31 protein-coding genes and 1 pseudogene (2 of these 32 running past the window's edge) are annotated in these 57,671 nt (G+C 72.9%); 10 read left to right on the forward strand and 22 right to left on the reverse strand.

Annotation, left to right across the window (positions count from 1 at the left end; genetic code table 11):
* Positions 1-973, reverse strand: the 5' portion of a protein-coding gene (locus tag A6A25_RS09310; protein WP_241828564.1) for a GGDEF domain-containing protein. Its footprint begins 248 nt before the window's first position; the window shows 973 of its 1,221 coding nt (coding positions 1-973); the start codon lies at positions 971-973; its stop codon lies beyond the left edge, outside the window.
* Positions 974-1,596: 623 nt separating this feature from the next.
* Positions 1,597-1,952 (reverse strand): annotated as a pseudogene (locus A6A25_RS45350) (sigma factor-like helix-turn-helix DNA-binding protein); the annotation flags it as partial.
* Between A6A25_RS45350 and A6A25_RS09320 the strand changes: the two are divergent.
* On the forward strand, positions 1,897-2,094 hold the full coding sequence (locus A6A25_RS09320; RefSeq protein ID WP_198932625.1) for a hypothetical protein: 198 nt from the start codon (positions 1,897-1,899) through the stop codon (positions 2,092-2,094). The pseudogene A6A25_RS45350 and the gene A6A25_RS09320 overlap by 56 nt on opposite strands.
* A 7-nt stretch (positions 2,095-2,101) precedes the next feature.
* Here A6A25_RS09320 and A6A25_RS09325 read toward each other — a convergent pair whose 3' ends face one another.
* Positions 2,102-2,746, reverse strand: coding sequence for a GNAT family N-acetyltransferase (locus A6A25_RS09325; RefSeq protein ID WP_241828567.1), 645 nt, complete (start codon positions 2,744-2,746; stop codon positions 2,102-2,104).
* A 146-nt stretch (positions 2,747-2,892) separates the two neighbouring features.
* Between A6A25_RS09325 and A6A25_RS09330 the strand changes: the two genes are divergently transcribed.
* Positions 2,893-3,534, forward strand: a complete 642-nt coding sequence (locus tag A6A25_RS09330; protein WP_073887762.1) for a DNA alkylation repair protein — start codon at positions 2,893-2,895, stop codon at positions 3,532-3,534.
* 16 nt (positions 3,535-3,550) lie between these two features.
* Here the strand turns inward: A6A25_RS09330 and A6A25_RS09335 are convergent, their stop codons facing one another.
* The 12 genes from A6A25_RS09335 to A6A25_RS09390 all read right to left on the reverse strand — a co-directional run bounded on the left by A6A25_RS09335 (position 3,551) and on the right by A6A25_RS09390 (position 18,816).
* On the reverse strand, positions 3,551-5,104 hold the full coding sequence (locus A6A25_RS09335) for an aspartate aminotransferase family protein (protein WP_073887689.1): 1,554 nt from the start codon (positions 5,102-5,104) through the stop codon (positions 3,551-3,553).
* A gap of 136 nt (positions 5,105-5,240) precedes the next feature.
* On the reverse strand, positions 5,241-6,068 hold the full coding sequence (locus A6A25_RS09340) for a class I SAM-dependent methyltransferase (RefSeq protein ID WP_073887692.1): 828 nt from the start codon (positions 6,066-6,068) through the stop codon (positions 5,241-5,243).
* A complete protein-coding gene (locus tag A6A25_RS09345; protein WP_083668196.1) occupies positions 6,065-6,835 on the reverse strand; it encodes an alpha/beta fold hydrolase in 771 nt (256 codons plus the stop codon). Before A6A25_RS09345 ends, A6A25_RS09340 begins: the two co-directional genes overlap by 4 nt.
* A complete protein-coding gene (locus A6A25_RS09350) occupies positions 6,832-7,455 on the reverse strand; it encodes a LysR substrate-binding domain-containing protein (protein WP_073887695.1) in 624 nt (207 codons plus the stop codon). Before A6A25_RS09350 ends, A6A25_RS09345 begins: the two co-directional genes overlap by 4 nt.
* Positions 7,456-8,160 carry a DUF6182 family protein gene (locus A6A25_RS09355; protein WP_073887698.1) on the reverse strand — a complete coding sequence of 235 codons (705 nt, stop codon included), beginning with the start codon at positions 8,158-8,160 and terminating at the stop codon, positions 7,456-7,458.
* Entirely contained in the window at positions 8,157-9,290 is a 1,134-nt protein-coding gene (locus tag A6A25_RS09360) for a hypothetical protein (protein WP_073887764.1), read from the reverse strand. Before A6A25_RS09360 ends, A6A25_RS09355 begins: the two co-directional genes overlap by 4 nt.
* Entirely contained in the window at positions 9,287-10,699 is a 1,413-nt protein-coding gene (locus tag A6A25_RS09365) for an NAD(P)/FAD-dependent oxidoreductase (RefSeq protein ID WP_073887700.1), read from the reverse strand. The genes A6A25_RS09360 and A6A25_RS09365 overlap by 4 nt, the downstream gene beginning before the upstream one ends.
* Entirely contained in the window at positions 10,696-11,553 is an 858-nt protein-coding gene (locus A6A25_RS09370) for a class I SAM-dependent methyltransferase (RefSeq protein ID WP_073887703.1), read from the reverse strand. The genes A6A25_RS09365 and A6A25_RS09370 overlap by 4 nt, the downstream gene beginning before the upstream one ends.
* Positions 11,554-11,566: 13 nt before the next feature.
* On the reverse strand, positions 11,567-13,246 hold the full coding sequence (locus A6A25_RS09375) for a GH3 family domain-containing protein (RefSeq protein WP_073887706.1): 1,680 nt from the start codon (positions 13,244-13,246) through the stop codon (positions 11,567-11,569).
* Positions 13,243-13,857, reverse strand: a complete 615-nt coding sequence (locus A6A25_RS09380; protein ID WP_073887709.1) for a hypothetical protein — start codon at positions 13,855-13,857, stop codon at positions 13,243-13,245. The genes A6A25_RS09375 and A6A25_RS09380 overlap by 4 nt, the downstream gene beginning before the upstream one ends.
* 39 nt (positions 13,858-13,896) lie before the next feature.
* Positions 13,897-15,294, reverse strand: a complete 1,398-nt coding sequence (locus A6A25_RS09385; RefSeq protein WP_073887712.1) for a flavin monoamine oxidase family protein — start codon at positions 15,292-15,294, stop codon at positions 13,897-13,899.
* A gap of 213 nt (positions 15,295-15,507) precedes the next feature.
* A complete protein-coding gene (locus tag A6A25_RS09390) occupies positions 15,508-18,816 on the reverse strand; it encodes a BTAD domain-containing putative transcriptional regulator (protein ID WP_073887715.1) in 3,309 nt (1,102 codons plus the stop codon).
* Positions 18,817-19,065: 249 nt separating this feature from the next.
* Here A6A25_RS09390 and A6A25_RS09395 point away from each other — a divergent pair, with 249 nt between their 5' ends.
* Positions 19,066-20,685 carry an MFS transporter gene (locus A6A25_RS09395; protein ID WP_073887765.1) on the forward strand — a complete coding sequence of 540 codons (1,620 nt, stop codon included), beginning with the start codon at positions 19,066-19,068 and terminating at the stop codon, positions 20,683-20,685.
* Positions 20,686-20,756: 71 nt separating this feature from the next.
* Here A6A25_RS09395 and A6A25_RS09400 read toward each other — a convergent pair whose 3' ends face one another.
* On the reverse strand, positions 20,757-21,911 hold the full coding sequence (locus A6A25_RS09400; protein ID WP_073887718.1) for an acyltransferase family protein: 1,155 nt from the start codon (positions 21,909-21,911) through the stop codon (positions 20,757-20,759).
* 939 nt (positions 21,912-22,850) lie between these two features.
* Between A6A25_RS09400 and A6A25_RS09405 the strand changes: the two genes are divergently transcribed.
* The 5 genes from A6A25_RS09405 to A6A25_RS09425 all read left to right on the forward strand — a co-directional run bounded on the left by A6A25_RS09405 (position 22,851) and on the right by A6A25_RS09425 (position 30,105).
* Positions 22,851-25,103, forward strand: coding sequence for a BTAD domain-containing putative transcriptional regulator (locus A6A25_RS09405; protein ID WP_073887721.1), 2,253 nt, complete (start codon positions 22,851-22,853; stop codon positions 25,101-25,103).
* 238 nt (positions 25,104-25,341) lie between these two features.
* On the forward strand, positions 25,342-26,913 hold the full coding sequence (locus A6A25_RS09410; protein ID WP_073887724.1) for an aspartate aminotransferase family protein: 1,572 nt from the start codon (positions 25,342-25,344) through the stop codon (positions 26,911-26,913).
* A 323-nt stretch (positions 26,914-27,236) separates the two neighbouring features.
* Positions 27,237-28,472 (forward strand): cytochrome P450 family protein, encoded by a 1,236-nt coding sequence (locus A6A25_RS09415; RefSeq protein WP_073887727.1) that lies wholly within the window; start codon positions 27,237-27,239, stop codon positions 28,470-28,472.
* A gap of 48 nt (positions 28,473-28,520) precedes the next feature.
* Positions 28,521-29,285 carry an SDR family oxidoreductase gene (locus tag A6A25_RS09420; RefSeq protein ID WP_073887730.1) on the forward strand — a complete coding sequence of 255 codons (765 nt, stop codon included), beginning with the start codon at positions 28,521-28,523 and terminating at the stop codon, positions 29,283-29,285.
* Positions 29,286-29,367: 82 nt separating this feature from the next.
* Entirely contained in the window at positions 29,368-30,105 is a 738-nt protein-coding gene (locus tag A6A25_RS09425) for a PIG-L deacetylase family protein (RefSeq protein WP_073887733.1), read from the forward strand.
* A gap of 69 nt (positions 30,106-30,174) precedes the next feature.
* Here A6A25_RS09425 and A6A25_RS09430 read toward each other — a convergent pair whose 3' ends face one another.
* The 6 genes from A6A25_RS09430 to A6A25_RS09455 all read right to left on the reverse strand — a co-directional run bounded on the left by A6A25_RS09430 (position 30,175) and on the right by A6A25_RS09455 (position 37,031).
* On the reverse strand, positions 30,175-31,485 hold the full coding sequence (locus A6A25_RS09430) for a flavin monoamine oxidase family protein (protein WP_073887736.1): 1,311 nt from the start codon (positions 31,483-31,485) through the stop codon (positions 30,175-30,177).
* Positions 31,482-33,092 carry a GMC family oxidoreductase gene (locus A6A25_RS09435; protein ID WP_073887739.1) on the reverse strand — a complete coding sequence of 537 codons (1,611 nt, stop codon included), beginning with the start codon at positions 33,090-33,092 and terminating at the stop codon, positions 31,482-31,484. The genes A6A25_RS09430 and A6A25_RS09435 overlap by 4 nt, the downstream gene beginning before the upstream one ends.
* Before the next feature lie 90 nt (positions 33,093-33,182).
* A complete protein-coding gene (locus A6A25_RS09440; protein ID WP_073887740.1) occupies positions 33,183-34,409 on the reverse strand; it encodes a cytochrome P450 family protein in 1,227 nt (408 codons plus the stop codon).
* 592 nt (positions 34,410-35,001) lie between these two features.
* Positions 35,002-35,409, reverse strand: a complete 408-nt coding sequence (locus A6A25_RS09445; protein WP_073887741.1) for a YybH family protein — start codon at positions 35,407-35,409, stop codon at positions 35,002-35,004.
* Positions 35,410-35,437: 28 nt separating this feature from the next.
* Entirely contained in the window at positions 35,438-36,610 is a 1,173-nt protein-coding gene (locus tag A6A25_RS09450) for an acyl-CoA dehydrogenase family protein (protein WP_073887742.1), read from the reverse strand.
* Between the two features lie 25 nt (positions 36,611-36,635).
* Positions 36,636-37,031: a YybH family protein gene (locus A6A25_RS09455; RefSeq protein WP_073887743.1), complete on the reverse strand. Its 396-nt coding sequence runs from the start codon at positions 37,029-37,031 to the stop codon at positions 36,636-36,638.
* A 317-nt stretch (positions 37,032-37,348) separates the two neighbouring features.
* Here A6A25_RS09455 and A6A25_RS09460 point away from each other — a divergent pair, with 317 nt between their 5' ends.
* Both A6A25_RS09460 and A6A25_RS09465 read left to right on the forward strand, forming a co-directional pair.
* Positions 37,349-50,749, forward strand: a complete 13,401-nt coding sequence (locus A6A25_RS09460) for a type I polyketide synthase (RefSeq protein ID WP_073887744.1) — start codon at positions 37,349-37,351, stop codon at positions 50,747-50,749.
* A 37-nt stretch (positions 50,750-50,786) separates the two neighbouring features.
* Positions 50,787-57,671: the 5' portion of a type I polyketide synthase gene (locus tag A6A25_RS09465; RefSeq protein WP_073887745.1), read on the forward strand. The gene runs 3,420 nt beyond the window's last position; the window shows 6,885 of its 10,305 coding nt (coding positions 1-6,885); it begins with the start codon at positions 50,787-50,789; the stop codon falls past the right edge of the window.

Consider the following 57,671-nt stretch of genomic DNA (forward strand, 5'->3'; position numbering starts at 1 on the left):
CCACGCGGGGCAGCAGCACGACGAACTCCTCACCGCCCCACCGGCCCACGAGGTCGCCGTCGCGGACCTGGCGCCGCAGCTCGGCCGCCACCGCGCGCAGCGCGTGGTCGCCTGCCAGGTGGCCGCGGGTGTTGTTGATCTCGCTGAAGTGGTCCAGGTCCAGCAGCAGCACCGCCACCGGGACACCGGTCGCCGCCGCACGGGTCAGCTCGGCGCCCGCCTGCTCGGTCCAGGCCACCGCGGTCAGCGCGCCGGTCTTGCCGTCGACGCGGGCGGCGGTGCGGTAGACCGGCAGCAGCAACCCCAAGTGCATGCCCAGCATGGTCACCACCAGCACCGGCATCACCCACGGCGCCGTCACCAGCACCACCGCCAGACCCGTGCCCAGACCGATCGACGCGGCGATGACCAGCTGCTGGCTCGGCGGCCCCAGCACGTCGCGGCCAGGCCGTCCCGGCGTGGACAGCAGGATCGCGCCCACCACCAGCGCGAGGTTGACCAACCAGTACGCCACACCGGCCGCCACCAGCGCGCCCAGGTCCACCGGACCGGTCAGCTGCGCGGCGTGCGGCAGCGTCGCGTCCGGGTGCGCCGCCAGCAGGATCGCGCCCGCCGCCCAACAGGCCAGCAGCACGGTCGCGGCGGAGAAGACCTTGCGGTGCAACGGGCTGCGCCGGTAGATCCGCAGCCACCCGTAGCCGTAGCTCACCACCACCAGCGCCGCCAGCAGCGGCGGTGGCAGCACGAGCACCCCGGCGAACAGCCAGATCGACTGCGGGTGCGCGTACGGGCTGCCCTCGGCCGCGATCTCCCGCACCCGCTCCAGCCCGCGCGCCGCCTCGAAGTGCACCACCGCGGCGGCGGCCAGCACCCCGAACCACAGCCAGTGCTGCCCCGTGACCGGCGTCAACGTCACCACGGACGCCACCGCGACCACCGCCACGACCTCCACCGCGAGCACGTACCCCAGCACCGCGCGCGGTAGCCGCCACAGCGACCAGCCACGGCACCAACCCAGAGGGGACGCGCGTCCTGGTCGGCTCCCGGAGACCATTGGGTGTCACCACCTCACAACAGGGGTGAGGACACCGTAACCAAGCCATCACAGACAGTCGAGCACCCCCCTGGAGACCAGCATGAAGACTCTCACCATCCCCACCGGCCGTCCCAACGACTGGCGCACGGGCCGTCCCAACGACTGGCGTACCGGCCGCCCCAACGACTGGCGGCGCTGACCGACCCCGGGGCCCGGCCGCACCGTCCCCGCGCGTGCGGCCGGGCCCGCGTTTCACCCGACCTCTACGTCGATCACCGTGCCGATGTCACCACGATCACCGACTGGGCCACGGGGGAGTCGGAGGGTGGAAGTCAGCGAGCGTAACCTTGCCCACCTCTCTGACCTGCACTTTCGCCGACGGCCATGTTCACGATCGGGTGATCATGCTACCGGCTTCAAAGAACACGGTGTTATTATTCGTCTGAAACGTCGGGAGAAACAACAAGGCCCGCCTCGACCGGCCGCATGCCCCCAGCGGCCCCCGCCCTCTCGGCCGCCGTCGCCGGAGGGCGCCGCGGCAACAGCGGGCGAAGGCCTTGGGCGCCGAGCGCGGCGCGGGTCTCGGCTGGGGTGGCGATGTCGCGTGGTCGGCGGGTGGCGACGTGGCCCCGTGCCCGGTGGGCGATCTGGCGCACCCCGGCGGTGCTCTTGCCCACGGCCGCACGATCTCGTCGTGGTCCAAGTCGAAGACCTCGCGCAGCACGAAGACCGCCCGCTCGGTCGGCGCGAGGGTCTCCAGCAGCATCACCAGGGAGGCGCTGTCGGTCAGCTCGACGTCCTCCGCCACGTCCGGCGCGGTCAGCGCCGGCTCGGGCAGCTCAGGGCCAACGTAGGTCTCCGTGCGCCTGCCGAGCGCGCGCAACCGGTCCAGTGCCTGCCGGGTGGTGATCCGCACCCGCCGGAACGTCGAGGTGGTCGGCGTCGACCACCCCGACCTGCCCGATGTCGACTACGCCGCCGCCGGAGACATGCTGCCCGGCCCCCACGCCACGCTCGCCGGCCCCACGTTCGAGGAGTGGCTCGACACCCGGCCCTGAGCCGGGGTCACCGGTCGAGCGGGCCGCTCATCGCGCCCGTCAGCGGGGCCACTTCGCGCCAGCCCACCGTCTCGTACAACGCCCGACCGTCCGGTGTCGCGCCCAGCACGCCCGCCGTGGCGCCCGCGTCGGCGGCGGCGTTGGTCAGGGTTCGCATCACCACGCGGCCCAGGCCTCGGCGCTGGTGGTCCGGGTAGGTCTCGATCTGGTCGACGACGGCGGTGGGGCCGGTGACGGCGACCTGGCCGCGCGCGGCGAGCGCGCCGTCGGTGGTGCGCACCAGGACGCGGGTGACGCCGGCCCTGGTCCAAGTGCGCAGCAGGTAGCCGGAAGCGGGTTCGGCGGGGGCCTCGGCGCGCAGGGTGGCGGTCATCAGGAAGCCGAGACCGCCCGCGAGGGACCAGCCGGGCGCGAGCCGGGGTTCGAGCGCCTCCGGCGGCACGAAGGTCTTCAGCCACACGCCGGGCGCGGTGGTGTTCTCGGTGAGCTTGCGGACGACCGCTTCGCCGGCGTCGGTCAGCACGTGGCGCATGACGTGCCCGGGCAGGCCGACGTCGACGGTGTAGCCCCACGGTTCGGGAACGGGATCGGCCGCACCGCGCGAAACGGTCCAGCCGTACACCCATGCCCGAACGGCCTCGGCCGTGTTCACGAACGGCAAAACGCCCCTCCCGCCGCACATGTATCGACAGCCTATCTACCGCACCGGCGGGATCGTCACGTGACGAATCACACCGGCCGGTCTCCTCGTACGCTGACCCCATCCGAGAGGAGGCCGAGGTGACGGTGACCGACGTGATGGCCGAACTGGCCGCGCTCGAAGACCCGAAAGCACGCGCGGTGAACGAGAGGCACGGTGACGACCACGGGGTGAACCTCGGCAAGCTGCGCGCGATCGCGAAGCGGTTGAAGACGCAGCAGGAACTGGCGCTGGAGCTGTGGGGGACCGGCGACACGGCGGCGCGGCTGCTGGCGCTGCTGATCTGCCGTCCGAAGGCGTTCGGGCGCGACGAGCTGGACACCATGCTGCGCGAGGCGCGTGCACCCAAGGTGCACGACTGGCTGGTGAACTACGTCGTGAAGAAGAGCTCGCACGTCGAAGAGCTGCGCGTGGCCTGGTTCGCCGACCCCGATCCGGTGGTCGCGAGCGCCGGTTGGGCGCTGACGACCGACCGGGTGGCCAGGAAACCCGAGGGGCTCGATCTCGACGGCCTGCTCGACGTCATCGAGGCGGAGATGAAGACCGCACCGGACCGCCTGCAGTGGGCGATGAACCACTGCCTGGCCCAGATCGGGATCGAGCACCCCGGGCTCCGCGCGCGTGCCCTCTACATCGGTGAGCGCCTGGAGGTGCTCAAGGACTACCCGACGGCGCCGAACTGCACGTCACCGTACGCGCCCACCTGGATCAACGAGATGGTGCGCCGACAGCACGCCTAGCGCGCGACGCGCCCGGTCACGCCAGGTGGCCGGACGGGTCGCGCAGCACCGCGACCACCGCGCGCAGGCCGGCCTCCATCCGGTCGATCTCCGCGTCGGTGAGCTGGATGGACGGCTCGAAGCGCAGCGTGTTCGTGGCGCTCGCGGTGGGGAAGGCGCGGATGTCGTGCTCGCGCAGCAGGTAGGCGCCGATCGCGTAGCCGAGCATCCCGCTCCGGGCGTGTCCGGCGGTCGAGGCCGACGCCGACCCCGACTGGTCGTGGAACTCCAGGCCGAGCATCAGCCCGCGGCCGCGCACTTCCTTGACCACGTCGGGGTGGTCGGCGCGGACGGACTCCAGCATCGCGGCGAGCTTCTCGCCCCGTTCGGCGGCGGTGCGGTAGGCGCGTCCGCCGTCGGCCTCCAGCAGGTCGAGCACCTTGAGCGCGATGGTGCACGAGAAGCTGTCCTTGGCGTAGGTCGAGCTGTGCAGCAGCTCGAAGTCGCCGCGGTAGAACTTCTGCCGCACCAGCATCACGGCCGCCTTGGCGATGCCGCCGCCGAGGCTCTTGGACAGCACGTAGTAGTCGCCGCGCAGCCCGATCCGCGAACCGGCGAAGAACCTGCCGGTCCGGCCCATGCCGCACTGGATCTCGTCCAGGATCACCGGCACGCCCGCCTCCTCGCACGCGGCCGTGATCTCGGCGGCGAACTCCGCCGTCACCTCCTGGATGCCGCCCTCACCCTGGATCGGCTCCAGCAGGAACCCGGTCACCACGGGCAGCTCCTGCTCGGCCAGGTGCACGGCGCCGTCCACGACCACCGGCTTGAGCAGCCGGACCCGCTCCTCGTCCAACGCCTTGCGGACCGCGCCGACCTCGTTGAGCGGCACGAACCGGGACGGTCGGGCGAGTGCGGCGAACGGCATCCGGTAGATCGAGTTGTGGGTGAGCTGGACGCTGCCGACGAGCTTGCCGTGGAAGCCGTTCTCCAGCGCCAGGAAGATCGGCGGGCGGGCCGCGCGTTCGGCGTTGAGCCGGTTCAGCTCGTCCGCCAGCGCCGCGAAGTCGTCGGTGGGCAGGCCGAGCGCGCGGTGCGCCTCCTCGGCGACGACGGCGCCGCCCTCGACCGCCGCGCGGGCCGCCGTCACCGCCTCCTCGACCGCGTTCAGCACCTCCTGCACCCGGTGCACGCGGTCCAGTTCGGCGTGCTTGACGGCGGCCTCGATGGCTTCCGCGCCGCTGTTGGCGAACACCGCGTAGTACGGCTCGGTGGTGTCGAACTCGCGGTGCAGGATCGCGTTGAGCCGCTTGGCCACCTCGTTGGCGTAGGGGTGGCGGGAGAACTGGGCGTGGATCGGGGTCTGCCGCTCCAACAGCTCCCGCGCCAACGCCACCAGTTCCGGGTTGCTGTGACCGAGCAGCACGGAGCCGTAGCCGCCCGCGAAGTCCAGCACGGCCCGTTCCGAACCGTCGGGTCGCCTGGCGTACAACGTGTTGCCGCTCGACCGCACGTATTCGACGTCCAACCCGTATTGGCTCAGCAGGTCGAGCATGGTCGGTTCGGCCAATTCGATGGCGGGGTTTCCCATTGCCGTCCCTCGTGACTAATCGGCCTGCGCCGCGGGCAGGTGAACGACCGGATCCGGGCCAGGCTAACGAGAAGCCGTGAACCGGCCGGGAACGAAGCGGTAATGCCGGAGCGCGAAGTGGTCGTTGAACCACCGGTTACCCGGTGGTGGGCGCGGTCGGCGAGGCACCGGGGACCCGTCCGACCGCCAGGACGTTGCCCTCGCAGAGGTAGCCGTCCGGGTCGTTGAGCGGGTGGTCGTCGGCGTCCGGGTCGAGGTAGCGGCGCCACTGCGCGCTCAGACCGAGTTCCAGGGCCTTGGGCGCGAACTGGGCGCAGGCCGCCGGGTAGAACTCCCGTGCCGCGGCGCTCAGCGGCGCGTGGTGTTCGATCAGGACGGTGTGCTGGCGCACGTCCACGAGCCCCGCGCGGCGCAGGTGCCGGTACAGGTCACGGGAACGCAGCAGTTGGCGTGCGTAACCGGGGACTTCGGCGGCGGCGCGGAAGTAGTCGGTGAACAGGAACGGGTCACCCGGCCGCGCGGTGATCAGGTGCGCGTCCAGGTCCTTGACCGCGACGACCCCGCCGGGCCGGACCACGCGGGCGAACTCGGCCAGCGCCGTCGCCAGGTCACCGTCGTCCAGGTACTGCGTGGTGTTCGCGCACCACACGGCATCGAACGTGTCGTCGTCGTACGGCAGCGCCAGCACGCTGCCCTGCCGCACCTCCACCGGGTAGGACGCGGCGACCGCGGTCACGTGCTCCTCCGCGAGGTCCACCGCGGACACCTCGCCGTCCGGGCCGACCGCGGACACCAGGTGCGGCAGGAAGTTCCCGGCGCCGCAGCCCGCGTCGAGCACGTGCCAACCGGGCCGCAAACCACTGCGCGCCAACAGGTCCAGGTAGACCGGCTCGCACGCCCGGAAGTGCGCGTCGACGATCGTGCGGTGGGTGAACGCCAGACCCGTGGACGAGGCGAGGTTCATGATTCGGAGGCTCCGATCTCTTCCACGAGGTCGCACAACGCCCGGCTGACGGCGGCGGGTGCCTCCAGCGGTGTCAGGTGCCCGGCGCCCTCGACGGTGACCAGGCGCCCGCGCGGCAGCACGTCCGCGACGTACCGGGACTCCTCGGGCGACGTGAGCTCGTCTTCCGCGCCGGCGATCACCACGGCGGGAACGGCGGTTGCGCTCAAGGTCGCGGTGGAGTCCTCGCGTGCCGCGATCGCGCGCTGCGCCCACGCCAACGCCGTCGGGTCGGCGCTGTGCGCGGACGCCCGGACCGCGGCCACCACGTCGGGCCGGTTCCCGCGCGTGGTCGCGCCCACCAGGTGGGGCACGGTGAGCTCGACGGTCGCCGAGCGCGTCGCCTCGTTCGCGACCAGTTCCGCGAACCGCAGGCGTTGCGCGCGTGCCTGCGGTGTGTCGGCGGTGGCGCGGGCGGACAGCAACGCCAGCCCCGCGACCCGGCAGGGGTGGCGGCGCAGGAACGCCATCGCCACGTAGCCGCCCATGGACGACCCGGCCAGGACCGCGCGCTCGACCCGCCGCTCGTCGAGCAGGCGGGCGAGGTCGTCGGCCACCACGTCGAGCGTGGGCGGCGCGTCACCGAGCGGTGCGGAGCCGAAACCGCGTTGGTCGAACGCGACGACCGGGTGCCCGCGCTCGCGCAGGGCCCGACTCTGCGCCGACCACATCGAGGAGTCGAGCGCGAGCGCGTGCAGCAGCACGACGGGCAGCCGGGCCGCGGTCACCGCGCCACGCTCGATTCCGCGTCGGCGACGAAGGCCGCCGCCTGCGGCCGCAGCGCCTTGTCCCGCGGGAACGCCAGCCGCACGGGCGCGGCCGGGAGGTCGCGCACCGGCACCACCCGCACCCGGGGCGGCAGCACGGCGTCCAGCGACTGGAACGACAGGTGGACCGCCTTGGTGGTGGCGAGGATGGACACCATGGCCTCGATCGTCGTCATCGGGTGGACCCGGCGGATCGGCACGCCGGCGGGGGTTCGCGGCGGCACCACCTCGTCCCACACGTCCGGCGGGAAGGTGCCCGGGCGGGCGAAGGCGTCGTAGTCGGCGACGTCCTCCACCGACACGCTGTCCAGTGCCGCCAACGGGTGATCCGCGCCGACGAACACCGCCCGGCCGTCGAACATGAGCGGCCGGCTGTAGGCGATGTCCGGCTCGCGCGGCGAGTACTTGATCAGCATCAGGTCGAACGTGCCGTCGCGGAGCAGGCGGAACGGGTCGGTGACGTCGTACTGGCCGAACTCGAAGTCGCCCGGGTCGTGGCCCGCCGCGACCATGAGGTGCTCGGCCAGGTGTCGTGAGCCGTGCACGCCGACCACGGCGGCACGCTGGTCGGGTCGAGCCACTTACGCCTCCTCCGTCAACGCGGCGTACGCCTGGAGTTCGTGCGGGCGGTGGGTGTCGGCGTCGACGCGCAGCGCGGCCAACGGCGCCGCCAGCCCGGTCAGCCGGGGCACCGCCCGCAAGGTGAGCCGGTCGCCCGGCCCGATCAGCCCGTCCATGACCGACTCGACCAGCAGGTGGTTGACCTGCACCAACGTGCGGGCGACGGTGACGTTCGCGGTCGCCACGTACAGGTCCCGGTGGACGGGCGGGCGTGCCGCGTCGCCGGGTACCTCCACGGTGACCGGCGACCAGGCACCCAGCTCCCGACCGCCGCGGAACGTCTTGAGCAGCCTGCGCAACGTCGCCGTGCCCGCGTCCGGGGCGGGACCCAGCCACGCCGCCGAACCGTCGGCCGCGACGTGGTCGAACGCGAACCGGCCGCGGAGGTTGTCCGGCCTGCCGGACAGGTGGACGGTCCTGGTGAACGACCGCCGCCACGGCGCGCGGCGCTCCACCGGCACGGACAGCGCGAACCGGCACGTCTCGCGCACCCAGTCCGGCAGCGAGAACCGCCCGATCACGGTGACCACGACGGTCTCGCCGCGCGGGACCAGTTCACGCAGTGCCTGCGGTGTCGAGGAGTCGACGTGCGCGGACAGCTCCGGGTGCGTGTCGCGCAGGCGTGCGGCGGCGACCGAGCGCAGTAGTTCTGGGGTGAGCGTCATAGGAACACCTCGGTGAGCAGTTCCCCGGCCGGTGCTCGCCGGCCGAGCAAGGAGGACGTGAGCCGGTACGGGTCGACGTGCGTGTGGTCGCGGCGGTGCCGGGCCAGCTCACCGGCCAGGTCGGGAGCCGGTTCGTCGGGCGCGTCGCGGTGACCGGCCGTGGTGCGGGCCAGCAGACGTTCGGCCCGGTCGAGGCACCGGTGCAGCAGGTCGTGCCGCCAGGACTCCTGCCGCCCCGGCCCGAGCACCGCGATGAAGTACAGCCGCAGGCCGAGGCGGCGTGCCCGCGGCTCGTGCGTGTCGCGGATCGACCGCAGGATCGTGCCCACGGTGTGGTCGTGCCAGCCGCCGTGCCGCGCGGAGGTGATCTTCCCGTCGATCGGCACGCGGCCGAGCGGCACCCGGTGCACCACCGTGCCGTCGTCGGCCAGCACCCGTTGCAGCAGCTGGTAGTCCGGGTCCAGGTCGCTGTCGTACAGCAGCACGACCTCGTCGTGGCGCGTCGCCAGCGGCAGCAGGTCGCGCAACGCGCACGCCAGGTAGTTCGGCCGGCCGTCGGGTGAGACGATCTGCCGCAGCGGCAGGCCGAACCGGGTGGCGTCGAGGAACACCGGGCCGCCGACATCGCGTTGATCGAGGCCGAGACCCCGCTCGACCAGCGCCGCGACCATCTCCTCCAGGCCCAGCTCGGGCGGCTGGTGCGCGAGCAGGCCGGGCTCGTGCAGCCCGAGGTCCGCGTAGTGGTCCAGCCACCGCCGCAGCACCCGCTCGCTCGCGGGGTGCACCCAGCCCGCCTCCGCGCTCTCGGCGTAGGGCCGCAGTGCCGCGGCGGTCGGGGTGCCGCCCTCGGCGCGGAAGCGAACGTACAACTCACCGATGTCCTCTTCGGACATCCCGCTGTAGTCGACGTCACCGCGGGTGCGGTCGAGGTACTCCCAGAAGCCCAGCGTCTGCTCGGTCAGGTGGTAGGCGGTGTGGCTGTACCGGTAGGTCACGTCGGCCAGCCGCGCCGTGGCCCGGAACATCACGTCCGTCCACAGCAGACCTTTGAGGTGGCTCGGGGTCAACGGCTTGGCCGGGGTGACCGTGACCGGTGCCAGCAGCACCTTCCGGCGGTGCGACGCCGTCATGCCGCCTCCGCGGCGCCGAGGGCCCACAGCAGCTCCGCCCGGGTCGGCGGCCGGGTGCCGGCGGGGGAGTCCGGGGCGGACCGCACCCGGTCGCGGAAGCCCGGGTCGTCGAAGACCTCCTCGGGCGGGGCGAGGCTCATCAGCATCCGGGTCAACCCGCGCCACACGCTCCGGTCGGTGGCCGCGGCACGGGCGACGGCCGCGAGCGCGGGCCGCCCGGCCGGTGGTGGCGGTACCCGTGGTGCCGTCCCCTCGACCGCGGCACGCCACACCTCGCGCCGTGCCGCGCCGTCGTGGACCGACTGCGTGAACCACGGGCGGTACAGGCCCTCGGCCGCGCTCCTGACCCGTTCGGGGTCCGCGTCGGTGTCGAGCAGCTCGGCGAGCAGGAACGCGTGCCGCAGCGCCAGCGACAGGCCGCGCCCGTAGAGCGGGTCGGTCACGCAGGCGGCGTCACCCACCGGGAACAGCCCACCCACCGGCCGACCGCCCGGTGCGAGCGTGCCGCGCAGCGCGTTCGGCGGTGTCGCCATCACCCGGACCGGCGTCAGCGGAGTCGCGACCTCCTCGGCCGCCCACGCCGCCACGTGCGGTGTCAGCCGGGCCGCGGTGGTGAACGCCTCGGGTCGGCGCAGGACGGCCGTGGCGCGGTCGTCGGACGGCGTGCCGACCGTGATCGCGAAGACGCCGTCGTCAGCCAGGTGCACGATCGCCGCGCAGTGGTCCCAGATGCCGCCCGCCGCGTTGCCCCGGTTGAGCGGACCGGGCAGTGCTCCCGGCTCGTGCAGCCGGTAGAAGCGGGTGAAGCACCGGATCCCGGTCGGACTGGTCACGTCCTCGGGGACCGCCACACCGGCGTCGGCGAGCCAGGACCGCGACAGCGCCTTGCGGCCGGTGGCGTCCACCACGAACCGCGCCGGCACGCGCTCGCCCCGGTCGGTCACCACCGCCGACACCCGACTGCCCGCCGGGTCCGGGATCACCCCGCGGACCGTCGTGCCCCAGCTGATCGTGACCCCGGGCAGGGCCTCGACGGCACGCCGGAGCACCAGGTCCAGCACCGGACGGCGCACGGCGAGCGCCACCAGTTCGTCCTCGGCCGGGTCGGGAGTGCCCGGTGGTGCCGCCGTGGCCAGGTCGAGCAGCACCGCGCCTTCCTCCAGCGCCGCGTCGAGCACATCGGGCGCGTGGTCGCGCAGCACCCGCACACCCAGCGACGTCAGGACGTGCGAGTGACCGCTCTGCGGCACGGTCGGCCGGCTCCACCACTCGACGGCCTCGGCGGCCGGACCGCGCGGTGGCGGCGCGGCGCGTTCGAGGACCCGCACCGGGCAGCCGCGCCGGGCGAGCGCCAACGCGGTGGCCAGACCCGCGGTGCTGCCACCGACGACGACCGCGGGCGTGCTCACCGCCGGTACCCGTCGATGAAGAACACCCGGCGCACGTCCCGCACCTCGCGGGCCGGGACGGGGTCGGGCCAGCGGCCGAAGTCCGCGCCCGGCTCACCGGGCTGCCGCGCCACCACGTCGAACCCGTGCTCGGCGAACAACGCCTCCGGCTCGTCGCTGCCGAACAGCCACGGGCAGCCCCAGCCCGCGAACACCTCCAGCAGGCCGCGCATGTTCGGCAGGGTCAGCGCGGCGGCGTTGACCAGGTCGGCGGCGATGCGGCTGCCCGGCGCGGTGATCGCGGCGACCCGCGCCAGCACGCGGCGCGCGTCGGACTCCGGGATGTAGTAGAGCAGGCCTTCGAGCAGCCACGTGGACGGCCGGGACGGGTCGTAGCCCGCGGCGACCAGGTCGTCCTCCCAGTCCGGCGCGGTCAGGTCGACGGCGACGGTGCGGTGGTCGACGTTCGGCGTGACGCCCGCCAGCCGCGCCGCCTTGAAGTCGAGCACGGCGGGCCGGTCGACCTCGAAGTAGCGGACCCGGTCGGGCCACGACATCCGGTAGGCCCGCGAGTCCATGCCCGCCGGTGCCAGCACGACCTGCGTCGTGCCCTCGTTCTCGGCGGCGTCGCGCAGCAGGTCGTCGAAGAACCGCGTGCGGATGGCGTTGTAGTCCGGTGTGCTGGGCAACGTGCGCTGCCGGTCGACCGGGAACGTCGCGGCCCGCACCTCGGCCAGCAGTTCCGGCCCGAGGTCGCCGGCGAGCCGTTCGGCGTACGGGTCCTGGTAGAGCCGGTCCGGGCGGCGGGTCTCGGCCGCGCGCAGGGCGGCGGTCAGCAGCGCCGTGCGCTCCACCGAGTTCAACAGGTCGGACATGTCCGCTCCCTCGTCAGGCGCTGGTCGGGCCGGTCAGGCGCCGCCAGCGGTCGTCGTCCTGCCAGAACAGGCGGTCCTTCACCTGGGTCGGGCGGACGCCGTCGGCCACCGTCGCGTGCCAGTCGCGGAGGAAGGCGTCCGGCCCGAGCAGCCGCACGGCGGGTGCGGACAGGCGCTGCTCCGCCCGTGCCGCCCGGTAACCGGCGGACTCCCTGGCCAGGGCCGCGTCGAGCGCGTCGGCGAACCGCCCGACCTCGCCCTCCAGCCACGGGCCGACCGGCGCCACCGCGAACAGGTACCCCGGCGTCGCGCGGTCCCGGTCCACCCGGCACGCCACGTTGCGCAGCCCGAGACCCCCGCTCGCCAGCGCCGCGGCCACCGCCCGCACGACCTGCGACTCGCGCAGCCGCTCACCGGCCACGTCGGACCGCGTGGCACGGCCCGCGTACGCCACCCGCGGCGTACCGCCGACCACGTCCACGACCCGCACCACGTCGCCGACGGCGTACCGGTACAGGCCACCGACGTGGCTGAAGATCGCGTGGTACTCCCGGCCCGGCTCCAGTTCGTGCGGCAGCAGGGTGTCCACGTCCGGCACGAGGTCGGTCTCGGCGGGCACGAACTCGTACAGCGCGGCCGAGGCGACCAGGCCGCCCGCGGCGCCGTGCCGGTCCAGCGGCACCGCCACCGGCCCTTCCGACGCGGCCACCGGCGCGGGCAGCGCCGCCACGCCGACGCCGAACTCCTCGCGCAACGCGGGCAGGTACAGCGAGGCGATCCCGGTCGTCCAGCCGAACAGGGCCCGCATCCGGGGCCACACGTGAGCCGGCCGCACGGCGCCGAAGTAGTCGGCCAGCCGCTCCAGCTCGGCGGCGCGCCCGGGATCCGGGTCGAGGAGCGCGACACCGCCGAGCGTGCCGTCGCGCACCTCCTTGACGATCCGCTCCCACCACAGGTTCAGCTGGTAGGGCACCGCCGCGAACATCGCCGGGTTGATGCCGATCACGGCGCGCACGTCGTGTTGCACGGCCAGCCGCAGCCGCAGGTAGGTCTTCTCCAGGTGGTCGTCCGGCGCGACGTCGACCGGCAGGGTGGACCAGGGCGCCGCGGTGCCGAGCTCCGCCGAGAGGGGCTCGCCGAACGTCGTGCCGAAGTCGACCTGGCTGGCGCCGACGTGCGGGTAGCCGCCCGCCGTGACGGGTGGCGCGGACAGCGGGTCGTGCTTGAGGTTGAGCACCGCGTCCGGCCGGTGCGCCACGTCGGGGAAGCTCTCGATCAGCGGCGCCCAGGCCGCGTAGTAGAACGGGAAGAAGGTGGTGCGCATGAACCGCCGGGTGACCGGGATCTTCTTGTGCGCGCCGGTGCTGCCGCTGCTGGTGAAGTACACGACCGGCGGGTCGGCGGACAGCACGCCGGTCTCACCGGCCGCCATGCGGTCGATCATCGGCGCGATGGCCGCGTAGTCCTGGACCGGCACGGTCCGCCGGTAGGCGTCGACGTCGCCGATGCGGTCGAACCCGTGCCGCCGCCCGAACTCGGTGCCCGCGTTGAACTCCAGGAAGTCGGCGAGCACCGCGCGCTGCCTGGCGGCCAGGTGGTCGAGGTCCGCGGCCAGCCGGTCGCGCTCGGCGAGCACCCGGGCGCGGTACCGGTCGGCGTGCCCCGGCGAGGCCCAGCTCTCTTCACCCGTCACCGGTCGAGCACCTCGGCCACCGCCGCCGCGGTCCGCGCCACGTCCGGTTGTTCGGCGATCACGGTCACCGGCAGGTGACCCACCTCCTCCAGCATCAACTTCCTGAGCCCCTTCTGGTAGCGCTCGAACCCCGGCCAACCCGGGTGGTCGCCGAAGTACTCGAGCGGGTTCAACCGCGTGCCGTGCCCCGACCGCCGCCACGCCGTTTCCGGTGACACGTCGAGGAAGATCACGCCGCCGGGCTGCGGGAAAGACCTCCACCACTCGTACAGCGGGTGTTCGTCGATTCCGGCGAGGCGGCACTTCGCGAGGATCTTGTAGTAGTAGGAATCCACCAACAACGGCGTGTCACCGGCCCGCAGGACCTCGTCGCGCAGGTGCACGACGGCGGTTTGCAGGAGGCTCGCCAGGAATTCCGCGGAATACGCGTCGCCGAGCCCCGGCAACACGTCGCGCACGACGTGCCGCCGGAGCCGGCCGATCAGCGCGTGCCCGGCGCCGACGAACTCGTCATCCGTGGACACCGCCCGCCAACGGGGCAGGATCGCCCGCAATTCCGCCAGGGCGGAGGACTTGCCCGCGCCGTCCGGGCCGAGCAGCACGTGGAACATGGCTCAAATCCCCGCGGGAAACCGCGAGTCGATTCGCGCCTACCCGCGCACCCGGTCGAGGACTTGTTCCGCCGCCCGGAACCCGCTTTCGAGCGCGCCTTCGACGAACCCGCCCCACGAGGTGGAGAGCCCTTCGTTGGCGAACGCCATGCGCCCGTGCGGCTGCTGGATCCCGGGCAGGTGCGCGAACAGCTGGCCGGGACGCCGGTAGGCCCAGCCGCCCAGGGAGAACTCGTCGCGCCCCCAGTCCACCGCCCGGACGTCGAGCACCTCGATCGGCCCGAACAGGCGCAGGGCCTCCTGCAGCTGAGCCCGGTCGTGGACGTTGAAGGTGGCGTCCTGGCTGAAGCCGATCATCAGCTGGTCGCCGTCGTCCAGCTGGTGGTAGGTGAACAGCGAGTTGACCGGGTAGCCCTCGGCCGTGCTGGCGGAGAGGGAGCCGATGTCGCCGCGGGTGCGCAGCCAGAACTTCGCGCTGTACGGGACGTTGAGCTGCCGTGCGGCCGCATCGACGTGCACCGCGGGCAGCCCGGGGTAGAAGTCGATCTTCTGCCAGATGTTCGGCGGCACGGCCACGACCACCGTCTTCGCCGAGAAGACCCGCCCGCCGCGGGTGGTGACCCGCACGTGGTCACCGGCGTCGACCACCCTGGTGACCGGGGTGCTGAGCCGGACCTCGGCGCGCGCGTCGTCCAGCATCCTCTGCAGGAAGTTGCCGACGCCGCCCGCGGGCGCCTGCCCGATGAACGTGTTCCACCCGGCCGCGTCGTGCCCGGCCGCGGCCCACCACTGCGCCATCGGGGTGAACGCGCCGCGGGTGCTGTCACCGCCCGCGTAGGTCGACGTGACGTTGCTCAGCCAGAGCTTGTCCTGCTCGGACACGGGCAGCTGGTCCAGGCGGTCGCGCAGGGTCAGCTGGTCGAGCCGGCGGATCACCTCACCGGCGGCCAGCGGCCGGTACGGGTCCGGGTAGTAGTCCCGGGTGCCTTCGAAGAACACCCCGAGCAGGTGGTCGAAGTGGGCGAACGCCGTGTGCGGGTCGAACCGCGCGACGCCGTCGACCGTGGGCATCAGCACCTTTTCCGGGAATACGCCCTCCGGGACGAGGTCGATCCCGTAACGGCGCAGTTCCGCGGTCACCAGCGGCTGGTGCGGCGAGAACCACGAGGCGCCGAGGTCGATCGTCTTGCCGGCGAAGGTCTGGCTGAACGCCTTGCCGCCCACGCGCGGGCGCGCCTCCAGCACGAGCACCCGCAGGCCCGCGGCGCGCAGTTCACGCGCCGCCGCGACCCCGGCGAAGCCGGCGCCCACCACGATCGCGTCATAACCGCGTGATTCCGTCGAATCATCACCGTGCGCTTGCGGTGAAGAGGCCAGCACGCCGGCGGCGACCCCGCCGACCACGCCGCTGAGAAAGCCGCGACGCGACAACTCCATGTGCACTCCTCGGTATGAGAGTCGACGTCCGGGCGGTCAGACCGGTTGGTGGCTGACGACATTCCCGATCTCGGATTTCGTGACGTCCTCGACAGTCATATCCCAGGGCTGCGGCAAGGGGTTCTGCGGTCGGTAATGGGATGGTAATTCACGCGTCCGGACGAATCACGTCCTCCACGCGTGCGCCGACCGTCACCGGCGTGGCGGGTGCGGTCACCCGGTGGTCACCGTGGGATCGGCGGCCGGGTGACCGGCGACGTGATCGGCGGCAACGAGAGCGATGGCCGGGTGGTCGGCGGCGACGAGCGCGGCCACCTCCGCGAACGTCATCCGCCGACCTCGTTCGAGCGCGGCACGGCACGCGTCCTCGCCGAGCGCCTCGCGGCACCGGGCGGAGATCCGCTCGACGTCGCCCGCCTCGCCGGCCGGCAGCGCGGCACCCGCCTTCTCCCGTGCCTCGGCCGCCGCACCGAGCAGGTGCGCGGCCAGTTCGTGCTGCCCGGTCAGGGTCTTCGCGCCGGCCAGCCCTTCCAGGCTCAACGCCACCGCGCGCGGGTCACCGCTGGAGGTGGCCGCCCGGAAACCGCGCAGGTGCAGGTCGAGCGCCGAGTCGACGTCGCCGCGCTGCTCGGCCACGAACCCCAGCTCGGCCAGGATCAGCGAGGAACCCGGCTCGGACTCGTCCTGGCGGTGCCAGTCGAACACCTGCCGCAGGTAGGCCTCGGCGGCGTCCAGGCGCCCCTCCCGGCGGGCCGCGAGGCCGAGGCCGATGGTCGCGTGGATCTCCCCGGTGCGGTTGGAGTGCTCGACGGACAGCCGCAGCGCCTTCTCGTGGTACTGGCGCGCGGCGGCGTGGTCACCGGACAGCATCGCGATGTTGCCCAGGCCGGTGAGCTGCTCACCCGCCTCCAGCCACAGGCCCATCTCCTCCGCCATCCGCAGCCCGTCCTGGTACAGGCGGTTGGCCTTGTCGTAGTCGCCGACGATCTCGGCCAGCGCGCCTAGCGGTGCCAGCGTCTGCAACCGCCCCCACTGGTCGCCCAGCCTGCGGAACAACGCCTCGCCGCGCTCACCGTCGCGCTGCAGGCCCGCGAGGTCGCCCCGGATCAGGCGCTGGATCGCCCGGGTGCTCAACGCCGCCGCGACACCCCAGTCGTCGCCGAGGTCGCGGAACGAGGTCAGCACCCGCTCGATCAGCTCCTCGCTCGCCGCCAGCTCACCCGCGCCGCTCAGGGCGAAACCGAGGAACCACAGGCTCCGCGCGCGTTCGGCCGGGTCCGCGATCCGCTCCGCGGCCCGCAGCGCCCGGCAGTGGTGCTCCAGCGGGGCCGGGTAGTCGCCGGTGAGCAGCGCGACCCCGACCTGCCAGGCCGTCGCCGTCGCCCGCGCCTGCTCGGGACCGCCGTCGAGCCCGAGCGCCAGGTCGAGCGCACGCCGCGCCTCGCCGAGGCGACCGCGCAGGAACCAGTACCAGACCGCCGAGTTGACCAGCCGCAACGCCAGTTCGGCGTCCCCGTCCTGCACCGCGCCGTCCAGCGCGGTGCGCAGGTTCGAGCTCTCCGCGTCGAGCCGGCGCAGCCACTCCCGCTGGGGGTGGCCCCGGAGCAGGGCGGTGGCCGGCGCGACCAGGTCGGCGTAGTACCGGTTGTGCCGCCGCCGCACCTCGTCCCGCTCGCCCGCCTCCTGCAGGCGTTCCAGGCAGTACGCGGCCACGGACTCCAGCAGCCGGTAGCGGCTGCCGCCCGCGTCCTCGATCATCATCACCAGCGACCGGTCGACCAGGCGGCCGAGGTGGTTCGCGACCTCCTCCACCGGCACGTCCGGCCCCGCGCACACCGACTCCACGGCCTTGAGCGTGCAGCCGTCGGCGTGCACGGCGATGCGGCGCAGCACCGCGCGCTCCGGCCCGGGCAGCAGGTCCCAGCTCCAGTCGATCATCGCGCGCAGCGTCTGCTGCCTGGGCACGGGACTGCGGTTGCCCGAGTTCAGCAGGCGGAAGCGGTCGTCGAGCCGCGCCACGACGTCGTGCACGCCGATCGACCGCACCCTGGTCGCCGCGAGCTCCAGGGCGAGCGGGATCCCGTCGAGCCGGTTGCACAGCACCGCGATCGCCTTCGCGTTGTCCCGGTCGAGGGTGAAACCCGGTAACGCGGCCCGGGCGCGGGCCATGAACAACCGCACGGAACCGACTTGTTCCAGCTCCGCCGGCTCCTGCACCGCGGAGGTGTCCGGCAGGTCGAGCGGCGGGACCACCAGGCTCACCTCACCGGGCAGCCCGATCGCTTCCTGGCTCGTGGCGAGCACCCGGATGTGCGGCGCGGTCTGGAGCAGGACGCCGACGACCGCGGCGACCGCCTGGACGAGGTGTTCGCAGTTGTCCAGCACGAGCAGCAGCCGCTTGCCCCGCAGCGCCGCCGCCAGCCGCGTCGCCGGGGTGACCGGCCTGCCGGTGACCGGCACACCCGCCACCGCGTGGTCCCGGATGTCCAGGGTGGCCGCGATGAGCCCGGCGACCTCGGCCATCGCCGCGTCCGGGTCGTCCGGCGGGTCCAGGGCGGCCAGCTCCACCAGCCAGGTGCCGTCGGGGAACTGCCGGTTGAGCTGCGTCGCGGTGGCCAGCGCGAGCCTGGTCTTGCCGACGCCGCCGGTGCCGGTGAGGGTGACGAGCCTGGCCTGCCCGACCAGCTCGCACACCTCGTCCATCGCCTGCTCGCGGCCGATCAGGTCGGTCAGGGGCACCGGCAGGTTGTTCGGCGGCACGGCCTGCGCGGCGTCGAGCGCGGGCGCCTGTTCGAGGATCGCCTGGTGCAGCGCGGTCAGGTCGGCGCCCGGGTCGATGCCGAACTCGTCGGCCAGCAGCCGGCGCAGGTCGTCGTAGCCGGCCAGGGCCTCGTGCTGGCGGCCCGCCCGGTACAGGGCGCGCATCTGCGTCGCCCGCAGCCGCTCGCGCGTCGGGTACCGGTCCACGAGCACGGCCAGCTCGCTGACCAGCAGGTCGTGCTCGCCCAGCTCCAGGCGTGCCTCGACCTGGTCCTCGATGGCGACCACGTGCTGCTCGTGCAGGCGGGCGAGCGTCGGCTGGACGAACCCGTCGTCGGCGAACTCCGCCAACGGTTGCCCGCGCCACAGGGCCAGCGCGTCACCGGCGAGCGCGACCCGCTTGCCGGGGTGCACGGCCTCGTGCGCCCGCGTGGCCAGCGCGGTGAACTGGTCGGCGTCGATGTCGCAGGCGTCGGAGCGCAACATGTACCCGGGCGGCTGGGACACCACCAGGTCACCCGCTCCCGGCTCGGCGTCCTCGATCGTCCGGCGCAGGCGCCACACCTTGTTCTGCAGCGCCGCGGCCGGGTCGCGCGGCAGCCGTCGGTCCCACAGCGCTTCGACCAGTTCGTCGGTGGAGACCGGGCGGCCGCGGTTCACCAGCAACACCGCGAGCAGCTTGCGCACCTTCACCTCGGGCACCGCGACCTCACGGCCACCGGTGTCCCAAACCGCCAGTGGGCCGAGAATGCCGAAACGCATACCGGTGACGTTATCGCACGCCAATCGGTGTCGCGCCGTCGTTCGGGAGTGGACCGGTGGCCGCACGAGAGCCGGGCGAGACCCGAGCAAGAGCGCTACCAGTAAGACTGCTGCCGAAGCGCGGTCGAACGCTGGGCAGGTGGCACGAGAGCTGCGGGTTCGCGATCGCGCACGGGATCACGACGCGGCGGGGGCACGACGCGCCGGTTCGCGTCACAGGATCGAACGACAGGGGAAGTGGAAGACTCCATGAGTGAAACCGTCTCGGGGGGTACGGCGGTCCGTGCCGGCGCCAAGGAGTGGCTGGGGCTGGCCGTGCTCGCCCTGCCGACGCTGGTGCTCGCGGTGGACGTCACCGTGCTGTTCCTCGCCCTCCCGCACATCGGTGCGGACCTCCAGCCCAGCAGCGCGCAGACGCTCTGGATCATGGACAGCTACGCGTTCCTCGTCGCCGGCTTCCTCATCACCATGGGCACGTTGGGCGACCGGATCGGCCGGCGCAAGCTGCTGATGATCGGCGCGCTCGCGTTCGGTGCCGCGTCCATCATCGCCGCCTACGCGCCGAGCGCGGAACTGCTGATCGCGGCCCGTGCGCTGCTCGGCGTCGCCGGTGCCACCCTGATGCCGTCGACGCTCGCCCTGATCAGCAACATGTTCCGCGACGAGAAGCAGCTCGGGCTCGCCATCGGCATCTGGACCAGCGTGTTCTCCGCCGGGCTCGCGCTCGGCCCGCTGGTCGGCGGCCTGCTGCTGGAGTGGTTCTGGTGGGGCTCGGTGTTCCTGCTCGGCGCCGTGGTCATGGTGGTCCTGCTCATCGTCGGACCGATGCTGCTGCCCGAGTACAAGGACGCCGAGGCCGGGCGCCTGGACCTGGTCAGCGTCGTCCTGTCGTTGGCCACGATCATCCCGGTGATCTACGGGATCAAGGACATGGCCACCAACGGCGTGGACCTGGTGCCGGTCGCGGTGCTGGTCGTCGGCGTGGTGTTCGGCGTGGTGTTCGTGCTGCGGCAGCGCGGGATGGCCGACCCGATGCTCGACCTGAAGCTGTTCCGCAACCGGTCGTTCACCGTCGCGCTGAGCGTGATGCTGCTCAGCCTGGTGGCGACCGGTGGCGTGTACCTGATCATCGCGCAGTACCTGCAGCTGGTCGAAGGGCTGACGCCGCTGCGGGCGGGCCTGGCGCTGCTGCCGGCCGCGATCGTCATGGTGATCTCGTCGGTGCTGGCGCCGGGGCTCGCACAGCGCTTCGGTCCCGGCCTGGTCATCGGTGTCGGCCAGCTGATCGCGGCGGTCGGCTACGTGCTGGTGTCGCTGGTGGAACCCGCGGGCGGGCTCGGTTTCGTGGTGGTCGGCCTGGCGGTGCTCTACTTCGGCGGTGGCCCGATGATGGCGCTCGGCACGGGCATCATCGTCGGCTCCGCGCCGCCGGAGAAGGCCGGTTCCGCGGCGTCGGTGTCCGAGACGGGCACCGAGTTGGGCGTCGCGCTCGGCGTCGCGGTCCTCGGCAGCGTCGGTGCGGCGGTTTACCAGGGCCGGATGGACGACGTGAACCCGGCGGGCGTGCCCGCGGAGGCGTTGACCGACGCGCAGGACTCGCTGGACAAGGCGACCGCCGCGGCGGCGGGTCTGCCTGAGCAACTGGGCAACGCGGTGCTGGAGCCCGCCAAGGAAGCGCTGACCGGTTCGCTGACCGTGGTCGCCGGCATCGGCGCGGCCATGGTGGCGATCCTGGGTGTGCTGATCATGGTCACGCTCCGCAAGAACCGCGATGCCCCCGAGTCGGACGCGAACGCGGACCCGCAGCCCGCGGACGCGTCCTCGCTGGACGCCACGCCCGGCGTACCGGAACCCGGCCGGGCCGGCTGATCCGGGCAGGCGTCCAGCATTCGGCCCCGTGCGAACCCCCCCAGGCGCACGGGGCCGAACCCTTTCCGGGGTCAGCGGTGGACGGTCGGCTCCGGCTGGGGAACGGGTTCCGCCGTGCGGCGCGTGCGCGGCTTGGACCACCGGTGCGTGATGGGCCGCTCGACCCACGCGTACAGGGCCCACGAAGCGAGCACGCTGACACCGAGCATCACCACGAGCAGCGCGGTGCCGACCGGCGCGGAGAACAGCTGGTCGCCCAGCAGCTTCCGGCCGAACGCGAGGACGATGTAGTGCAGCAGGTAGAAGGCGAAGGAGATCTCGCCCAACCACACCATCGTCCGGCCCGACAGGACCGTGTTCCGCTCACGCACGTCCGACTGCGCCGCCGCCACGATCAGCAGCACGATCGGGATGGTGAACACCGCCCGGTGCGCGTACAGGTGCGGGACCATCAGCGAGACCGCGTAGGACGCGGCCAGCAGCAGCCCCGCCGGGACCAGGCCGACGCGGGGGAACCGCCCGGCCTTCACCGCCCGCGCGACCAGGATGCCGAGCGCGAAGTCGAGCAACCGCGACGGCGGCAGCAGGTAGACGAACCAGTACTGCACCGTGGAGGTGTCCTCGGCACCGGGCAGCGGGATGCCCGCCGCCGGGACGAAGGTGTAGGCGAAGAGCGGTACCGCGATGACGCACGCGACCGTGCCGGCGATCCAGGCCATGAGCCGTTCCGGCGCGATCCGCTTGGCGCCGAACAGCAGCACCGGGAACAGCAGGTAGAAGAACGCCTCGACGCCGAGCGACCAGCTGGGCGGGTCGACGCTGAAGTGCGTCATGAAGTTGGGCGACCAGACGTGCAGCATGAAGAGGTTGGCGATCGCGCGCCACACCGGCGTGTACGTGCCGGCGAACAGCAGCAGCGCGAGCAGCCACGCCACGACGTAGTTCGGGTAGATCTTGACGAACCGGCGGCGCCAGAACGCGGCCGGCGTGTCCCGCTCACGGGCGGACCACGCCAGGACGAACCCGCTGAGCACGAAGAAGAACGACACCCCGAGGGCGCCGGTGTGCGCCGCGGCCGACGCGAACGCGGTCGCCGCGGAGTCGTCGAAGATGCGGACCTCGGGGTCCATCATGGCGGCGTGGAAGACGAACACGAGCAGTGCCGCGGGAAAGCGTAAGCCGGTGAGCGAGGGCAGGCGGCTGTGGTGTGTGCCGATGTCGGACATGTCTGACTCTTCCTTGGGCAGGCCCGTCAGGGCGCGGTCTCGATGTGGTCGGGGGCGTTCCGGCAGGGCCGCCCGTCGCGGTCCGGCACCACGGCTGGAGGTCCGATCGGGGACGGCGCGGCGGCCGGTTTGGACACGGAACGTCACGACTGCCGGGCGTACGTGTGAACTCGACGGTGGTTGCGGAGCATCCGGGTCCCCCTTCCGGATGATGTGTGTGACTGTGCAGTAGCGCGCTCATCGGGGGGTAACTCGTCGTCCACTGGGTGCCGGTCCGGGCTACGCCGGTCCGGGAACGCTCCCTTGTGGATCGTCGGTCCGGTGCGGTGCCATGAAAAGGCCGTGGGAAACGTCACCGAAGCCGTCGCGGTGAGGTCGACGTGATCTGCGCGATCCCGTAGTGTCGTCCCTCACTCCGGTGCTCGCGGCGGGTGATTGCCCGCCCGGTCGAGCGGAGCGGGACCGTTCGTCCGGCGAACGCGAGGTGAAATGCCGATCGCGAGTGTCGCCGAGAGCGGTCCGAGAGCGGGTCAAGAGTCGACCGAGATCCGCCCCTGAAAGGCTGGACACAAATGTCCAACGCGGTGAACTGGGGTGCCGTGAATGTGGATCGAGCATTCTACTCGGTCGTCGGACGCCGCTCAACAATGATCATCCATTTGTCGTAGAGCGCGGCGTCTCCAGTACCGGCAGCACCGGGAGGTGGTGCCGAAGATGTACGTTTTGTCCGTTGGGGCAATCGTGGTACGTTGACGCCATGGGGTAGGAATAAGACTGTCATGCGTTTTCTCTGTGCATTTGGCATGCATATTGGGGGGAGAATTGCATTTTCGCATACTGGGTCCGCTGGAAGTCGTCGACGGCGATCGTCAGATTGTTCTCGGAGGCATTCGTCAGCGGGCCACACTGGGATTCCTACTACTCCAACCGAATAGGGTCGTGGCCACCAGCCAGCTGATGCGGGCGCTGTGGAGGTCGGAGAACCTGCCCTCGTCGGCGCGCAAGATCCTCCAGAACGCGGTGTGGGCGCTGCGGCACGGCGTGCTGGACGAATCGTCCGGTTCGGACAGGTCGGCGGCCCTGCTCACGCAGAAGCCGGGCTACCTGCTGCGGGTCGACCCGGACCAGGTGGACCTGCACCGGTTCACCTCGGAAGTGGACAGAGGGCGCTCGCTGCTCGCGTCCGGCTCGCCCGAGGAAGCCGCGGCCGTGCTGGGCGAGGCGTTGGCGCTGTGGCGTGGTCCCGCGCTCGCCGACCTGGTCGAGATCGGCGTCAACTGGCCGGAGTTGACCGCCGTGCAGAACGCGCGCCTGGACGCCACGGAGGACTACTTCGAGGCCGAGCTCGCCTGCGGCAGGCACCAGGCCGTGCTGTGCGACCTGGAGACGCTGGTCGAGGCGGAACCGCTGCGGGAACGGCTGTGCGGTCAGCTCATGCTGGCGCTGTACCGCAGCGGCAGGCAGGCGGACGCGCTGCACGCCTACGCCAGGGCCAGGGCGGTGATGGTGGACCAGTTCGGCCTCGAACCGGGCAGCGCGTTGCAGAAGCTGCAGCACGAGATCCTCAACCACGACCCGGCGTTGGCGGCGCCGACCGCACCGAGACCCGTCGTCGCGGCACTGCGCCCGGCGGACCTCCGGCTGGCCGAGACGGTGGACCTGGGCTGCGTCCCGGACCTGGCGCCGCCCGCCGAGCGGGAACCGGTGCTGCCGGTGGTGCCCCGCCAGCGGTCGGTCACCGCGGACCGCCGCCACGTCAGCGTGCTGCTGGTGCGCGCCGTGCTCGACCCGGACGGCGACGACCTGGAACCGACCGAAGTGGACCGTGCGCTGGTGACCGCCACCGCGGCCATCCGCGAGGAGGCCGCCGCGTTCGACGGCAAGGTGGCCGCCTCGATCGGGTCGCTCTCGCTGGTCGTGTTCGGTGTGCCGGAACGCCGTGAGGACGACGCCACCAGCGCGGTGCGGGCCGCGCTGCGCATCCGGGAGCGGCTCGGTGCGGCGACCGGTCACGGCAGGCGGCTCACCCTCCAGCTCGCGGTGGCCACCGGCAACGCGGTGGTGCGCTACGAGCCCGGCCGGGACGACAGCGTCCGCACGGTGACGGGCGGGCTGCTGGAGGAGTGCGAGTACCTGCTGTTCGACACGCCGGCGGGTGGCATCCGGGTGTGCGACGAGACCCACCGCGCCGCCGCGTCGGCCATCGCGTTCGGTCGCGCCAACGACGAGCGCGGCTGGCTGGTCACCGGCGAGTGGCCGGACCGGGCGACGGTGCCCGCCGAGGCCCCGGTCGCCCGCGAGCGCGAGCTGCAGACGCTCTACGGCCTGCTGGAGTGGGTCCGGCACCGGGCGGAGCCGCGCCTGGTGACGGTGCTGGGCGAAGCGGGCGTCGGCAAGACGCGGCTGATCACGGAGTTCCGGCGGAGGTTCACCGCCCAGCCGGAGCTGGTCCGGTTCCTGGTGGCGCGCACACCGCCGTTGGCCAGGGACTCGGTGGCCGCGGTGCAGGCGAGCCTGCTGTCGTCCTACTGCGGTATCCGGCGCGACGACAGCACGGCGGTCGCGCAGGCGAAACTGGGGAAGACCGTCTCCCGGCTGGCAATGGCGGGCGAGGAACGCGAGTGGCTGCTCGCGGAGCTCGGCCTGCTGCTCGACCGGGAATCGGGTCCGGTGTGCGGTCCGGGGACGCGGGCCGCGTGGCGGCGGCTGCTGGAGGCGGTCGCGACCCGCCGTCCACTCGTGCTGGTCATCGACGACCTGCACCTCGGCGAGGACGCGTTGCTGGACTTCGTCGAGGAACTGGCCGACCCGTCCTGGTCGGTGCCGCTGCTGGTGCTGGTCACCGCACGACCGGAGCTGCCGCAGCGGCGCCCGGCCTGGGGCGGCGGTGAGCGGCACGGCGTGACGATCACGCTGGACCTGCTGTCCGACGGCACCATCGACCACCTGCTCGACTCCCTGCTGGCCAACATGGACGGTCAGTTCCGGGACATCGTGGACGGGTTGTTCAGCGCGCTGCCCGCCACGCTCCGGGAGGAGCCGACGGTGCGCCGCAGGTACGTGCGGTGGCTGCTGGCGTCGGGCTGCACGGCGGGTGACTCCGGCGAGTCCGGCGAGTCCTGCGAGGACGAGGCGGCCCTCGGGTACGACGGGTCGGCGTCGTCGGCGTCGTCGGTGTCGACCGGCGGTTGACGGTCGTGGGGCGGCCCGCCCGTGCCACCGGGTCTCGGGTGGGCCGCCCACATTACCCCCGGGCGGCCGCCGAGCGGTAATCGAACGTCCACCGAAAAAATATCCCCCACGCATTACCGGAGCGAGACCCCGACGGTGGTCCGGGGTGTTTGCCGCTGGGTAGCATCCGATTTGCAATCCCGACGGTCGAGCGATTCCGCGCGGCGCTGGGGGACCGGAGCGACAAGGAGCGGGTGGAATGGCTTCCTCATCTGCTGTGCAGGAATTCGCCGACGCGAACCTGCGGGCGAAGATGGCCAGCCTCGGAATGGCGATCCACTACACCCGGGCGGAGGGGAACACCCTCTACTACCGGGATGCGGAAAACCGGGAAGTGGCGGTCACCGATTTCGTCGGCAGCTTCGGTTCGCTGATGTTCGGGCACAACCACCCCGAGATCGTGGCCCGGGCGAAGGAGATCCTGGACAACCAGACCCCGATCTTCACGCTCATGCTCGGCCACTCGTACGCCAACGAGGTGGCCACCGCGCTGAACGCGATCGTGCGCCGTGAGCTGGCCACTGACGAGCCGTACTTCGGCTTCTTCGCCAACAGCGGCGCCGAGGGCGTCGAGGTCGTGATCAAGCACGCCGAGTTCGACCGGCAGGCGCGTGCCGCCGAGCTGATCGCCGAGGTCGAGGCCAACCTGGAGGCCGCTCGCGCCGCCGTGGCCGACGGCGCGGTCATCGCGGACGGTGCGTTCGACTCGCTCGGCCTGGCCGCGGCGGAGGGCATCGACGGGCTGGTCGCCGAGGTCACGCGGGCCAACGCCGAGGTGGCGGCGCTGCCGCCGGTGTTCCTCGCGCTGGAGCGCGCGTTCCACGGCAAGCTGGTCGCCAGCGTGAACCTGACCTACAACCCCGACCTGCGGCTGCCGTTCACCCGGCTGGGGCCGCGGGCGCGGTTCGTGCCGTCGGACGCGCCCGACCGGCTGCGCGAGGTCGTCGCCGAGGAGCGCCGCCAGGTGTTCGACGTCCAGGTCGCCGACGGCGTGGTGTCGGTGGTGCGGCGGGACTTCCCGATCTTCGCGGGCTTCTTCGTCGAGCCGATCCGCGGCGAGGCGGGCATCAAGCCGGTCAACGCCGAGTACGCCCGGGAGATCGAGCGGGTCTGCGCCGAGCTCGACTGCCCGATCGTGCTGGACGAGATCCAGAGCGGCATGGGCCGCACCGGGACGTTCTTCGCCAGTACCCACATCGGGCTGCGCGGCGACTACTACGTGCTGGCCAAGAGCCTGGGCGGCGGCATCGCCAAGACGTCCGCGGTGCTGGTGCGGGAACGCCGCTACCGCAAGGACTTCGAGCTGCTGCACAGCTCGACGTTCGCCAAGGACAGCTTCTCCAGCCTCATCGCGCTCAAGGTGCTTGAGCTGCTGGAGGCCGAGGACGGTGCGGCGTACCGCAAGGCCGCGGAGCGCGGCGAGCGGCTGACCGAGGTGCTCACGGGGCTCTGGAAGGAGTACCCGGACGTGATCAAGGAGGTGCGCGGGCGCGGGCTGATGCTCGGCGTCGAGTTCCAGGACCAGCTGGACGCGTCGTCGCCCGCGATCCGGGGCATCGCCGAGGAGGGCTTCCTCGGGTTCGGCATCGCGAGCTACCTGCTGCGCGAGCACAAGATCCGGACCTTCCCGACCGCGAGCGCCACGACGACCCTGCGGCTGGAGCCGTCGATCCACGTGACCGACGCGGAGATCGAGAAGCTCGACACCGCTTTGCGCGACCTGTGCGCCCTGGTCCACGCGCAGGACGACCGGTGGCTGGCGCAGGCCTAGCCACCCTCCCGACCTCGGTCCGGCCGACCCCGGCCACCCATCCCGGCCTGACCCAGCCGGGGCCTCGGGCCGGCCGGACCCTCCCCACCGCTGGACACCCTCCCCACTCGACACACCAGCCCACCCGATCCTGGCGCCGACCGGCCCGGCCGAGCCGACGCGCGCCCGGAGCCGGACCGGCCCGGCCGACCTCGGTTCAGCCGACACCGGCCACCGGTCCGGTGAAGCCGGCTTCGGCCGAGCGTTCCCCGGCCGATCGACCCCGGCCGAGCCAACCCGACACCGGCCCAACCGACCCCCGGCCCTATCGACGGAGTGCCGCGATGAGCAACCCGAACCGTCCCCTGGTCATCGACCCCACCGGCCGTGACCTGCACGGCACCGGCGAGCGCCTGCGCGCCCTCGGCCGAGCCGCACTGGCCGAGCTGCCCGGTGGCGTCGTGGTCTGGTGGGTGACCGACCACGCCCTGGTCAAACAACTGCTGACCGACCCGCGGGTGTCCCGCGACGCCTACCGCCACTGGCCCGCGTGGGGCAACGGCGAGAGCGAGCTGGCCAAGACCTGGCCGCTGGCCATGTGGGTCGCCGACCGGAACATGATCACCGCGTACGGCGCGGAGCACACCCGGCTGCGCAAGATGGTGGCCAAGACGTTCACCGCCCGCCGGACCGCCGCCCTGCGCCCGCGCATCGAGAGCATCACCGCCGAGCTGCTGGACAAGATGGCCGCCACGCCGCCCGGCCGGCCGGTGGACTTCCGCCAGGAGTTCGCCTACCCGCTGCCCACGCAGGTGATCTCCGAGCTGCTCGGCATGCCCGACGACATCCGCGACCGCCTGCTGCGCGCGGTGGCCGCGATGCTCCAGACCGCGGTCACCGAGGAGGAGGCCAAGGCCAACGAGCAGGAGCTGTACGGGCTCATGGCCGACCTCGTCGAGGTCAGGCGCGCCGACCCCGGCGACGACCTGACCACCGGCCTGATCACCGCACGTGCGGAGGACGGCGGGCCCGGCCTCACCGACCGGGAACTCGCCGACACCCTGCTGCTGATGTTCACCGCGGGCCACGAGACCACCGTCAACCTCCTCGACCAGACGGTGTACGCCCTGCTCACCAACCCCGACCAGCTCAAGCTGGTGCGCGCGGGCGAGGTGACGTGGGAGGACGCGATCGAGGAGTCGCTGCGGCTGGAGGCACCGTTCGCGAACCTGCCGCTGCGGTACGCCGTCGAGGACATCGAGCTGCCCGACCTGGTGATCCGCAAGGGCGAGGCGATCGTCATCTCGTTCAGCGCGGCGGGGCGCGACCCGAAGGTCCACGGCGGCACCGCGGACCGGTACGACACCCGGCGACCGACCCGGCGCGACCACATCGCGTTCGGCCACGGCGTGCACCACTGCGTCGGCGCGCCGCTGGCCCGGCTGGAGGCGTCCATCGCGATCCCCGCCGTGTTCGACCGGTTCCCCGACCTGGCGCTCGCGACCCCGGCGGAGTCGATCCCGATGCTGGAGTCCTTCATCTCCAACGGGCACCGCGAACTCCCGGTCCACCTGTCCTGACCGCCAGACCCCGTTGGCCAACCAACCTACGTTGTGGAGCACAAGCACATGAGCAGGTACGCGGACAAGAAGGCCGTGGTCATCGGCGGCACGCACGGGATGGGGCTGGCGATCGCCGCCGCCCTCCTCGACGAGGGCGCCGCGGTGGTGGCGACCGGTCGGGACGAGACCAACGTGGACAAGGCGGGCGCCGAGCTGGGCGAGCGGGCCGCGGTGGTGCGCTCGGACGTCACCAGCATGGGTGACATCGCCGCGCTCGGCGAGCTGGTGGCCGAGCGGTTCGGGCGGTTCCACTACCTGTTCGTCAACGTCGGCACGGCGGTGCTCGAACCGATCGTCGCGGTGACCGAGGAGAGCTACGACCGCCAGTTCGCGGTCAACACCAAGGGCGCGTTCTTCACCGTCCAGCGCCTGCTGCCGCTGATGGAGGACGGCGGCGCGATGGTGTTCACCAGCTCGATCGCCGACGAGGGCGGCCAGCCGACCATGGGCGTGTACTCGGCGACGAAGGCGGCGCTGTTCTCCTTCGCCCAGGTCCTCGCCTCCGAACTGCTGCCCCGCCGCATCCGGGTCAACGCGGTGAGCCCCGGGTTCATCGACACGCCGAGCATGGGTGTGCCCGGTTTGACGGCGGAGCAGCGGACCGTGCTGCAGGCTGTCGGTGACGAGATGACGCCGATGAAGCGGCACGGTTCCGCGGAGGAGGTGGCGCGTGCCGCGCTGTTCCTGGCCGCCGACGCCACCTTCACCACCGGCGTCAAGCTGCCCGTCGACGGCGGTCTCGGCGAGAGGTTGCAGTACCCGCAGTTCTGAGCAGAACAGAAGATCAACCCCTGCTTCGACCGCGGACCGCACCGGTCCGCGGTCGAAGTGGCGTACCGAAGAGGAGGCCAGGTTGGCCGAGCGGCTTGAGTTGCTCCCGGACGACTGGCAGCGCGCGCTGGCGATCATCGCGCACCCGGACGACATGGAGTACGGCGTCGCGGGTGCCGTGGCGGAGTGGACCGCGGCGGGGCGGGAGGTCTCCTACCTCCTGGTCACCCGCGGCGAGGCCGGTATCGACGGCCTGCCGCCGGACGAGGCGGCGGTGGTCCGGGAAGCCGAGCAGCGCGCCAGCGCCGCCGTGGTCGGCGTGTCCACAGTGGACTTCCTGGACGGGCACCACGACGGCGTGATCGAGGGCGGTGTCGCGCTGCGCCGCGAGCTGGCCCGCGAGATCCGCCGCCACCGCCCCGAACTGGTGGTCACGATCAACCACCACGACACCTGGGACGGCAGCTCCTGGAACACCCCGGACCACCGCGTGGTCGGCCGCGCGGTGTTGGACGCGGTGGGTGACGCGGGCAACCGCTGGATCTTCCCCGAGCAGCTCGCCGACGGCGCGTTCCAGCCGTGGGACGGCGTGCGCCACGTGGCCGTCGCCGGATCACCGCACCCCACGCACGTCGTCACGGTGGGGGAGAAGGGTTTCGAGCTCTCCGTCGCGGCGCTGGCCGAACACCGCGCCTACCTGGGTGCGCTGCGGGACGAAGATCCCGCAGCCCAGGCCCGCGGCACGTTGACCCAGATCATGAGCGACATCCCGCCGGGCTTCGGCGCCTACGGCGTGACGTTCCAGCTCTACGGGCGCTGACCCGACGGTGGCCGAACCCGGCGCCCGACGCGGTCCCGTCCGAGGGGGCCGCGTCGGGCGCCGTTCCTTTCACGCGGCGAACTCGACCGCCTGGCGCGCGGCGCGCTCACCGGACTCGATCGCGCCCTCCACGAACCCGACCCAGCCCTCGACCAGGCCGTCGTTGGCGAAGGTGAGGCGGCCGTGCGGCTGGAGGATCGAGGGCAGGTGCTCGAACAGCTGACCCGGCCGCCGGAACGACCACCCGCCGCGGGTGAACTCGTCACGGCCCCAGTCGTGGGCGCGCACGTCGAGGACCTCGATGTCGCCGAACAGGCGCACCGCCTCCACCAGCCGGTCCCGGTCGCGCACGTCGAACGACGCGTCCTGGCTGAAGCCGATCAGCAGCTGGTCGCCGTCGTCGAGCTCGTAGTAGGTGAACAGCGACGAGATCGGGTAGCCCTCCGGGGCGTGCGCGGAGATGGCGCCGACACCGCCACCGGCACGCAGCCAGAACTTGGCGCTGGCCGGCACGGACAGCTTGCTCGCGGCGGCCGAGACGTGGACGTCGGGCAGGCCGTTGCCGAACCGGATGGTCTCCCAGGCGCTCGTCGGGACCGCGACCACCACGACCGGCGCGGAGAAGACCTCGCCGCCGCTCGTGGTGACCCGCACCAGGCCGCCGTCGTCGTCCACCGCCGTGACGCGGGTGCCCAGGCGCAGCTCCGCGTCCGCGTCACCGACCATGGCCTCCAGCAGACCGCTCATGCCGGTCTCCGGGCTCATGCCGATGAGGGTGTTCCACCCGTCGACCGTGCCGCCGGGCAGCTCCCACCACTGCGCCAGACCGGTGTACGCGCCACGGGCGCTGTCGCCGCCCGAGTAGGTGCCGGTGATGTTGCTCAGCCAGCGCTCGTCGCGGGTCGACAGCCCGAGCCGGTCGAGGTGGTCGCGCATCGACAACGCGTCGGCCTCGCGCAGCCGCGCACCGCCGAGCAGCGGCTCCTCCGGCTCCGGGAACAGCTCCCGCGACCCGGCGAAGTACTTCGTCAGCAGCTGCCCGTAGTGCCCGAACGCCTCCGCCGGGTCGATCGGGCCCACGCCTTCGTCGGTCGGGAACACCGCGTGCTCCGGCATCACGCCCTGCGGCACGAGCGCGATGCCGTAGCGCTCCAGCTCCTGGCGGACCCGCGGCTGGTGCGGTGAGAACCAGGCCGCACCCAGCTCGATCCTCTTGCCGGCGAAGGTCTCGGTGCGCGCCCGGCCGCCGACGCGGTCGGCGGCCTCCAGCAGCAGGGGGCGCAGGCCGGCGGTGGACAGCTCGCGCGCGGCGGTCACGCCGGCGAAGCCCGCCCCGATCACGATGGCCTGGTGGGTGGGTGCATCCGATGTCTGGCTCACGCTGGCTCCCGGGTGGTTGGCGGGTGGTCGGCTGCTGCCGGTGCTCCGGCGTCCGCGCGGATCAGGTCCGCGGCGCGTTCGGCGATCATCACGGTGGTGGCGTGGGTGTGGCCGCGCGGCAGCCGCGGCATCACCGCCGCGTCGACCACGCGCAGCCCGGCGACACCGCGCACCCGCAGGTGCGGGTCCACCACGGCGTCCGGATCGTCGGCACGTCCCGCGCGACACGTGCCGACCGGGTGGAACAGGGTCTCGGCCCGCGCGCGCACCAGCTCGCCCAGCTCGTCGTCGGACCCGGGCAGCGGGGGCTGGTCGGCCAGCAGCGGGCTCAGCGCCTCGCCGCGCAGCAACCGGTCGGCGAACCGCAGACCCGCGCGCAACCGGTCCACGTCCGAGGGTTCGGTGAGGTAGCCGGGGTCGATGCGCGGCGGCGTGGCCGGGTCGGCGTCGGCGAGGGTGATCCGGCCGGTGCTGTCCGGTTGCAGCAGCACCACCGCCACGGTGAACCCGGCACCTGTCGGGCCTTCCTCGGTGAACGCCACCGGCGCCCAGATCAGCTCCAGGTCCGGTGGGCCGGAGCCGCCGTCGGCGCGCAGGAACGCCACGGCCTCGGTCATGTTCGAGGTGAGCGGGCCGAGCCGGTGCTGGTCGTACCGCTCGCGGTGGGCGGGCGTGTCGGCGGTCGCGAGCCGCACGGGTACCGCCGCGTCCCGCACGAGGTCCACGGCCACGTGGTCCTGGAGGTTGCGGCCGACGCCGGAAAGGTCCACCAGCGGCGTGACGCCGGCGGCCCGGAGGTGGTCGGCGTCGCCGATGCCGGACAGCATCAACAGGTGCGGTGAGCCGACCGCGCCCGCGCACAGGATCACCTCGCGCCGCGCGGTCAAGGTCTGCCCGGCCAACTCGACGCCGGTGGCGCGGCCGTCGTGCAGCAGCACGCGACGCACCTGCGCACCGGTGAGGACCTTCAGGTTCCCGCGTTCCAGCGCGGGCCTGAGATAGCCGTCGGCGGCACTCCAGCGCGCGCCGTTCGACTGGTTGAGGGGCGTGAGCGAGGAACCGGTGTGGTCGGGGCCGCCGATCCCGCCGGGCACCTCCTTCAGGCCCAGGTCCGCGCACGCGTCGAGGAAGCGCGCGGTGCTCGGGTCCGGGTCGCGGGGCGGCGAGATCCACAGTGGACCATCGGTGCCGTAGGTGTGCCCGTCGGCCTGGTCGCCCGCCCACCGCTCGGACCGGCGGAAGTACGGTCGCACCGCGTCCCAGGACCACTCCGGGCCCGCGGCGGCGACCCACGGGTCGTAGTCGTCGCGGTGGCCCGGAACCCACATCTGGAAGTTGACCGACGACGATCCGCCGACCACCTTGCCGCGCGGCCAGTACACCTCGCGACCGGCCAACCCGGACTGCGGCACGGTGGTGAAGCCCCAGTCCATCGAAGTGCCGAGCAGGCGTGCCGCGTGCAGCGGCACCCGGATGTCCGGGTCGTCGTCCGGTCCGCCCGCCTCCACCAGCGCCACCCGGACGCCCGCGTCCTCGGACAGGCGGGCGGCGAGCACGCACCCCGCCGAACCGGCACCGACGACGATGTAGTCGAACTCAGCAGCCAATTTCCACCCCCAGCATGGTTGGTGCGCACGGGTCGACGCGACGCGTGCCGTTCAGCCGGCCGCGCGTTCAGGTCGGGAATTCCGCGGCGCTCAGTTGCCGTGATCGGCGCCGAGGCGCACCGGGAACGTGATGACCGTGCGGGAGATCCAGTCCTCGGTGTAGTGGATCTCGTCGCGCGGGATGGCCAGCTCCATCTCGGGGAACCGGGTGAACAGCGCGGGCAGCGCGATCTTGGTCTCCAGCCGCGCCAGGGCCGAGCCGAGGCAGTTGTGCAGGCCGTGGCCCAGGCCCAGGTGGCGGGGACCGGTGCGGGTGAAGTCCAGCCGGTTCGGGTCGACGTACTTGCGCTCGTCCCGGTTCGCCGACTGCAGGGCCGCCACCACGGGCGTGCCCGCGCGCAGCCGCACGCCGCCGAACTCCAGGTCCTCCTTGGCGAAGCGGAACAGGCCGATGGTGAACGCGCCGTCGTAGCGCAGGAACTCCTCCACCGCCGCGTCGATCAGCTCCGGCTGCTCGGCCAGCAGCTTGCGCTGGTCGGGGAAGTCCAGCAGGCCCAGGCTCGCCGAGCCGACCAGGTTGCGGGTGGTGTCCAGGCCCGCCAGGATCATCAGCGCGATCATCGACGCCAGCTCGTCCTCGCTGAGCCGGTCGCCGCCGTCGCGGGCGGTGATGAGCGTGGACGCGAGGTCCTCACCCGGCTCCCGCCGCTTCTCCTCGATCAGCTCACGGGCGTACTGCTCGATCTCGCCGTACGCCAGCCGCACGTCGTCCTGGCTGTCCGGGGCGGGGTTGAACGCGCGCTCGATCGCCGAGATGGTGTCCTCGTAGCGGTCCAGCCGGAACCCGAGGAAGGCACCCATGACCTCCGCCGCGACCTGGCCCGCGTAGTCCATGAGGTCCGGTTGCTCCTGCGCGGCCAGCCGGTCCAGCGCACCGGCCACGACCCCTTCGATCGTGCTCTTCCACTGGGCGATCTTGCGGGGCGTGAACGCGCTCATCGCGAGCTTGCGCACCCGCGTGTGGTCCGGCGGGTCCAGCACGGTGAGCGTCTTCTCGAACACCGTGCCCTCGCCGAGCACCATGCCGGAAGCCTTGAACTCATCGCTCGCCCACGCCGTGGCATCGGTGCTGAACCTCGGGTCGCCCATCAGCTCCCGGACGTCGTCGTACCGGCTCACGATCCACATCGGCACCTCGCCGACCGGGAATCGGAACTCGTGCATCGGCGCGTTGTTCCGCAACCACTCGAACGCCGGGTAGGGGTCCTGGTAGTACTGGTAGTCGAAAAGCCCGGGGGCAGGCGTCGAGGGTGCCACTGCTGTTCTCCAGGGGTGTGCGAGGCCTGACGACGAACCTGTCCCGGTCGTCGCGATCCGTTGATCCGGAGTTTATGGAAACGGGCACCACACGCCGGTAACCCGACGTTCTCGACCGCGCTCGCGAGAAAACCGTCCCGGCTGGTTACCCGACGGTTACCAGCCGGTGTGGTGAGAATGGCACTGAAAGCCTGAAAAGTGTCGGGAGTCGCCGACGAGCGCGGGGACGAACGGCGCCGGGGGCGGTGCGGCCGCTTTGCAGAAGTAGGGGTTCGTGTCATCCCGCCGACCTGGCTTTGCTCTACCACACGCGTCAAGGGGGCACCTTCCGGCATGACCGGCGGATTGGGCTGGAACTGCCCCCTTGACGCGTGTGGTAGCCCGGAGGGAGGTCGGTGGGATGACACGAGCCCCGGGACCACGCTGGGTCAGCAGTTCCCGACGCAACCAGACCTCGAACGGAACCGGGGGATGTCATCCTGCTGATCTGCCCGTCCGGCGTCCGGCGAGGACGCTTTTTAACGCTTTTCAAGTTCTCAAGCCCCCACGGGCGGCCGGGCGCGCTCTCTCCGCGCCCGACCACCCATAGGCACTACGCGGCGGGCTCGTCGATCACGGGCCGGTCGACGGCCATGAACCACCGGCCGTTCGAGTCCCGCGTCATCACATCAGTACACGTACCGGTCATCCTGACCGGCGTCCCGTCCTCGCCGGGCGCCTCCAACTCGAAGTCCACGATCAACAGCCGGGTGTCCCCGGTCGTGTAGACCTCGCGCAGCGTCGCCGACAGCGAAGGCTTCGCCGCCAGCATCTGCTTGATCGCCTCCACCCGAGCCTGTCCGGTCAGCGGCTGACCGGACAGGTTGGAGATCGCGTCGGCGTGGTAGAGCCGGTCGAACAGGTCGCCGTCGCCGGAGTTGAACGCGACGGTGAAGACCTCGTTCTGCTGGTCGGGGTCGTCGGTCAGGACCAGGTCGAGACTGCCAACGGTGTCGGTCACGATCGCTTCTCGCTTTCGCCTGTCGTGCTCACAGGAACGGGCTGTCCGGGTCGAGGCCGAGCAGGACCCGGCCGTGCACTTCGAGGTTGGTGCTCAGCAGCAGCAGGCCGTGCTGCGCCAGGCCCTGGATGTCGCGGTGGAACCGCTGGAGCGGCACGGCGCGCTGGATGACCGTCGCGCCGCTCGCGGTGTAGAGCACCTCGACGGCCTCCTTGGCGAGCTGGATCGCGAACGCGGCCTGACCGCGCATCGCCGCCTTCTCCGCGTCGGTCATCGGCTCGTCCGCGTCCGCGCGCTCCTGGAGCAGCCGCAGCCACCGGTCCTGCATCGCCTCCGCGGCGGTGATCTTGTTCGCCGCGGTCGCCACCTGGATCTGGGTGAGCGGGTGCTGGGACTGGTCCGTGTGGTTGGTGTAGGCGATGGCGCGGCCCTTGACCCGCTCCAGGAACAGCTCCAGCGCACCCTTGGCGATGCCGACGTAGGTCGCCACCGCGGAGGCCAGCACGAAGCTGAACAGGCCGTAGCCGCGGCCCGGGGTCGGGGTGCGGTCCGGTGCGGAGCCCAGGATCGCGTCCACGAAGGTGATCACCCGGTGCGCCGGGACGAACACGCTCTTCGCGGTGGACGTCGAGCTGCCCGTGGCGGCCGCGGCGGAGGTGTGCCAGTCGTCGGCGACGGTGAACTCCGACATCGGCACGATGGCGACGAGCTCCTCCTGCGTGCCGTCCGGGTGGTGCACGGTCGAGGTCGCGATGTTCCAGTCCGCGCCGCGGCAGCCGGAGTTGAACCGCCAGCTGCCGTCCAGGACGTAACCGCCGTCGACCGGGGTGAGCGTGCCGTTCGGGGTGAACCCGCCGGAGATGCGCACCGAGTCGCTCGCGAAGACCTCTTCCTGCGCGCGGTCGGGGAACAGGGTGGCCAGCCAGGTGCTCGACGTCCACACCATGGCCACCCAGCCGGTCGAGCCGCAGCCCCGGGCCACCTCGGTGAGCACCCGGACCTGGTCCTCGATCGGGAGGTCGAGCCCGCCGTACCGCTTGGGCGTGGCGATGCGGAACACGCTTGCCTTCTCCAGCAGGGCGATGTTCTCCTCCGGGAGCCAGCGCAGCTCCTCGGCTTCCCGGCCGTTCTCCAGCAGCTTGGGGACGATGTCCTTGACGGCGTCCACCACGGACGCGACGTCGGTGAAGGTGTTGGTCACGGGTGCTCTCCAGAATCGTTCTCGGTCAGCGCTCGGCGCCGTGGGGGTGGTCGATCACGTGGCGCCACCGGCCGTCGGCCGCGCGGCGCAGCACGTCGACGGCCTGGCCGGACATCGTCTCGGTGGTGCCGTCGGGCTGGGGGGTCTCGACCATCCAGTCCACGATCATCAGGGCCGCGTCCGCGGTGACGTGCGACTCGCGGATGGTGGCGGTCATCTTCGGCCCGCCGCCGAGGATCTCGGCCAGCGCGTCCCTCCGGGGCTGACCGGTCATCGCCTGGCCCTCCCACACCGACACCGCGTCGTCGGCGTAGAGCGCGAGCAGCAGGTCCGGGTCGCCGGAGTTGAACGCGCGGACGTACACGTCGATGTGGTCGTGCGCCTCGGTGACCGGTTCGAAACCGGTCGTGGTGGTAGCCATGTCAGGTTTTCTCCCTTTCCGGCGTTGAACTATTGACGTCCGCAGGGATTTCGTGATGAAAAGTATTCCGGACCCGCCCCACTTACCGCCCACCTGTCGGTAACCGGAACGCCCCGCGAGCGGTAACCGCGGCGCCCCGCGGGCGGTAATCGGGTGCCGCGCGGGCGGTCGAGACCCGACGTGTACCGGGCCATTACCGGCGTCGTGCGAGATTCGACTTCGAATGGCCGCACGTCTGCCCGCGCCCGCACCGGTCGGTCGACTCCGGTTGCGCCGAAAACACCCTCGCGATTCCGGCACGAAAGGTTGATTCCAGCGTGATCACGAATGCGCACCGTGGTGGAGCAGAGCCCGAGCCCGGTGACTTGGTCGCCGTCGTCGGGCTGTCGTGCCGGCTGCCGGGCGCACCCGACCCGGCCGCGTTCTGGCAGCTGCTGCGCAGCGGTTCCGACGCCGTCACCGACGCACCGCCCGACCGCCCGCAGGCCGGTGACGGCACCCGGCGGGGCGGTTTCCTGGACGCGGTGGACCGGTTCGACGCGGGTTTCTTCGGCGTGTCACCGCGCGAGGCCGCGGTCATGGACCCGCAGCAGCGGCTGGTGCTGGAACTGGCGTGGGAGGCGCTGGAGGACGCGGCGGTCGTCCCCGCCGACCTCGCCGGCAGCCGGACCGCGGTGTTCGTCGGCACGCTGCGCGACGACTACGCCGCCCTGGCCTACCAGCACGGTGACGCGGTGCTCACCCAGCACTCGATGACGGGCCTGAACCGGGGCGTCATCGCCAACCGGGTGTCCTACCACCTCGGGCTGCGCGGCCCGAGCCTGACGCTCGACTCGGCGCAGTCGTCGTCCCTGGTGGCCGTGCACCTGGCGGTGGAGAGCCTGCGCAGCGGCGAGTCCGACGCGGCCATCGTCGCGGGCGTCAACCTGAACATCCTCGCCGAGAGCGGGGTGAGCGCGCAGCGGTTCGGCGGGCTCTCGCCGGACGGCCGCTGCTACACGTTCGACGCGCGCGCCAACGGTTTCGTGCGGGGCGAGGGCGGCGCGGCCGTGGTGCTCAAGCCGCTGTCCCGGGCGCTGGCCGACGGCGACCGCGTGTACGGCGTGATCCGCGGCAGTGCGGTGAACAACGACGGCGCCACCGAGGGCCTGACCGTGCCCAGCGGCGAGGCGCAGGAGCAGGTGGTGCGGGCGGCGGTCCGGCGGGCCGGGCTGGCCGCGGACGACGTGCAGTACGTGGAGCTGCACGGCACCGGTACGCCGGTCGGCGACCCGATCGAGGCCGCCGCGCTCGGTGCCGCCCTGGGCCGTGACCGCACCGCGCCGCTGCCGGTCGGGTCGGTGAAGACCAACATCGGCCACCTGGAGGGCGCGGCGGGCATCGCGGGCCTGGTGAAGGTGCTGCTGGGCATCGCGCACCGCGAGCTGCCGCCGAGCCTGAACTTCGCCACGCCGAACCCGGCCATCCCGCTGGCCGAGCTGAACCTGTCCGTGCAGCGGGAGCTGACCGCGTGGCCGCGGCCGGACGCGCCACTGGTGGCGGGTGTCAGCTCGTTCGGCATGGGCGGCACGAACTGCCACGTCATCGTGTCGGAAGGGCCCGCCGTCGCCACGGAACCGGCTCCCGAGCAGCGCACCGCGTTGCCGTGGGTGCTGTCCGCCCGCGGCGCGGAGTCCCTGCGCGGCCAGGCGGCCCGGCTGCGCGACGCCGTGGCGGACGACACCAACACCGTCGACGTCGGGTGGTCGCTGGTGTCCACCCGCTCGGTCTTCGGGCACCGGGCCGTCGTCGTCGCGGACGATCAGGACGGCTTCCTCACCGCGCTCGACCGGCTCGCCGCCGGGGAGACCGGGGGTGACGTCGTCGTCGGCGCCGCGCGGCCGGACGGGCGGCACGCGTTCGTCTTCACCGGCCAGGGCGCCCAGCGCGTCGGCATGGGGCTGGAGCTGCACCGGGCGTTCCCGGCGTTCGCCGCGGCCTTCGACGAGGTCTGCGCGCACCTGGACCCGGTGCTGGACCGACCGCTGCGGGAGGTCATCGAGACCGGTGACGGGCTCGACCACACCGGCTACACGCAGCCCGCGCTGTTCGCGGTCGAGGTCGCGCTGTTCCGGCTGCTCGAATCGTGGGGTCCGCGGCCGGACTTCGTGGCGGGCCACTCGATCGGCGAGATCGCGGCGGCCCACGTCGCCGGTGCGCTGTCCCTCGCCGACGCCTGCGCGCTGGTGGCCGCGCGCGGACGGCTGATGCAGGCGCTGCCCGAGGGCGGTGCCATGGCCGCGGTCGAGGCGACCGAGGACGAGGTGCGGCCCCTGCTGGTCGACGGCGTCTCGATCGCCGCGGTGAACGGGCCGCGCGCGGTGGTGGTCGCCGGTGACGAGGACGCGGTGGCCGAGGTGGTCGCGGCCTGTGCCGCGCTGGGCAGGCGCACCAAGCGGTTGGCGGTCAGCCACGCGTTCCACTCCCACCGGATGGAGCCGATGCTGGCCGACTTCCGGCGCGTCGCCGAAGGCCTGACGTTCCACGAGCCGCGCATCGCCGCCGTGTCGACGGTGACCGGCGAGGTCGTGCGGGACGAGTGGACCACGCCGGAGTACTGGGTCGAGCAGGTCCGCCGGCCGGTGCGGTTCAGCGACGCGGTGCGGGCGCTGGAAGCCGAGGGCGTGGGTTCGTTCGTGGAACTGGGTCCGGACGCGGTGTGCGCGCCGATGGTCGCCGAGTCGGCGGCGGTTGAGGTCGGCACGGTGGCGGTGGCCCGGTCCGGGCGGCCCGAGGTGCGCACGCTGCTCACCGCCGTGGCGCGCTGGTTCACGTGGGGCGCCGAAGTCGACTGGTGCGCGCTCTACGCCGGGCTGGGCGGTCGGCGGGTGCCGTTGCCCACCTACGCGTTCACCCGGGAACGCCACTGGCTCGACGGCGCGGCCCGCGCTCCCCGCACGATCACCGCCGCGCGCGAGAACCCCACCCCGGTCACCGACAACGTGCTCGCCGAGCGCCTGGGCACGTTGTCCGAGCCGGAACGCACGCGCGTGGTCACCGACCTGGTGACGGCCAAGATCACCGCCGTGCTGGGTCTGGCGGCCGATGCGCCGGTCGAGCCGGGCGCGCCGTTCCGGGAGCTGGGGTTCGACTCGATGCTGGCCGTCGAGCTGCGCAACGAGCTGGGCGCGGCCACCGGGCTGACGCTGCGCAGCGGCCTGCTGTTCGACCACCCGACCCCGGCCCGGCTGGTCGACCACCTGGTGTCCGAGCTGGTCGGTGGCGGTGCCGAGGTGGAGACCACCACCGCGACCCGGCCCGTCGACGAGCCGATCGCGATCGTCGGCATGGCGTGCCGCTACCCCGGCGGTGTCCGCTCGCCCGAGGACCTGTGGCAGCTGGTTGCCGAGGGTCGGGACGGCATCTCCGCGTTCCCGACCGACCGCGGCTGGCCGGAGGACCTGTACGACCCGGATCCCGAGCGCGGCGGCCACACCTACGTCCGCGAGGGCGGTTTCCTGCCCGACGCGGGCGAGTTCGACGCCGAGTTCTTCGGCATCTCGCCCCGTGAGGCGCTGGGCATGGACCCGCAGCAGCGGCTGCTGCTGGAGACGACGTGGGAGGCGCTCGAACGCACCGGGCTCGACCCCGAGTCGCTCAAGGACACCCGCACCGGCGTGTTCGTCGGCGCGACCGCCCAGGACTACGGGCCGCGGATGCACGACGCGCCCGCCGGCACCGAGGGCTACCTGCTGACCGGCGGCACGACCAGCGTCGCGTCCGGCCGGATCGCCTACCAGCTCGGCCTGCTCGGGCCCGCGGTCACCGTGGACACGGCGTGCTCGTCGTCGCTGGTGGCGCTGCACCTGGCGGTGCGCTCGCTGCGCCATGGCGAGTCGACGCTGGCCGTCGCGGGCGGTGCGGCGGTGATGGCCACGCCCGGCATGTTCCTGGAGTTCTCCCGCCAGCGCGGGCTCGCGCCGGACGGTCGGTGCAAGTCGTTCGCCGCCGCCGCCGACGGCACCGCGTGGGCCGAGGGCGTCGGCGTGCTGGTGCTGGAACGGCTGTCCGACGCGCGCCGCAACGGCCACCGCGTGCTGGCGGTCGTGCGCGGGACGGCGATCAACCAGGACGGCGCCTCCAACGGCCTCACCGCGCCCAGCGGCCCGTCGCAGGAACGCGTGATCCGCGACGCCCTCGCCGACGCCGGGCTGTCCACTTCGGACATCGACGCGATGGACGCGCACGGCACCGGCACCCGGCTGGGCGACCCGATCGAGGCCGAGGCGATCCTGGCGACCTACGGGCGTGATCGCGACGAGCCGCTGTACCTGGGTTCGCTCAAGTCGAACATCGGGCACGCGCAGGCCGCCGCGGGCGTCGGCAGCGTGATCAAGCTGGTCGAGGCGATGCGGCACGGCGTGCTGCCCAGGACGCTGCACGTGGACGAGCCGTCACCGCACGTCAACTGGTCGTCCGGCGCGGTCGAGCTGCTCACCGAGGCCCGGCCGTGGCCGGAGACCGACCGCCCGCGCCGTGCCGCCGTGTCGTCGTTCGGCATCAGCGGCACCAACGCGCACGTGGTGCTGGAGCACGTCGAACCGGCCGCCGCCGAGCACGTCGAGCCGACCGCGCCGACGCCGTGGGTGCTCTCGGCCCGTGACGAGACCGCGCTGCGCACGCACGCCCAGCGGCTGCGCCGATTCCTCGACGCCTCACCCGACGTGCCGCCGGCCCGGGTCGGTGCGGCACTGGTGACCCGCACCCCGTTCGCGGAACGGGCGGTCGTGCTCGGCCGCACCCGCGACGACCTGCTGGCCGGGCTGGACGCGGTGAGCGCGGGCACCGACGCGCCGACCGTGGTCCGCGGCCGTGCCACCCGGACCGGTCGGACGGCGTTGCTGTTCACCGGCCAGGGCGCGCAGCGGCCGGGCATGGGCCGCGGGCTGTACGAGGCGCACCCGGTGTTCGCCGAGGCGCTGGACGAGGTGTGCGCCGCGTTCGACGGGCTGCTCGACCACCCGCTGCGCGAGGTGGTGTTCGCCGAGGACGGCGACCTGCTGCACCAGACCCGCTACACCCAGCCCGCGCTGTTCGCCGTCGAGGTGGCGCTGTTCCGGCTGCTCGACCACCACGGCCTGCGGCCGGACCTGCTCGCGGGCCACTCCATCGGCGAGATCGCGGCCGCCCACGTGGCCGGGGTGCTGTCGCTCGCCGACGCGGCGGCGCTGGTGGCCGCACGGGGCAGGCTCATGCAGGCCGCCCGCGCCGGCGGCGCGATGATCGCGATCGAGGCGGCGGAGGAGGAAGTCGCGGGTTCGCTGGCCGCCGAGACGGGCGTGGTCGGCCTCGCGGCGGTCAACGAGCCGGGCTCGGTCGTGGTGTCCGGTGACGAGAACGCGTGCGAGCGGGTCGCCGCGCACTGGCGCGAGCAGGGTCGCCGGACGCGGCGGCTCACCGTGAGCCACGCCTTCCACTCGGCGCACATGGACGAGGTGCTGGACGAGTTCCGGCGGGTGGCCGAAGGGCTGGAGTTCCGGCCGCCGGCCATCCCGATCGTGTCGACGTTGACCGGTGACCTGGCGACCGCCGAGCAGCTGGCCTCGCCCGACCACTGGGCGCGTCAGATCCGTGAGCCGGTCCGCTTCCTGGACGCCACCCGGCGGCTGGCCGACCAGGGTTGCACGGTGTTCGTGGAGGTCGGGCCCGACGCGGTGCTCACCGCGATGGCGCGCAAGTCGCTCGCCGACGTGACCGCGGTGCCGCTGCTGCGCGCGGGGCGCGACGAGGCGGAGACGTTCGCGGCCGGTCTGGCGGAGGCGCACGCGCACGGCGCGGTGGTGGACGTGGCGTCGTTCTTCCCCGGCGCGGTGGCCGCGGACCTGCCCACGTACCCGTTCCGGCGCGACCGGTTCTGGCTCGCGCCGTCGACCGGTACGGACGCCCGCGTGCTCGGCCTGGACGTGGTGCGGCACCCGTTGCTGGCGTCCGGGGTCGAGCTGGCCGACCACGACGACGAGACCGTGCTCAACGGCAGGCTGTCGCTCGCCGCGCAGCCGTGGCTGGCCGACCACGTCGTGGACGGCGCGGTGCTGGTGCCCGCGACGGCGTTCCTCGACCTCGCCTCGACCGCCGCCCGCCACGTCGGCCTGGACGTGGTGGAGGAGCTGACCCTGGAAGCGCCGCTCGTGCTGCCCGAGGGGCGGGCGGTGCGGCTGCAGGTCGTGATCGGCGCGGAGGTGGCGGGCCGCCGGTCGGTGGCGGTCCACGCGCGGTCGGACGAGGACGGGCAGCCGTGGACGCGGCACGCCTCCGGTTCGCTCGCCGCCGAATCCCCTGGCGCGGACGAGATCGGCGAGTGGCCGCCCGCCGACGCGGAGGCCGAGCCGGTCGCGGACGCCTACGCGCGCCTGGCCGACCTGGGCTACGACTACGGACCGGCGTTCCAAGGCCTCGCCGGTGTGTGGCGCCGGGGTGACGAGGTGTTCGCCGAGGTCGTGTTGCCGGAGGAGCGGCACGGGGAGGTCGCGGGTTTCGGCGTCCACCCGGCGCTGCTCGACGCGGTGCTGCAGCCGCTGGTGCTGGAGATCGCCGGACCAGGCAGCCTGCGCCTGCCGTTCTCGTGGAGCGGCGCCGGGTTGCGCGCGACCGGTGCGACGTCGCTGCGCGCCCGCCTCACGCCGAACGGCCCGGACTCGTACGAAGTGGTGCTCGCCGACGGCGCGGGCGCGCCGGTGGGGCGGATCGGGTCGCTGACGATGCGGCCGGTCGAGCGGGACCGGCTCGGCGCGCGGACCGGTGACCTCTACCTGCCAGAGTGGAAGACCGTCCCGGCCGGTGCGGCGGACGACGTGCGCTGGGTCGAGGTCGAGGACCTGCCCGAAGAGCACTCCGTTGACGTTCTGGTGGTGCCACACCGCTTCACCACAGCGGACGGCCCGCAGGACGCGCGCACGGCGACCGCGCGTGCGCTGGACCTGCTGCGGCGGTGGCTGGCCGACGAGCGGTTCGCGGGCACCCGGCTCGTCTTCCGCACCACGCGCGCTGTCGCGGTGCTGCCGGGCGAAGACGTGCTCGACCTCGCCGCCGCCCCGCTGTGGGGCCTGGTCCGCTCGGCGCAGAACGAGCACCCCGGCCGGATCGTCCTGCTCGACACGGACACCGACACGGATGACCCCGCCGTGATCGCGCAGCTGCCGAGCGGTGAACCGCAGGTCGCCGTGCGGAACGGACGGCTGCACGCGCCGCGCCTGGCGCGCGTGCCCGCCGCCGGAACGCCGGTCACCCTCGACCCCGACGGGACCGTGCTGGTCACCGGCGGCACCGGCGGGCTCGGCGCGCTGCTGGCCCGGCACCTGGTCGCCCGGCACGGCGTGCGGCGGCTGGTGCTCACCAGCAGGCGCGGGCCGGGGGCACCGGGGGTCGGCGAGTTGGTCGAGGAGTTGACCGGTGCGGGCGCGGAGGTCACCGTCGTGGCCGCCGACGTGGCCGACCGCGACGCCGTGGCCCGGCTGGTCGCGGACGTCCCCGCCGAGCACCCGCTGACGGCCGTCGTCCACGCGGCGGGCGTGCTGCGGGACGGCCTGGTCGACTCGCTGACGCCCGACCAGCTGGACGAGGTGATGCGGCCCAAGGCCGACGCGGCACGGCACCTGCACGAGCTGACCGGCGACCTGCGGGCGTTCGTGCTGTTCTCCTCCGTCTCCGGACTGCTCGGCACGGCCGGTCAGGCGAACTACGCCGCCGCCAACGCGGCCCTGGACGCCCTGGCGCACCACCGCGTCGCGACCGGCTTGCCCGCCACGTCGCTGGCGTGGGGCCTGTGGGACGGCACGTACGGCATGGGCGGCGCGCTGGGCGACGCCGACCTGTCCCGCTGGGCGCGGGCCGGGGTCAAGCCGCTCACCCCCGACCAGGGCTTGGCGTTGTTCGACGCCGCGCTGGGTCACGCGGCACCGGTGCTCGTCCCGGCCTCCCTCGACCTGGCGCGGTGGCGCACGGAGGAACCGCCTGCCCTGCTGCGCGGCCTCGTGCGGGCACGTCCGCGCAAGGCGGCGCAGGCCGCGGGCTCGTCGTGGGCGGCGGGCCTGGCCGGCCTGGGTGACGCCGAACGCGACGCGGCAGCGCTGGAGTTGGTCCGCGGCGCGGCGGCGGCCGTGCTCGGGCACGCCACGGCCGCCGCGATCGACCCCGAGCGGGCGTTCAAGGAACTCGGCTTCGATTCGCTGGCGGGCGTGGAGCTGCGCAACCGGCTCGTCACCACCACGGGGCTGAAGCTGTCCGCCACCGCCGTGTTCGACCACCCTTCGCCGGTCGCGCTCGCCGCACACCTGTCGACCATGCTCTCCGGGGAGGCCAAAGCCACCCGACCCGCCGCCCGGACCACCTCGCGGGTGGACGAACCGATCGCGATCGTCGGCATGGCCTGCCGGTTCCCCGGCGGGGTCGGCTCGCCGGACGACCTGTGGCGGCTGGTCGCCGACGGGGTGGACGCCATCAGCGAGTTCCCCGACAACCGCGGCTGGGACCTGGACCGGCTCTACCACCCGGACCCGGAGCGGATCGGCACGTCCTACACCCGGCACGGCGGGTTCCTGCACGACGCGGACCGGTTCGACCCGGAGTTCTTCGGCATGTCACCGCGCGAGGCGACCGCCACGGACCCGCAGCAGCGGCTGCTGCTGGAGACCGCGTGGGAGGCGTTCGAGAGCGCCGGCATCCCGCCCGCCTCGGTGCGCGGCAGCAACACCGGCGTGTTCGCGGGCGCGATGTACGACGACTACGCGTCCCGGCTGGCCGCCGCGCCCGCCGAGTTCGAGGGCTTCCTGCTGGCGGGCAACCTGTCGAGCGTGGTGTCCGGTCGGCTCGCCTACAACTACGGGCTGGGCGGTCCGGCGGTCACCGTGGACACGGCGTGCTCGTCGTCCCTGGTGGCCCTGCACCTCGCGGCGAACGCGCTGCGCAACGGCGAGTGCGACCTGGCGCTGGCCGGCGGCGTGACGGTGATGAGCGGCCCCAACACGTTCGTCGAGTTCAGCAGGCAGCGCGGCCTGGCCGAGGACGGCCGCTGCCGGTCGTTCGCCACGTCGGCGAGCGGCACCGGGTGGGCCGAGGGCGTGGGCTTGCTGCTGGTGGAACGCCTGTCCGACGCGCGCCGCAACGGGCACCGGGTGCTCGCCGTGCTGCGCGGCTCGGCGGTCAACCAGGACGGCGCGAGCAACGGCCTCACCGCGCCCAACGGTCCCGCGCAGGAACGCGTGATCCGGCAGGCGCTGGCCGCCGCCCGGCTGCGCCCGGACGAGGTCGACGCGGTGGAGGCGCACGGCACGGGCACCAAGCTGGGCGACCCGATCGAGGCGCAGGCCCTGCTCGCCACGTACGGCGACGACCGGCCGGCGGACCGTCCACTGTGGATCGGTTCGCTCAAGTCGAACATCGGGCACGCGCAGGCCGCGGCGGGCGTCGGTGGCGTGATCAAGATGATTCAGGCGATGCGGCACGGCGTGCTGCCCAGGACGCTGCACGTGGACGAGCCGTCGCCGCACGTGGACTGGTCGTCGGGTGCGGTGGAGCTGCTCACCGAGGCACAGCCCTGGCCGGAGACGGACCGGCCGCGTCGTGCCGCGGTGTCGTCGTTCGGCATCAGCGGCACCAACGCCCACGTCATCCTCGAACAGCCACCGGCCGAGGCGGAGCACGAACCACCGCCCGCCGCGGTCGTGCCGTGGGTGCTGTCCGCGCGGGACGACGGCTCGCTGCGCACCCAGGCCGAACGCCTGCACCGCCACGTGCTCGACCACCCGGACGTCCACCCGACGGACATCGGCTTCTCCCTGGCCACCACGCGGGAAGCGCTGCCGACGCGTGCCGCCGTGGTCGGTGCCGACCGGGAGGAACTGCTGCACGGTCTGGACGTGCTGGCGCGCGGTGGGTCGGCGCCGAACGTCGTGCGCGTCGACCGCGTCCGGACCGGCCGCACGGCGTTCCTGCTGACCGGTCAGGGCAGCCAGCGGCTGGGCATGGGCCGTGAGCTGTACGCGGCGGAGCCGGTGTTCGCCCGCGCCCTGGACGAGGTGTGCGCGCACCTCGACGCCGACCTGCCCCGGCCGCTCAAGGACGTGCTGTTCGCACCGGAGCACTCGGCCGACTCGGCGCTGCTGGACCAGACCGCGTTCACCCAGGCCGCGCTGTTCGCCGTGGAGACGGCGTTGTTCCGGCTGGTCGAGCACCGCGGCCCGCGGCCGGACTACCTGCTCGGCCACTCGATCGGCGAGGTCACCGCGGCGCACCTGGCCGGTGTCCTCGACCTCGCCGACGCCTGCAAGCTGGTGTCCGCCCGGGGCAGGCTCATGCAGGGTGCCCGGGAGGGCGGCGCCATGGTCGCCGTCCAGGCGTCCGAGGACGAGGTGCGCGAGTCGATCGCGCTCGACCCGGGCGGGGTGGACGTGGCCGCGGTGAACGGACCGCTCGCCACCGTCGTGTCCGGTGACGAGGACGCCGTCGAACGGCTGTCCGCGCACTGGCGCGCGAAGGGCCGCAAGACCCGGCGGCTGCCGGTGAGCCACGCCTTCCACTCCGCGCACATGGACGGCGTGCTGGCCGAGTTCCGCGCGGTCGCGGAGACCCTGGAGTTCCGGCCGGCGCGGATCCCGGTCGTCTCCAACGTCACCGGCCGGTTGGCCACCGACGAGCAGCTGCGCTCGCCGCAGTACTGGGCGGACCACATCCGCTCGGCGGTCCGCTTCGCCGACGGCGTCCGCACGCTGGAGGCCGAGGGCGTGGTGAACTGGCTGGAGCTCGGCCCGGACGGCGTGCTCGTCGCGCTGGTCGCCGACGGCCTCGCCGAGCCGCCGGGCGCGCTGGTGCCGGTGCTGCGGTCGACGCGTCCCGAGGTGGAGACCGTGGTCACGGCGGTGGCCGCGCTGCAGCTGCACGGGGCACGCCCGGACTGGGCGGCGGTGTTCCCCGGTGGACGGCGGGTCGAGCTGCCGACCTACGGCTTCCGGCGCGACCGGTTCTGGCTGGAGGCGCCCACGACGACGGGTGACGCCGAGGGGTCCGGCCTGACTGCCGCCGGCCACCCGCTCGTGGCCGCCGTGGTCGCGCCCGCCGACCGGGACGAGTTCCTGTTCACCGGCAGGCTGTCCCGGCACGCCCACGGCTGGCTGGCCGACCACGCGGTGGGCGGCTCGGTGCTGGTGCCGGGCACCGCGCTGGTGGAACTCGCGGTCCAGGCCGCCGACCACGTGGGCTTGGACTCCGTCGAGGAGCTGACGATCACCGCGCCGCTGGTGCTGCCTGAGCGCGGAGGCGTGCAGGCGCAGCTCGTGGTCGGCGCTCTGGATGAACTGGGACGGCGCGCGCTGGAGGTGTTCGCCCGGACCGACGACGACGCGCCGTGGACCCGGCACGCGACCGGTGTCCTGTCGTCCACGCCAGTGGGCGCGGCGCAGGCACCGACCGCCTGGCCGCCGTCCGGCGCCGAGGAAGTGGACCTCGACGGGGTCTACGACCGGCTGGCCGGGCAGGGCTACGACTACGGCCCGGTGTTCCAGGGCTTGCGGCGGGCGTGGCGCACGGACGAGGACATCTTCGCCGAGGTCGAGCTGCCCGAGGGCGTGACGCCCGCCGGGTTCGCCCTGCACCCGGCCCTGCTCGACGCGGCACTGCACCCGGTGCTGCCCGGCGTGGTCGTGGACGGCGCGGCGCGGTTGCCGTTCGCCTTCGGTGGTGTGGCGGTGCACGCGACCGGCGCGTCGGCGTTGCGGGTGCGGATGTCGGTGCCGGACGCGGACACGGAGTCGGCGGAGGTGTCGGTCGCCGTGTTCGACGGGACCGGCGCACCCGTGGCCACCGTCGAATCGCTGCTGCTGCGGCCGGTGGCCAAGGAGGCGACGGCGAGCGACGGCCTGTTCCGGGTGGACTGGACGCCGGTCGCCGCACCGGACGGCACGACGGACGGCTGGGTCTCGCTGGGTGACGCCGGTGTGCCGGTGCCGTCGTTCCCGGACCTCGACGCGGTGGCCGCCGCCGTCGAGTCGGGCGATGCCGCGCCTTCGGTCGTGCTGCTGCCCGTGGCCGGTTCCGGTGAGTCGCCCGACGCGGCCCGCGCGGTGGTCGGTGACCTGCTCGACGTGGTGCGGTCCTGGCTGACCGACCCGCGGTTCGCCGGCACCCGGCTGGTCGCGGTGACGCGGGGCGCCATCGGTGTGCGTGACGAGGACGTGACCGACCTGGTCGCCGCCGGCGCGTGGGGCCTGCTGCGCGTCGCCATGGCGGAGAACCCGGGCCGGATCAGCGTGGTCGACCTCGGCTCGGAGGACGGCTCCGCGCTGCCCGCCGCCGTGGCGACCGGTGAACCGGAGGCGGCGGTGCGCGGCGGTGAGGTGCTGGTGCCGCGCCTGGCCCGGGTCACCGACGCCGCGGTGGAAACCGACTCGCCCTGGGGCGGCGGTGCGGTGCTGGTCACCGGTGCGACGGGTGCGCTGGGCACGGTCCTCGCCCGGCACCTGGTGGCGGAACGGGGTGTGCGGCGGCTGGTCCTGGTGAGCCGTCGCGGCCTGGACGCCCCGGGTGCGGTCGAAATGCGGGACGAGCTGGGCGCGTTGGGTGCGGAGGTCTTGGTCGCGGCTTGTGACGTGGCTGATCGGGAGTCGTTGGCGGCGGTCTTGGCCGAGCACCCGGTGACGGCGGTCGTGCACACGGCCGGCGTGTTGGACGACGGTGTGCTGACGTCGTTGACGCCCGAGCAGGTCGACCGGGTGCTGCGGCCGAAGATCGACGCGGCCTGGCACCTGCACGAGCTGACGCGTGATCGGGAGCTGTCCGCGTTCGTGCTGTACTCGTCGATGGCGGGCTTGCTCGGCACGGCCGGTCAGGCGAACTACGCGGCGGGCAACGCGTTCCTGGACGCGTTGGCGCGGCACCGCCGCTCGCTCGGGCTGCCCGCGACGTCGCTGGCGTGGGGCCTGTGGGAGCAGACCAGCACGATCTCGGCGAACCTGACCGACGTGGACCGGCGGCGGATCTCACGCCTCGGCCTGGTGCCGCTGTCCGTCCGCGACGGCATGGCGATGTTCGACACCGCCACCGCGCTGGCCGAGCCCGTGCTCGGCGCCACCCACCTCGACACGGCGGCGCTGAGGTCGCAGGCGGACGAGCTGCCCGCACTGCTGCGCGGCTTGGTGCGCGCCACCAAGCGGCGGGGCGCGGCCACGGTGACGGTGGGCAACGACGGCGGCCTCGCGGAGCGGTTGAGCGCGATGCCGCCCGCCGAACGCGAACGCGCACTGGTGGAGCTGGTCCGCGACCACGTGGCCGCGGTGCTGGGCCACGCCGACCGCTCCACCGTCGAACCGAGCCGGCCGTTCAAGGACCTCGGCTTCGACTCGCTGACCGCGGTGGAGCTGCGCAACCGGTTGTCCGCGGCGGCCGGGGTGCGGTTGCCCGCGACGGTGACGTTCGACCACCCGACGCCGGTGGCGGTCGCCGCGTTCCTGGCCGCCGAACTGGCCGTGGACGAGACGTCCGCGGTGCTCACCGAGCTCGACCGGCTGGTGCCGCTGGTCCGGGTGGCGGCCGACGGCGACGCCGTGCGGGACGTCGTCGCCAAGCTGCGCCGGATGCTGGAGCTGTGCGGCGCGGATCCCGGCCGTGACCGGGTCTCGGACGACGACCTGGACGACCTGGACTCCGCGACCGACGACGAGCTGTTCGCACTCGTCGACGACCTCGACTGACCTCATCCCACACTGACTCTCCGGGGGAGTTTTACACGTGTCTGACGACGGCAAACTTCGCGACTACCTCAAGCGGGCCATCGCCGACGCACGGGAGGCACGCAGGCGCCTGAAGGAGGTCGAGGACGCCAACCACGAGCCGATCGCGATCGTGGGGATGGCGTGTCGGTACCCGGGTGGTGTGCGTTCGCCGGAGGACTTGTGGAACCTGGTCCGTGGTGAGGTGGATGCGGTTTCGGGGTTCCCGGTGGATCGTGGTTGGCGGGTCGAGGAGTTGTTCGATCCGGATCCGGACAGTGCGGGTCACAGTTATGTGCGTGAGGGTGGGTTCCTGTACGACGCGGATCAGTTCGATGCGGGCTTTTTCGGGATGTCGCCGCGTGAGGCTCTTGCGACGGATCCGCAGCAGCGGTTGTTGTTGGAGACGGCGTGGGAGGCGTTCGAGAGTGCGGGTATTGCTCCGACGTCGTTGCGGGGCAGCAAGACCGGTGTGTTCGCCGGTGTCATGTACAACGACTACGGCTCGCGCCTGCGCACCCCGCCGGAGGACTTCGAGGGCTACCTCCTGAGCGGTAGCGCGGGCAGTGTCGCGTCCGGGCGGGTGTCCTACACGTTCGGGTTCGAAGGGCCCGCGGTCTCGGTGGACACGGCGTGCTCGTCGTCCCTGGTGGCCCTGCACCTGGCCGCCCAGTCGCTGCGCAACGGCGAGTGCGACCTGGCGCTGGCCGGCGGTGTGACCGTGATGTCCTCGCCCGCTTCGTTCATCGAGTTCTCGCGTCAGCGGGGGTTGGCACCGGATGGTCGGTGCAAGCCGTTCGCGGCGGCGGCGGACGGTACGGGTTGGGCCGAGGGTGTGGGCTTGTTGTTGGTGGAGCGTCTTTCGGACGCCCAGCGCAACGGCCACCAGGTGTTGGCGGTGATCCGGGGTTCGGCGGTGAACCAGGACGGCGCTTCCAACGGCCTCACCGCGCCGAACGGCCCCTCGCAGCGCCGGGTCATCCGGCAGGCGCTGACCAACGCCCGCCTGGACACGTCCGATGTGGACGTCGTCGAGGCGCACGGGACCGGCACGCCGCTGGGCGACCCGATCGAAGCCCAGGCCCTGCTCGCCACCTACGGCAAGGACCGGCCGCGCGACCGTCCGCTGTGGCTCGGCTCGTTGAAGTCCAACATCGGCCACCCCCAGGCGGCGGCCGGTGTCGGCGGTGTGATCAAGATGGTGCAGGCGATGCGGCACGGCGTGCTGCCCAAGAGCCTGCACGTGGACGAACCGTCACCGCACGTGGACTGGTCGGTGGGCGCGGTCGAACTGCTCACCGAAGCCCGGCCCTGGCCGGAGACCGAGGTCAGGCGTGCCGCGGTGTCGTCGTTCGGCATCAGCGGCACCAACGCCCACGTCATCCTCGAACAGCCGCCGGTGGCCGAGGACGCGCCGGAACCGGGCACGCCGCCGTCCGCCGTGCCGTGGGTGGTGTCCGCACGCGGCGACGAAGCGTTGCGGGCGCAGGCGGAGCGGCTGCTGGCGGCGGTGGGTGACCAAGAGCCGGTGGACGTCGGCTTCTCGCTCGCCACGACCCGCGCGGTCCTGCCGAACCGGGCCGTCGTGGTCGTCACCGACCGCGAGAGCGCGCAGGCCGGCCTGGACGCGCTGGTCCGGGGCGAGCCCGTGCCGAACGTCGTCACCGGCGCCGCGGCCCTGTCCGGCAAGACGGTGTTCGTGTTCCCCGGCCAGGGTTCGCAGTGGGCGGGCATGGGCGCGGAGCTGCTGGACTCGGCGCCGGTGTTCGCCCGCCGGATGGCCGAGTGCGCCGAGGCCCTCGCACCGCACGTGGACTGGTCGCTGCTCGACGTGGTGCGGCAGGCTCCCGGTGCGCCCTCGCTCGACCGCGTGGACGTCGTCCAGCCGGTGACCTTCGCGATGATGGTGTCGCTGGCCGCGCTGTGGCGTTCGCTCGGCGTCGAGCCGGACGCGGTGGTCGGCCACTCGCAGGGCGAGGTGGCCGCGGCGTGCGTCGCCGGTGCGCTGTCGCTCGCGGACGCGGCGAAGGTCGTGGCACTGCGCAGCAAGGTGATCGCGGCCGGGCTCGCGGGCCGCGGCGGCATGATGTCCGTGGCGCTGTCCGAGCAGGACGTCCTGCCCCGGCTGGGTGACGGGCTCGAACTGGCCGCGGTGAACGGGCCGAGGTCGGTCGTCGTCGCGGGCGACCCGGCGGCACTGGACGAACTCCACGCCCGCTGCCAGGCCGAGGACATCCGGGCCCGCCGGGTGCCGGTGGACTATGCCTCGCACACCTCGCACGTGGAGAGCATCGAGCAGGACCTGCTCACCGTGCTGGCCGGGCTCGAACCGCGCTCGCCGGAGATCCCGTTCTACTCGACCGTGGACGGCGAGTGGCTGACCGTTCCCGTCGATGCCCGCTACTGGTACCGCAACCTGCGGCAGCGCGTGGGCTTCGCCGGTGCGGTCCGGGCACTCGCCGAGCAGGACCACCGGGCGTTCATCGAAGTCAGCACGCACCCGGTGCTGACGATGAGCGTGCAGGACGCGGTCGAGGCGCACGAGCACGGCGGCACGGTCGTCACCGGCACGTTGCGGCGTGACGAGGGCGGGCTCGACCGGTTCCTCGCCTCGGTGGCCGAGGCGTTCGCCGGCGGTGTCGCGGTGGACTGGGCGCGGTGCTTCACCGACAGCGGCGCGCGGCGGGTCGAGCTGGCGACCTACGCGTTCCAGCACGAGCGGTACTGGCTGGAGGACCGCGCCGGCGCGGGCGACGTCGCCTCGGTCGGCCTGTGGTCGACCAGGCACCCGTTGCTGGGCGCCGCCGTGGACCTGGCCGACGGCGCGGGCGTGGTGCTCACCGGACGGCTGTCCACGGCGACGCACCCGTGGCTGGCCGACCACGCGGTGGCGGGCTCGGTGCTGCTGCCCGGCACCGCGTTCGTCGAGCTGGCCGTGCGGGCGGGTGAGCAGGTCGGCTGCGACCGGGTCGAGGACCTCGCGCTCACCGCGCCGCTCGTGCTGCCCGAGAACGCCGGTGTCGCGGTGCAGGTGGTCGTCGGCGAGGCCGACGAGCGCGGACGCCGTCCGCTGAGCGTGTTCTCCCGACCGGACGGCGACGAGCAACCGTGGCGACCGCACGCCGAAGGACGGCTCGCGCCGACCACCGACCACGCGCCCGAAGGGCTCGCGGTGTGGCCGCCGTCCGGTGCGGAGGAAGTCGACCTCGACGGCGCCTACGACCGGCTGGCCGAGCAGGGCTACGGGTACGGCCCGGTGTTCCGGGGCCTGCGGCGGGCGTGGCGCGCGGTGGACGAGGTCTACGCCGAGGTCGAGCTGCCCGCGGGCGCCGACGCGGCTGACTTCGTCCTGCACCCGGCGTTGCTGGACGCCGCCCTGCACCCCCTGCTGCCCGGTGTGGTCGACCCGGACGGAACGCCGTGGCTGCCGTTCGCCTTCTCCGGGGTGACGGTGCACGCGATCGGCGCGTCGGTGCTGCGGGTCGCCCTGTCCCCGATCACGAGTGACCCGGACGGTTCGGTGGTCCGGGTGCTCGTCGCCGACGGTGCCGGCGCGCCCGTCGCCGAGGTGGAGCGACTCTCCCTGCGCCCGCTGGACACCGGCGCGGTGCGGCAGGCCCGGACCGCGCGGGACGGCCTGTTCGAGGCCGCGTGGACGCCGGTGCCCGCCGGACAGCCCGACGAGTCGTCGTGGGCCGCGGTGGGCGACGTGCCGCAGGTCCGGGAGGCGTTCCCGGAGCTGACCGCCGTGGCCGACGGCGGGCACACGCCCGACGTCGTGGTGCTCGCGCTGACCGCGACCTCCGACGGCGACCTGCCCGAGCGGGCACGTGCCGCGACGCACCACGCGTTCGAGGCGGTGCGGACGTGGCTGGCCGACGAGCGGTTCGCCTCGTCCCGGCTCGTGGTGCTCACCCGCGGCGCGATCGGCGTGGGCGACGAGGGCGTGACCGACCTCGCGCACGCCGGCGTCTGGGGCCTGGTGCGCAGCGCGCAGTCCGAGCACCCGGGCCGGTTCACGCTGGTCGACACCGACGACGACGCGCGCTCGCACGAGCTGCTGCGCGCGGCGGTCGGCAGCGGTGAGCCGCAGGTGGCGCTGCGGGCGGGCGAGCTGTTCGTGCCCCGGCTGACCAGGCCGGGCCGCGACGGGGCGGAGGCGCCGGACTGGGGTGCCGGTGCGGTGCTGGTCACCGGTGCGACCGGCGCCCTCGGCACGATCCTGGCCCGGCACCTGGTCACCGAGCACGGCGCACGTCGGCTGGTGCTGCTGAGCCGTCGCGGCCTGGAGGCGGCCGGTGCGGTCGAGCTGCGGGACGAGCTGACCGCGCTGGGTGCGGAGGTCGTGGTCGCGGCGTGCGACGTGGCTGATCGGGAGTCGTTGGCGGCGGTGTTGGCGGAACACCCGGTGACCGCCGTGGTGCACACGGCCGGTGTGCTCGATGACGGTGTGCTGACGTCGTTGACGCCCGACCAGATCGACCGGGTGCTGCGGCCGAAGATCGACGCGGCCTGGCACCTGCACGAGCTGACCCGCGACCTGCAGCTGTCCGCGTTCATCCTCTACTCCTCGATGGCGGGACTGCTCGGCACGGCCGGTCAGGCGAACTACGCGGCGGGCAACACCTTCCTGGACGCGTTGGCGCGACACCGCCGCTCGCTGGGGCTGCCCGCCACGTCGTTGGGCTGGGGCCTGTGGGAACAGGCCGGTGGCATGACCGGCCACCTCGGCGAGCTCGACCTGCGCCGGATGGCCCGCGCCGGGCTGCCCGCGCTGCGCACCGAGGACGCGATGGCGTTGTTCGACGCCGCGCTCACCAACGGCGAGCCGGTGCTGGCCGCCACCGGGCTGGACACCCGCGCCCTGCGCGACCGGGGTGACGACGTGCCCGCCCTGCTGCGCGGCCTGGTCGGTGCGCCCACCCGGCGCGCCACGGCGGCGGGGCACCAGTCCACGTCGTTCGCCCTGCGGCTGGCTTCGCTGCCCGCCGCCGAACGGGAACGCGAGGTGGTCGACGTGGTGCGCGGCCGGGTGGCCGCGGTGCTCGGGCACGCGACCCCGGACGCCGTCGGCCCGGACCGCCCGTTCAAGGAGTTCGGCCTGGACTCGCTGACCGCCGTCGAGCTGCGCAACCAGCTGTCCGCCGCGACCGACCTGCGCCTGCCGACGACCCTGGTCTTCGACCACCCGACACCGCGTGCGGTCGCCCGTCACCTGCTGTCCGAGCTGGTCGGCGACGAGCCCGACGTGGTCACCGCCCAGACCACCGCCGACGCGCTCGACCCGATCGCGATCGTGGGGATGGCGTGTCGGTACCCGGGTGGTGTGCGTTCGCCGGAGGACTTGTGGAACCTGGTCCGTGGTGAGGTGGATGCGGTTTCGGGGTTCCCGGTGGATCGTGGTTGGCGGGTCGAGGAGTTGTTCGATCCGGATCCGGACAGTGCGGGTCACAGTTATGTGCGTGAGGGTGGGTTCCTGTACGACGCTGATCAGTTCGATGCCGGGTTTTTCGGGATGTCGCCGCGTGAGGCCCTTGCGACGGATCCGCAGCAGCGGTTGTTGTTGGAGACGGCGTGGGAGGCGTTCGAGAGTGCGGGTATTGCTCCGACGTCGTTGCGGGGCAGCAAGACCGGTGTGTTCGCCGGTGTCATGTACAGCGACTACGCCGGCCGCCTGCCCTCGGTTCCCCAGGAGGTCGAGGGCTATCTCCTGAGCGGAAGCGCGGGCAGCGTGGCGTCGGGCCGCGTGTCTTACACGTTCGGGTTCGAGGGTCCGGCGGTCACGGTCGACACCGCGTGCTCGTCGTCGTTGGTGGCACTGCACTTGGCGGCGAACGCGCTGCGCAGCGGTGAGTGCGACCTGGCGCTGGCCGGTGGTGTGTCGGTCATGGCGAGCCCCGGCGCGTTCGTGGAGTTCTCGCGTCAGCGGGGGTTGGCTCCGGATGGTCGGTGCAAGCCGTTCGCGGCGGCGGCGGACGGTACGGGTTGGGCCGAGGGTGTGGGCTTGTTGTTGGTGGAGCGTCTTTCGGACGCCCAGCGCAACGGCCACCAGGTGTTGGCGGTGATCCGGGGTTCGGCGGTGAACCAGGACGGTGCCTCGAACGGCCTCACCGCGCCGAACGGGCCGTCACAGCAGAAGCTGATCCAGCAGGCGTTGGCCGGAGCGCGACTCACGGCGTCCGATGTGGACGTCCTGGAGGCGCACGGCACCGGTACGCGACTCGGTGACCCGATCGAGGCGCAGGCGGTGATCGCCACCTACGGCAAGGACCGCCCGCAGGACCGTCCACTGTGGCTGGGTTCGTTGAAGTCCAACATCGGGCACACGCAGGCGGCGGCCGGTGTGGCGGGTGTGATCAAGATGGTGCAGGCGATGAGGCACGGCGTGCTGCCCCGGACGTTGCACGTGGACGAACCTTCGCCGCACGTGGACTGGTCGTCGGGTGCGGTGGAGCTGCTCACCGAGGCCCGGCCGTGGCCGGAGATGGACCGGCCGCGTCGTGCCGCGGTGTCGTCGTTCGGCATCAGCGGCACCAACGCCCACGTCATCCTCGAACAGCCGCCCGCCCAGGCCGAGCCGGTGGCCACGACCACGCTGCCCGCGGTGCCGTGGCTGCTGTCGGCGAAGAGCGAGGCCGCGTTGCGCGACCAGGCGCGGCGCCTGCTGGAGACCGTGACGCGGCCGGAGGTCGAGCCGGTCGACGCGGCGTGGACGCTCGCCGCCGGCCGTGCGCCGCTGGAGCACCGCGCGGCCGTGGTCGCCCGCGACCGTGACGAGGCGCTGGCCGGGTTGCGCGCCGTGGCCACCGGTGAACCGGGACCGGTGCGGGGCGTGCGCGGCGACGGCAAGCTCGCGTTCCTGTTCACCGGGCAGGGCGCGCAGCGGCTCGGGATGGGACGCGAG

Source organism: Saccharothrix sp. CB00851 (assembly GCF_001905065.1).
In the GTDB taxonomy this organism is placed as follows: domain Bacteria; phylum Actinomycetota; class Actinomycetes; order Mycobacteriales; family Pseudonocardiaceae; genus Actinosynnema.

What these genes read in the sequence shown, in the direction of transcription:
- A6A25_RS09370 (WP_073887703.1), bottom strand. Translation starts at nt 11,553, where the DNA reads ATGTCCGACCTGTTGAACTCGGTGGAGCGCACGGCGCTGCTGACCGCC.
- A6A25_RS09355 (WP_073887698.1), bottom strand. Translation starts at nt 8,160, where the DNA reads ATGACGCTCACCCCAGAACTACTGCGCTCGGTCGCCGCCGCACGCCTG.
- A6A25_RS09410 (WP_073887724.1), top strand. Translation starts at nt 25,342, where the DNA reads ATGGCTTCCTCATCTGCTGTGCAGGAATTCGCCGACGCGAACCTGCGG.
- A6A25_RS09395 (WP_073887765.1), top strand. Translation starts at nt 19,066, where the DNA reads ATGAGTGAAACCGTCTCGGGGGGTACGGCGGTCCGTGCCGGCGCCAAG.
- A6A25_RS09390 (WP_073887715.1), bottom strand. Translation starts at nt 18,816, where the DNA reads ATGCGTTTCGGCATTCTCGGCCCACTGGCGGTTTGGGACACCGGTGGC.
- A6A25_RS09340 (WP_073887692.1), bottom strand. Translation starts at nt 6,068, where the DNA reads ATGAACCTCGCCTCGTCCACGGGTCTGGCGTTCACCCACCGCACGATC.
- A6A25_RS09380 (WP_073887709.1), bottom strand. Translation starts at nt 13,857, where the DNA reads ATGTTCCACGTGCTGCTCGGCCCGGACGGCGCGGGCAAGTCCTCCGCC.
- A6A25_RS09400 (WP_073887718.1), bottom strand. Translation starts at nt 21,911, where the DNA reads ATGTCCGACATCGGCACACACCACAGCCGCCTGCCCTCGCTCACCGGC.
- A6A25_RS09335 (WP_073887689.1), bottom strand. Translation starts at nt 5,104, where the DNA reads ATGGGAAACCCCGCCATCGAATTGGCCGAACCGACCATGCTCGACCTG.
- A6A25_RS09385 (WP_073887712.1), bottom strand. Translation starts at nt 15,294, where the DNA reads ATGGAGTTGTCGCGTCGCGGCTTTCTCAGCGGCGTGGTCGGCGGGGTC.
- A6A25_RS09455 (WP_073887743.1), bottom strand. Translation starts at nt 37,031, where the DNA reads ATGGCTACCACCACGACCGGTTTCGAACCGGTCACCGAGGCGCACGAC.
- A6A25_RS09330 (WP_073887762.1), top strand. Translation starts at nt 2,893, where the DNA reads ATGGCCGAACTGGCCGCGCTCGAAGACCCGAAAGCACGCGCGGTGAAC.
- A6A25_RS09415 (WP_073887727.1), top strand. Translation starts at nt 27,237, where the DNA reads ATGAGCAACCCGAACCGTCCCCTGGTCATCGACCCCACCGGCCGTGAC.
- A6A25_RS09420 (WP_073887730.1), top strand. Translation starts at nt 28,521, where the DNA reads ATGAGCAGGTACGCGGACAAGAAGGCCGTGGTCATCGGCGGCACGCAC.
- A6A25_RS09360 (WP_073887764.1), bottom strand. Translation starts at nt 9,290, where the DNA reads ATGACGGCGTCGCACCGCCGGAAGGTGCTGCTGGCACCGGTCACGGTC.